Genomic DNA, 57,671 nt, shown 5'->3' on the forward strand with positions numbered 1-57,671 from the left:
TATCTAAAGATCTTCCCTCCCCCTGCATAGCAGGGGGTTTATTTTTACTGTCACACAAAGAATCAGTAAAGGGGAGAACGTTCTTTTCGTTCTCCCCTTTACTCTCTTATCCACCCTTTCGGATCATTCACCTCTTCGGAGAATATCAAATACCTCCGGCATCTCAGTCAGTTTCACATAGATCCTCTGCTGAGCATGTGGTGCACTCGCCATAGCTTCGCCCTCTTCATTATAAATGGCTTCCACTGTGACCGGAATATTCCTTCCGTCCGGTTTCATGATCTCAATGGTCTCTCCTACAGAAAACTTGTTTCTCTGTGTCAGTCTTGCCAGACCTCTCTCATCGATCTCTTCTGCAAATCCAAGATATGTGTATTCTCTTACATATGTGTTGCTGTCATAGATCTGGGTATTCTCATCCGGCTTTCCGTAGAAAAATCCGGTGGTAAACTGACGGTAGGTACAGTTTGAGATCTGCTCCTGATACCATGGCATATTTGCATGATATTTTTCCGGACTTTCCATACAGTCGTCAATGGCTTTGCGGTAGGTTCTTGCCACTGTTGCCACATAAAGAGCTGTTTTCATACGTCCTTCGATCTTCAGGCTGTCAATACCGCTTGTAAGGATATCTTCCATATGTTCTACCATACAGAGATCCTTGGAATTAAAAATAAAAGTTCCTCTCTCATTTTCAAATACCGGCATATATTCTCCCGGACGCTTCTCCTCCACAACAGAATATTTCCATCTGCAGGGATGGGTACAGGCTCCCTGATTGGCATCTCTTCCTGCCATAAAGTTACTGAGAAGACATCTTCCGGAATAGGAAATGCACATGGCGCCGTGGATAAACGTTTCAATCTCCATATCCTCCGGAATATGTGCCCGGATCTCCCGGATCTCTTCCAGAGAAAGCTCTCTTGCACTTACCACACGTTTGGCACCAAGGTTATACCAGAAACGGTAAGTCTCATAATTGGTATTATTTGCCTGTGTACTGATGTGACGCTCAATCTCCGGGCAGATTTCCTTTGCATACATAAAGATTCCCGGATCTGCGATGATCAGTGCATCCGGTCCGATCTCCTTCAGTTCCTGAAGATATTCCCTTACACCCTCAAGATCACGGTTATGCGCCAGGATGTTTACTGTCACATAAACCTTTACACCATGGGAATGGGCAAATGCGATTCCCTCACACATATCTTCTTTTGAAAAATTCTTAGCCTTTGCACGAAGTCCAAAAGCTTCTCCGCCGATGTAAACAGCATCTGCACCATATATGACGGCAACCTTTAAAACCTCAAGGCTGCTCGCCGGAACCAATAGTTCTGGTCGTTTCATAAACCTGTTCTCCTGTTTTTACACTTACAGCCGCTCCGTCTCCAAGAGGAAGCACCGATGTACGAAGCACCGGACTGTGAGTCAGCTGCCAGAGATATTCTCTCATTCTTTTATAGATTGTACGGTTACGCCGTTCCACAAGATAATGAGATTCAATAATATCCCCTTCCTGCAGCACGTTGTCAGATACCAGCACGCTTCCCTCTTTCATCAGTCTCAGCACGTCAGGAAGCCAGTGGATATACTGGCCCTTGGCTGCGTCCATGAAGATCATATCAAAGGTTCCGGTAAGATTCTTCAGGATCTCTCCGGCATCTCCCTCCAGAAGCGTGATCTGTGACTCTCTTCCTGCGCGCCTGAAATTATCCTTTGCGACAGGAATTCTTTTTTCATAATTCTCTATGGTAACAATTTCCATATCTTCCGGCCCATACTCACACATAAGAAGTGTGGAGAAGCCTACGGCAGTCCCCACCTCCAAAATGCGCTTCGGTTGTTTCAGTGCCAGAAGCATCCTCATAAAGCTCTGCATATCTCTCCGGATGATCGGCACCCGGTCTGCAAGTGCCTTTGTCTCCAACTCCTGCAGAAATGGAGTATTCCCCATATCCAGTGAATTGATATAGGTCTGCATGCGTTCTTCTACGATCACTGGCTGTTCGATCCTTCCTTGCTCTCTTCTCCTGACAGCACTGCAATGATCCTGGTCGGTGTATAAGCTGTACTGAGAAGGTATGTACCTGCTTTGATCTGTCCGTGATATGAGGACATTCTTTCCTGTATGGTAAATGCAAGCGCATCCTTGATAAGACCCTTCTGCTCCAGTGTCTTGCCTACTTTATATGCAGAGGCACCTTCTTTTATGACTACCGTGACCTGCTGTCCCTCTCCCGGGCTCATAGCCTGCTGGTTAAACACATCGTAGCCAAACTGATATGCTGATTTTCCAACCCAGATCAGAAATACGATAATAAAGATATATACAGCGGTTTTAAATACCCCTCCAGCCAGAAAAACGCCGGCCCTGCCAACCTTGTCTCTTGTGTCTGCCATAGTCTTTCCTCCTATAAGTCAGGAATCTGTATGTCGATCCCGTCCACCAGCGTCCTGCATATCCGCTGCATCAGTCTGCACAGCGCAAGCTCTGCGTCGAGATAGGCATTTACTTTCAGGTTCTGTCTCAGACTTGCAGACTCCTGATTGAGCTGTTCCGCAATATGGAACAGCTCATCCTTGTCTGAATGATTCTGCAGTCTGAAATTATCTCCACGGAATCTCATCACTCTGGCTTTTAGCTCAGGATCCGCTTCAAGCTGGGCTGCCTGTTTCTGATATTCCTGATATTCATCGCTTCTGTGCACAGCATCGAGAAGCTTCTCGATCTCCATGCTGATCTCATCCATGAACCTACGCCTCCATAATGATAGGCAGGATCATAGGATTTCTCTTGGTCCGTTTCCACAGATACTCTCCAAGGGCATCCTTGACCTCGGTTTTGATCTTGCCCCAGTCCGTGATATTGTTCTCCAGGCAGGAATCCAGTGCAGTTTCCACAACCTGTCTGGCATGCTCCATAAGATCCTCAGATTCTCTTACATACACAAAACCTCTGGAAACGATATCCGGACCTGCGAGAACTACATTACTGTGGCGCTCCAGTGTCATAACTACGATCATGATTCCATCTTCAGACAGGTGCTGACGGTCACGGAGTACGATATTTCCCACATCGCCAACGCCAAGTCCGTCTACGAAGATCGCACCTGTATGAACGCTTCCTGTCACCTTGGCATCCTGTCCGTCCAACTCCAGAACATTTCCGGAAGAAAGGATAAAAATATTCTCCTTCGGGATTCCCAGATCTTCCACAATGTGTTTCTGTGCAGTCAGATGACGGTACTCACCATGGATCGGAATGGCATATTTCGGTTTTACGAGGGAGTAGATCAGCTTGATCTCCTCCTGGCAGGCATGTCCGGAAACATGGACATCCTGGAAAATAACCTTGGCTCCCTTCATAGACAGTTCGTTGATGACCTTGGAAACTGCCTTTTCATTTCCGGGGATCGGATTGGAGCTGAAAATGATGGTATCGTTAGGCTTGATCGTGATCTTCTTATGGATATTGGCTGCCATACGGGAAAGTGCCGCCATGGACTCACCCTGGCTTCCGGTTGTGATCAGAACCACCTTGTCGTCCGGATAATTCTTCACCTGATCGATCTCGATCAGTGTGTTCTCCGGGATCTGCAGATAGCCAAGCTCTGACGCTACGGAAATAACATTGACCATACTGCGGCCTTCCACAGCAACCTTTCTTCCGAACCGGTATGCAGTATTAATGATCTGCTGCACACGATCCACGTTGGATGCAAAGGTTGCAATGATGATCCTGGATGTCCGGTACTCATTAAAAAGATTATCAAATACATGTCCCACTGTACGCTCGGACATTGTAAATCCCGGTCTCTCTGCATTGGTACTCTCACACATCAGTGCAAGCACACCCTTCTTGCCGATCTCTGCAAAACGCTGCAGATCTATGGCATCTCCAAATACCGGTGTATAATCAACTTTAAAGTCTCCTGTGTGTATCACGATTCCCACCGGTGAATAAATAGCAAGTGCGGATGCATCCTGGATACTGTGATTCGTTTTGATAAATTCCACAGCGAAATCCCCAAGATTGATCACCTGCCCGTGTTTTACCTCTTTCAATTTGGTAGAACGCATAAGGTTATGCTCTTTCAGTTTGTTGCGGATCAGTCCCAGTGTCAGCTTGGTAGCATAGATCGGAACATTGATCTCTTTCAACACATACGGAAGAGCTCCGATATGATCCTCATGTCCATGAGTGATCACAAATCCCTTCACCTTGGAAATATTTTCCTTAAGGTATGTTACATCCGGAATGACCAGATCGATTCCCAACATATCGTCCTCAGGGAAAGAAAGACCACAGTCTACAACTACAATACTGTCGCCATACTCAAAAGCGGTAATGTTCATTCCGATCTGCTCCAGACCGCCAAGTGGTATGATCTTAAGCTTGGATGTTGTTCTGCGGCCGGTTTTCCGACCGGATGGCCTGCCGCCGGTCTTTGCCGGTTTCTGTGTGTTTCTGCTGTTTTTTACAACGCCACCGGCTGCCGTTTTCTTTGCTGTTGGCCGGAAAGGCTTATCCTGACGGTTTTTGCTGCCACCACGATACTGTCTTGTTCTTGATCCGGCATTCTTTTGTCTTGCTGCGGTTCTTCTGGTACCGCCTGCGGAAACTTGTACTCTGCTCTCCGCATTTTTGTTGTCATCGTTGTTCTCGCTTTTCAAAAATCGCTCCTCCATTCAAAATTCACGTCATCCAGCATCTGCTGAAAAACTGCATATACAGCCTGAAGTTCGTCATCATCCTCGACCATCTCATAACAGGCTTCTGTGCTTCCCGGAGCTGAAATATCCTTCAGAATATATGCGTCTGCTTCCTCATCCTGTGAATCGGACACCAAAAGATAAGTCACACCCGCAATATTGGTCTGCTCCTCTACGTAAAACTCAGCAGCTGTGCCGTCGTCTGACTGAAATATTATTTTTTCCATATTTAATTCTTCCTTATCCGTTCTTGTCAAGCGGATATTCACAATCCGCATTTGCTACCTGATCCGCTCAAAATATCTATTTGCGTTTCCGATCATTCTTCCACGCCTTCCTGCTGCTCTCTTCTGTATGCGGCAGCATCCAGATATCCCTGCAGGATAAAGACTGCTGCTACCTGATCCAGATACTGTTTACGGTCTTCCTTATGCACACCGGTCTCCTCCAGAGTACGGTCTGCCGCCATGGTAGTCAGTCTCTCATCCCACATAACAACAGGCAGACCCGTACGTTTCTCCAGCATTTCCTTAAACTCCAGAGATTTCTCGGCCCGCTCTCCTACTGTATTGTTCATATTTTTCGGGTATCCCAGAACGATCTCCGTAACCTGATACTCCGAAATGATCTCTTCAATACGTGCCAGAGTACGACGAAGCTTGTTTTCCTGCTTGCGCCATACGGTTTCCACACCTTGGGCTGTCAGACCAAGGGGATCGCTCACTGCAACCCCAACGGTCTTCGAGCCATAGTCCAGTCCCAGTACTCTCATATTACCGTTCCCAGGACTTATTCTTGATATACTCGGTGAGAAGCTCCTCTACCAGCTCATCACGCTCCACCTTCATGATCATGCTTCGCGCACCCTTGTGGCTTGTGATGTAGGTCGGGTCTCCGGACATAATATATCCTACGATCTGATTCACCGGATTGTAGCCCTTCTCATCCATTGCATTGTACACCAGATCCAGGACTTCTTTTACCTGAAGCTCCTGATCCGGTTTTGTTCTGAAATACTGTGTATTTCCCAGATTATTCTCTGCCATTGTCTCTCACGTCCTTAAAATATATTCTTTTTTATTTTAATATAAATTTACATAAATTACAATCTTAAATTTAACGAGGATTGCGAATACAAACTGTCAACGTTACTGTTCACTCCGTTCTCAGTAACACGCTTCGCAAAATATTACCAGTGAACAAACAACCTTTCAACATACGATCCCGTTCTTCACTCCACGGCTTCACCGGTCATGATGTGCTCTTCAAGAAAGCCTTCTGCCTTTACGATTACGATATCATTTACGCCATAAGCTTCCGATTTCGGTACAGCAGTTTTTATATACTCCCGGCTGTGTCCCAGATACCAGGTCCGTCCATCCTTTGTATACTCTTCCTCAATCAGTACCTCCAGGTTTTTGCCAAGCATGGATTTCTCATAATCCCCTGCATGACGATGATGCAGCTCGATCATCTTCTCACTGCGGAAGGATTTCTCCGCCTCTGTCAGCTGTCCGTCCATGGCAGCCGCCTTTGTTCCCTGTCTTCTGGAATATTTGAAGATATGAGTCTCGTAAAAACGGATGCTGTCCACAAAATCATAGGATTTCCGGAATTCTTCCTCCGATTCCTGCGGAAAGCCTACGATCACATCCGTTGTCAGTGCCGGATTTCCATACACTTCTCTTAAAAGCTCACAGCGCTCTCTGTATTCCCCGCTTCTGTATCTGCGGTTCATCCTCTCCAGGGTCTCATCACATCCACTCTGCAGGGAAAGATGGAAATGCGGGCATACCTTCGGCAGCGCCGCGATCCCTTCCGCAAATTCTCTTGTAACGATTCCCGGTTCCAGCGATCCCAGACGGATACGCCTGATCCCTTCGATCTCATGCACAGCACGGATCAGAGAAAGCAGCGTCTCTTTTTTCTCCTCCGGGAAATCCACTCCATAGGAGCTTAAATGGATTCCTGTAAGGACCACTTCCTTATACCCTTTTTCCGCAAGTGCACGGACCTCCTTCAGCACACTTTCAATATTCCGGCTTCTGACACGGCCTCTTGCATAGGGAATGATACAATACGTACAGAACTGATTGCATCCGTCCTGAACCTTGATATATGCCCTTACATGTTCTGCTGTATGATCAATGGAAAGTTCCTCATACTCTTTTGTCTGATTGATCTTGATCACATGGGAACCATGGCCCGGTTTGTTTTCCGCATATTCGGCCAGTGCCTCCACAATATTGATCTTCTGATTATTTCCCAGAACAAGATCAATGGCTTCGTCTTTTTCCAGTTTCTCGCCACCGGTCTGTACATAACAGCCCGTTGCCACCACGATCGCTTCCGGATTCATTTTTTTTGCTTTGTGGAGCATCTGTCTTGATTTTCTGTCTGCAATATTGGTTACTGTGCAGGTATTGATCACATAAATATCCGCTCCCGGCTCAAAAGGCACAATCTCATATCCCGCCTCCTCCAGAAGCTGCTGCATGGCCTCGATCTCATAGGCATTTACTTTGCAGCCCAGGTTGTGTAATGCAACTTTATTTCCCATTTTCCCTCACTTTTTTTACACTTTAACTAATTATTAAAACAATTTTTATCTCTTTTCACCTTGACTTTTTGGGTACTGACAGGTAAGATGAAAGCTGTAAAATAACAAAAATTTATCAAGGGAGGTTATTATAATGAAAACAGCTAAAATCTCACTGAATTCCATCGATAAGGTGAAAGCATTCGTAAACGAGATCAGCAAATTCGACTGCGATTTTGATTTAGTATCCGGAAGATATGTGATCGATGCAAAATCCATCATGGGTATCTTCAGCCTGGATCTTTCCAAGCCGATCGACCTCAACATCCATGCAGATGGCGCTGCTCTGGATAACGTAATGCAGATTATTTCCAAATATACAATCGACTAATCTATACTGTATATTTGAGAGGAACTGTATCGGATACAGTTCCTCTTTTTTCATGCTTTCAGAATCCTTCTGTTCTCAATGAACTCCCTTTTCCTGATATATCGGTAATTCCAGGGAACCTCTGCAGCGAGGTTCCCTGTTTGTTTTTTCTTATCTAAAAACGGATCACTGAATTTCAATGATCTCTGTGGTATTCAGAGCCGTTTCCATAAGCTCATCGATCTTCTCAGAAAGCTTCTGCTCAGAACGGCGGATCACCTTAAGATTCGGCTTTGTTACAGGATGTTTCGCTACAAAGATGGTACAGCAATCCTCAAACGGCTGAATAGAAGTCTCAAAGGTATCGATCTTTCTGGAAATACGGACGATCTCCTCTTTATCAAAACCGATCACCGGACGGTATACCGGAAGTGTACAGACCTCATTTGTAGAAGCAAGGCTCTGTAAGGTCTGGCTTGCAACCTGTCCGATGCTCTCACCTGTGATAAGTCCGAGACAACGGTCTTTTTTAGCGAAATGCTCGGCAATACGCATCATATATCTTCTCATGATAATAGTAAGCTCATCATGAGGACACTGATCATAAATATAAAGCTGTATATCTGTAAAGTTAACTACATGGAGACGGATCGGTCCGCTGTATTTGGCTACCAGGCGGGCAAGATCCACTACCTTCTGTTTTGCGCGCTCACTGGTGTAGGGCGGTGCATGGAAATATACCGCATCGATCTTGACACCACGTTTTGCGATCATATAGCCGGCAACCGGACTGTCGATCCCACCGGAAAGAAGAAGCATGGCTTTTCCGTTTGTTCCGATGGGCATTCCGCCCGCGCCCGGAATGGTCTGGGAATATACGTAAATCTTGTCACGGATCTCAACAGAAAGATCCAGCTCCGGATGATGAACATCTACACTCGCCTCCGGGAACGCATCCAGGATACGTCCGCCAAGCTCAGCACTGACTTCCATGGAGCTGATCGGATAGGATTTCTTTGCGCGGCGTGTCCAGACCTTGAAGCTTCCGTTAAAGTCCGGATGCCACTGCTTCATATAACCCACAACATCTTCGGCAAGCTTCTCAAAGCCCTGTTCTTCATAGATCATAACCGGGCAGATGCCTACAATACCGAATACATGCTGCAGCGCATCTACAGCCTCATCGTAATCATAATTCTCCGGGCAGAATACATAAACTCTTCCCTGCTCTTTTTTTACTTCAAAATCTCCCTCGATCTTGGAGAGTGCGATCTCCATCTGATGTACGAGAGCATCTTCAAAACGATAGCGGTTTTTTCCCTTAAGGGCAATTTCCGCATATTTAATCAGAAATGCATGTACTAACATAAAAATCCCTTTCTTCTGTATTCTCTATCGACGTGCATACCTGCGCAGCATCGGAATTGTTTTTCCCAGTACTTCCAGGCAGTAATCTACCTCTTCAAAGGTATTTTCCTCACAGAAGCTGATGCGAACGGTACTTTCCACATCGGCTCTGCTCAAGCCTATAGCTGTCAGTGTTGCACTTGGTTTTCTCTTATGACTGGAGCATGCACTTCCTGCGGAAATATATACTCCGAATTCTTCCAGCGTATGGAGAAGAACCTCACTCCGTACTCCGTGGAAGGTTACACTCATGATGTGTGGCGCTCCCTCCATTAACGGCATTCCGTTGACAGTGATATCGCCAAGCTTTGAAAGTCCCTCTGCCATCCGCACCTTCAGAGCATAGAGGTGCTGTATCTTTTTATCAAAATCTGTGTATACCATATCTGCGGCAACGCCAAGGCCTGCGATCCCCGGCACATTGTCTGTTCCGGAACGCATACCGTTCTGCTGTCCGCCGCCAAGGATCTGCGGCTGTACTCTTACTTTTTCGTTAATATAGAGAAAGCCTACGCCCTTTGGTCCATGGATCTTGTGGCTGCTCACAGAAAGAAGATCGATCCCCAGCTTTTTTGGATAGATACGATACTTTCCGAACGCCTGGATGGCATCTACATGAAAAAGTGCTTTCGGGCTTTTTTCGTGGACGAGCTTTCCGATCTCTTCTACCGGCATCACAGCTCCCACTTCATTGTTCACATACATCACAGACACCAGGATCGTATCCGGGCGCAGAGCTGCTTCCAGTGCATCCAGTTTCACAACTCCCTGATGATCCACAGGAAGAATGGTCACCTCATAGCCCTGTTCTTTCAGATAGGCAAAAGGCTGGGCCACTGCCGCGTGCTCCACTGCCGTTGTAATGATATGGTTTCCCATACGCTTGTTGGCTTCCACGCCGCCGATAATAGCAAGATTGTCCGATTCTGTTCCACCGGAGGTAAAAAGAATCTCTTTTTCATTCACTTTCAGTAATTTTGCAAGGGTCTGGGCACTTCTGCGGACATAATTCTCCGCTTCCACTCCCTTTTTATGCATGGCAGAAGGATTTCCGAAATCTCCTGTCATGGTTTTGCAGACAATATCCTTTACTTCATCGAAGCATCTCGTTGTCGCGGAATTGTCAAAATATGCTTCCATAATCTATTCATCCTCCAGTTGAAACATCAGAACAGAAAGTACTGCGAGTCCCGCGGTTTCTGTCCGTAAGATCCGGTGTCCCAGGGTGATCGGTTTCGCACCGGCTTCCATGGCATCTGCCACTTCCTGCTCTTCAAAACCACCCTCAGGGCCGATAAAGACACCGATGCTTTTTCCCGGTTCGATCGACCGGATCAGTTCTTTCGTCTCTTTCATTCCCTTTGCAAGTTCATAAGGGATCAATAGAACGTCCAGTTCTTTTGCATAGACAAGGGCTTCTTTAAAGGTCATCACGGAATGTACCTCCGGCACCAGCATACGTTTGGATTGTTTTGCCGCACTTTCTGCGATCTGCTGCCAGCGGAATACTTTTTTTTCTGCTTTTTTGTTATCCAGTTTTACCACGCAGCGCCTGGTTGAAACAGGAACTATGGAATATGCTCCAAGCTCTACTGCCTTCTGGATGATCAGCTCCATCTTATCAGCTTTCGGTAGTCCCTGAAAGAGATAAATACGGTTCTTCAGCTCATAATCCGGCTCCTGTGCATAGAGGATATGAAGCAGGACTTCATCCTCACCCGTGTTTTCGATCACACAGTGATATTCTTTTTCCTTATCGCTGATCCAGAGCTCCTCGTCTTTTTTCATGCGGAGTACATTCACGATATGATTGACATCATTTCCTGTGATACGGATCTCATGTCTGTCCCTGTCGATCTGATGAGGTTCCACAAAAAATCGCTGCATGAGATCAGTCCTTTCTTGCTGTCACAGATACCCACTCGCCCTGATGAGTCACCTCAACAAGAGTCAGTCCGGCGTCTTTTACAGCCTTCACTACGACATCCTCCTTTACATCCAGGATACCTGATGTAATGTAGTAAGCGCCTTTTTTCATCTGTGCAACGATCACCGGAGTCAGCGGTACCAGAACATCTGCCAGGATATTTGCAGTTACGATATCATATTTCTCATATCCGACCTGATCCTGAACTTCTTTGTCATCAATGATGTTTCCGATCATCATGTCAAAGGACTTCTCCTCGATCTGGTTGGCTTCCTTGTTCTCAGACACTGCCGGAACTGCACAGGGATCAAGGTCTGTACCAACCACATGGCCTGCACCAAGCTTCAGTGCAACGATCCCCAGGATTCCACTTCCGGTTCCCACATCAAGGATCTCCATTCCCGGCTTCACAAATTTCTTCAGCTGACGGATCACCAGCTGGGTAGTCTCATGCATTCCTGTACCAAAGGCAGTTCCCGGATCAATGTGAAGGATCATCTTGTCTTTATCTTCTGCCTTCACTTCTTCCCAAGACGGTACGATCAGAATGTCGTCTACATAGAACTGATGGAAGTACTGTTTCCAGTTATTGATCCAGTCTTTGTCCTCTGTCTGGGATTCTGTGATGGTTGCCTCTCCGATATCCACAAAGCTTCTCAGATCCTCAAGTGCAGCTTTCACATCTTTCAGGATCGCCTCGGTATCCGCATCCTCTTCCAGATAGAAGTTCAGATATGCGATCCCGTCATCTGCAGGTCCTTCCGGCATGATATCCACAAACATCTGTGCCTTGTCCTCATCGGTCAGCGGCTGCTTGTCCTGGATCTCCACACCTTCAATTCCCACCTCGGCAAGTGTACAGATCACAATATCCTCTGCCTCTGTTTTTGTCTTAAGTGTAAAACGGTTCCATTTCATATTTCTATATCTCCTTATGCTGTATACACATTTACGGATTTTCGTTCCTGTCTGTCGCCTGTTTTCTATTGTCCCGAAAACGGGCACTTCTTTTAATATACACGAATACAGAAAAAAAAGAAAGAGGCATTTTGTGCCTCTTTCCTGTTTTCACTTTATTTATTCCTCGAACATTTCCTTAACTTTCTCACGGAAACCTTTTTTCTTCTTTTCAGTTTTTTCGGAAGTCTCGGATGTGCTGTCCTCTGACGGACGGTTTCCACATGCCGCATCAAAAGCTTCCAGAGCTTTCTTTGCTTCCTCATTGAGATTTGTCGGAGTCTGGACTACCAGGGTTACATAGTGATCACCACGAACATTCTTGTTACGTAATGACGGAACACCTTTGCCCTTCAGACGAATTCTTGTATCAGTCTGTGTTCCCGGCTTCACCTCATAGGCAACCTCACCGTCTACCGTATTGATACGCATCTCCCCGCCAAGTGCAGCCTGTGCAAATGTGATCGGAGCTGTTGAAAAGATATTCATATCCTGTCTCTGGAAGATCGGATGACGGGCTACATTTACCTCCACCAGCAGATCTCCTCTCGGTCCGCCGTTGGTTCCCGGTTCGCCTTTTTCGCGGATACGGATACACTGACCATTATCAATACCGGCCGGTACAGACACCTGGATTTTCTTTCTGGAAGAGGTATATCCTGTTCCACGGCAGGCACTGCATTTGTCCTTGATCACCTTACCGGTTCCATTACAGTCCGGACAGGTCTGAACATTACGTACCATACCAAACATGGACTGCTGGGTGTAAACAATCTGACCCTGGCCCTTACATTTCGGACATGTGACCGGTGATGTTCCAGGTTTCGCTCCGGTTCCGTGACATGTGGTACATTCATCCTTCAGAACGATCTCCAGTTCTTTCTCGCATCCGAAAACCGCTTCCTCAAAAGTAATGTTCACACGTGCACGAAGGTTGGCACCCTTCATCGGTCCGTTGTTGGCCCGTCTGGTTCTGCCTCCGCCGCCGAAAAGGTCTCCGAAGATATCTCCGAAGATGTCTCCCATATCTGCACCGTTGAAGTCAAATCCGCCAAAGCCGCCGGCTCCGCCTCCACCACCGTTTTCGAATGCCGCATGACCAAACTGATCATACTGTCTTCTCTTATCGGCATCACTTAAAACGGAGTAAGCCTCTGTCGCTTCTTTGAATTTCGCCTCAGCCTCTTTATCACCCGGATTTACATCCGGGTGATATTTCTTGGCCAGCTTACGATATGCTTTTTTTAATGTTGCGTCATCGGCGTTTTTATCCACACCTAAGACTTCATAATAATCTCTTTTATCAGCCATTGTAATTGTTTCCTACTTGTCTTAGACTTCCTTGTAATCAGCATCTACAACATCATCGCCGTATCCTGCTTCATTTCCGCCCTGGGCACCAGCGTTTCCGCCCATGTTGCCCATATCCGGTCCAGGACCAGCCTGACCCTGAGCTCCCTGAGTCTGCTCATACATCTTGGAAAACAGTTTCTGAGCGCTCTCCATCATCTTCTCCTGTGCAGCCTTGATGTCTGCAACCTGAGAATCGGTAAGCTCCTGAGCATTTGCTGTCTGTGCAAGAAGATCCTTCAGTGCATTGAGGTCTGCCTCAACACTTGCTTTATCGTTTGCATCAAGCTTGTCGCCTGCTTCCTTCAGTGCATTCTCAACCTGGAATACCATGGAGTCTGCATTGTTCCTTGTGTCGATTGCCTCTTTACGTTTCTTATCCTGAGCCTCGAATTCAGCTGCTTCTTTGACAGCTTTGTCGATATCGGAATCGGACATGTTAGAACCAGCTGTGATTGTGATGTGCTGCTCCTTACCTGTTCCAAGGTCTTTCGCGGATACATTAACGATACCGTTGGCATCGATATCAAATGTTACCTCGATCTGCGGAACACCACGACGTGCTGGCGGGATTCCATCCAGACGGAACTGGCCGAGGGATTTGTTGTCTTTCGCGAACTGACGCTCACCCTGTACAACGTTGATATCTACAGCTGTCTGGTTATCTGCTGCTGTGGAGAAGATCTGGCTCTTCTTTGTAGGAATTGTAGTATTTCTCTCGATCAGACGAGTTGCGATACCACCCATTGTCTCGATGGACAGAGACAGCGGAGTAACATCCAGAAGAAGGATATCACCGGCACCTGCATCACCTGCAAGTTTACCACCCTGTACGGAAGCACCAAGTGCAACACACTCATCCGGGTTCAGGTTCTTGCTCGGCTCTTTGCCTGTTAACTGTCTTACTTTATCCTGTACTGCCGGGATACGGGAAGAACCACCAACCAGAAGTACCTGGCCAAGCTCAGAAGCTGTGATACCTGCATCAGACAGTGCACGACGAACCGGCTCAGCTGTCAACTCTACAAGATCATGTGTCAGCTCATCGAATTTAGCTCTTGTAAGGTTCATATCGAAATGCTTCGGTCCTTCAGCTGTTGCTGTGATGAACGGAAGGTTAATGTTTGTTGTTGTTGCGGAAGAAAGCTCTTTCTTAGCCTTCTCAGCTGCCTCTTTCAGTCTCTGAAGAGCCATCTTATCGTTGCTTAAGTCTACGCCCTCTGTTCTCTTGAACTCGGAAAGCATGTAATCTGTGACCTTCTTATCAAAGTCATCTCCACCAAGACGGTTATTACCAGCTGTGGAAAGAACCTCGATAACGCCATCACCGATCTCGATCACAGATACATCGAATGTACCGCCACCAAGGTCGTATACCATGATCTTCTGCTCTTTCTCATTGTCAAGTCCATATGCAAGAGCTGCTGCTGTAGGCTCGTTGATGATACGTTTTACATCAAGACCTGCGATCTTACCTGCATCTTTGGTAGCCTGACGCTGAGCATCGTTGAAGTAAGCCGGAACTGTGATAACTGCCTCTGTTACTTTCTCACCAAGATATGCCTCTGCATCCTTTTTCAGTTTCTGAAGGATCATTGCGGAGATCTCCTGTGGAGAATATTTCTTGTCATCAATGGTTACACGGTAATCGGTACCCATCTCTCTTTTGATAGAGGAGATTGTTCTGTCTGCATTTGTAACTGCCTGACGTTTTGCAGGCTCACCTACCAGACGCTCTCCTGTCTTTGTGAAAGCCACAACGGACGGTGTTGTTCTTGCGCCTTCTGTATTTGCGATAACTGTTGGCTGTCCACCTTCCATTACGGCTACACAGCTGTTTGTTGTACCTAAGTCAATACCAATAATCTTTCCCATGATTTTTTCCTCCTGTTTTAGTCTGTATCTGTTAAAATAAAGTTTGTTGTCAGTTAGTTCGCAACCTTTACCATACTGTGACGTACTACGAAATCCTTGTAGGTGTAACCCTTCTGGAACTCTTCCACCACGATGTTCTCTCCAACCTCTTCATCTTCCACATGCATCACTGCATTATGGAAATCCGGGTTGAATTCCTTTCCCACTGCTTCGATTGGCTTCACACCAAGCTCATCCAGTGTTGTGGTAAGCTGCTTGTAGATCATTTTCATTCCATCTGCAAAAGCATCGCCTTCCTGTGCCTGTGCAAGACCTCTTTCGAAGTTATCCACAACCGGCAGGATCTTTTCAACGATCTCTTTCGCTCCGATGATGTACATGCTGGATTTTTCTTTTTCCGTTCTTTTACGGAAATTATCAAATTCAGCCATGGTACGCTTCAGGCGATCGGTAAGTTCCTCCACCTTCTGCTCAGATTTATCTTTTTTCTTCTTTCCGAAGAAGGAAGTTTTTGATTTTTCTTCTTTTTTATCCTCTGAGGCAGCTTCTTCGCCTGGAGTATTGTTTTCTTCCTCCGGCAGATCTTCTCCCTCCGGTGTCAGGCTTTTTTCTTCCTGATCTCCGTCAGTTACGGGGATTTCCTTCTCCGCTTCCTGCTCTTCGGATGTTTTCTTTGTTTCCTCCGACACTTTTTTTCTACCGCCTTTCTAAGTTTTCTTCTTTTTCAAAACGTCATCCAGATGATTCTTAAGCTCTTTCAGACTGTCCACTACATTCTCATAATCCATTCGTTTGGGACCGATGATCCCGATGGTTCCGTACATTCCGTCTCCCAGTTCATATCTGGCAGTTACAATGCTGCAGTCCTTCATGGTCTGAATCGGCATCTCATCACCGATATAAACCTGGATTCCTGTATTCTCTCCATCTGACATCTGTTCTTTTACAAGATCGGCAAGTTCATGCTTCTCCTCAAATGCGGAGATCAGCTCCGTTGCCTTTTCTTTATCGGCAAGCTCCGGATACTTGAAGATGTTGGTTGCACCTGAAGTATAGATCTCCATATCTTCCTCTTCCACATGAATGGTGGCTGCCACTGCATCCAGAACTGTTGCCACCACACCACTGTGGCTGCCTGCCTGTTCCTTCAGTCTGGCGATCATCCCAAGGTTGATATCCTGGATCGGGATCCCATTGAGATTGGTGTTAAGAAGAAGATTCAGTTTCAGGATCGTCTGGTCGTCCATTTCCTCGTCCAGATTGATGATCTGGTTCCGGACTGTGTTGTTGTCACTGACAACCACTGCCACAAGCTGAAGCTCGCTCATTCTCGACAGCTGGATGAACTTGATCTTGTTGCCGCTGTACTGCGGAACGGAAACCATGGTAGCATAATTGGTATTGGAAGCAAGAACCTTTGCAACCTTCTTAAGCACCTTATCCATCTTATCTGTCTTCTCAATGATCAGATCTCGCAGCTCTGCAACCTCTGCTTCCTTCTCCTTCATCAGCTCATTGACGTAAAGTCTGTAGCCCTTATCTGAAGGAATCCTTCCTGCTGAGGTATGAGGCTGGACGATATAGCCCATATCTGTCAGGTCTGACATTTCATTTCGGATCGTTGCGGAACTGACATTGAGATCCGCATACTTGGAAATGGTCCTGGAACCAACCGGTTCTCCGGTCTCCATATAGGTCTTGATGATTGCTTTTAAGATTTTTTGCTTGCGCTCATTCAACACCTCTTCCATGAAGCCATCTCCTTTCCTTTTTATTCTTCCTGACGGATGTTGATTCTTTTTTTATATCTGTTAGCACTCATTTTAGTGGAGTGCTAACATCTACAGTCTTTAAGATATCACCATGTAAAATATTTGTCAATATGTTTTGAAAAAAAGTTCTTATTTTTTCGCAGCAAAAAAAGCATCAGTACGATGCTTTTTTGTAATACTGGTCTATGCAGTTCTGTGCCCCGGCAAAAAATTCCGCTTCTGTTTTCTGTCCCAGCACATATTTCTGAAATTCCGTTCCCATGGACGAAACAGCTTCTATGGAATCGGCACACAGTGGTCTTGCCTTCAGCTTATAATCTTTCAGATATTGCCGGATCATTTCAATGCCATCCAGATCAAAATTCTTATCCTCGATCACATCCAGTCTTGCCGGACACATTTTTGTCAGCTGTCCGTAATTTTTGCTGGCCTCATATCCGGACACATACTGAAGGAACTTCAGAGCTGCTTCTTTATGATCAGAATTTTTATTCAGTACATACTGCCAGGTTGCGATATTGGTCACCTTCTCGTCAAATTCCGGAAATGGTGCCATATGGATCTTATCTTTTCCATACACGCCTGCATTCTGAAAAGTACTCAACACACCGGTATACATAAACATACATCCATACTGGCCGTTTATAAATTTTTCATTCAGCTGGTCATGCTGGTCGATCAGATTCTCCTCTGATATCATCCCTGTATCCAGCATTCGCTTCATATATTCTGCCGCTTCTCTTGTTTTCGGATCCGTCCAGTCTGTATAATCTCCTCCGAAAAAATCGACATACTCGCTGATACTATTATATATGTAAGAAATCTCCCATGCATCCCCATATGCATATTTTCCCGTATTCTGAAGCTTTTTTTGAAGGATCTCAAGATCACTGAGACAGGAGAGTCTGTCCAGACCAGCCTGATCCAGCAATTCCTGGTTCACCCAGAATGCCATGATATCCATCCTGAACGGTACCGAAAAAATATGTCCGTCTGACATGCATATTTCTTTCAGGTATTCCTGCAGAAAATTCGCCGCTGTCTCCTCTGTCATAACCGTATCTTCCAACGGAAGAAGAAATCCCTTATGTTTAAATTCGGATATCATCTCATCATTTACTGTGATCAGATCAACAGAATCATCTCCTGATGTCAGAAGAGTTGCTATTTTGGCCTGGCGATTGTCCGCATTGGCCGGACATTTTTCAATATGGATCTTTATTCCAAGATCTTTTTCCGCCTGGCTGATAAAAGAATCAAAGCCTTCTGTGCCTGCATCCACATGAAGGATCGTCAGTTCCTGTCTGTTCTCCGGCACAATATCAGATGCAGCCTCCTTCTTCTGGACTCCACATCCTGTCACTGCCAGAGCCAGGGCAAATACCCCGCAAAATACCTGTTTTTTCAATCTCTACCACCCTTTTTATCTGGGCCATCTATCCTCTTTTGACATCAACGGCTGGAACGGTGCATGAGGAAGTGTCTGATACCAGTACGCTACACTTGCCACATCATCCTGTCGTTCAAACAGGCCACGGTATCCGACGCCTATCTGCTGAATCGTAACGCGAAGATCCTCTTCAAAGCAGATTGGATCCTGTAAATGCCATCTGTAAAAGCCTCTCATTGGCGGGCAGTCATCATTATGATAAAAATTGTGGATCAGTTCGTCATGAGCAGAATAATACGGATATCCCAGATACGGTGTGTTATAATTCTGTTCCACGGTTTTTCCATCCACCTGTTTGGCAAAGCTCCAGGAACCTCCAAAGTAATCTTCCGTTCCTGTTCCGCAGATGGTCGGATACTCCTCATCTCCGTCAATATAAAACTTCATTTCTCCCTCGCCCCACCAGTAACGTTCCAGTGTGGTAAGTGCCATGTAGGTTCCTATATAATGGCCTTTTCCTTTTACTCCATCCAAAATTGTATAATCTTTTGTTTTTTCTGTCAACCGTTCCCTTCTCCACTGCGCATGGAAATAAGCAATATCGTCCGGAAGCTCATCATAGAGACAGTAATCTACCTGATAAAAGAAAGCCGGGATTTTATTTGCATGCTGGTTTTCCAGTGTGATCTTTGCTTTCTTCTTAAACGGCATCGGGAAATAGCAGTTAAAGCCCCTGTTTGGAACAACAGCCACCGGAACAGAATTTACAAAACATTCTCTTCCGAATCCGCAGCAGAAGAAATCACCCAGAGGACTTTCCACGGAAGGAGTTTCCTCGTCATCCCAGTACATACGGATCACAAGATCCCTCAGTACAAAGCAATCTGCCTCTGTAGTCTTGTTGTCGACGGTGATCCAAATATGATTGATCTGTCCCGGTCCTTCCATTTCTGCCAGAGTTACCACAGCTCCCGGCTCAATATCCTTAAGACACGGGCTTCCTTTTCTGGACGGTCCGAGATGACTTGCAGCCATACCGCCTCTGCCTTTTTCTCCATGAGGATTTTCTGCGTTGATCGCACGGCTTTTTCCATGCTTTGCAAGTGCGATTCCTCCCAGTCCGCCTGTAAATGCCTGATACATATCTGTTTTCTCCTCTCTTTTGGAAATTAAAAATATTTACGCTTTTACTCCACCTGCCATGATACCATCCATGATCTGTTTCTCAAAAACAGCTACAAAGATAATGATCGGAAGAAGGATGATCCATCCCATGGCGCTGACAAGATCCCACGGAACTCCATACATGTTGTCACGTAACGGAAGCTGTACGATGGAAACAGAAAGTACCTGAATACCATTTGAATAAAACAACGGTGTGAAAAAGTTATTCAGACAGGTAATAAAGTTGATGATGCAAACCGTAGCGATCGCCGGCTTCATCAGCGGCAGAACGATCGTAAACAGTCTCTGTGAAAAAGATGCGCCGTCAATAGCAGCTGCCTCCTCCAGTGAGATCGGGATCTCACCGACAAAGTTTCTGAGGATCAGAACCGTAAACGGTATAACGGTACTGATATAAAGAAGGATAAGTCCCGGATATGTATCATACAGCTTTACCTTCTGCATAAACTCATACAGCGGGCGGGCTGTAACAACCTCAGGGATCAGCATGGTAGCCAGAACAAATGCAAATGCAACAGAAACTCCCTTTGAGTTAAATCTTGAAAAGCCATAAGCTGCCATTGCACACAGCACGGTGCTGATCACAAGAGTAAGACCGACGATCAGTACGGTGTTTCCAATCTTTGAAAGCAGTCCGACATTCTGTAGCAGAAATGTGTAGCTTTCCAGTGTGGGATGATCCGGAAGATAATCAATCGGTGTTTTAAACAGTTCTCCTGCCGGTGTGATCGAAGAAATAAAGATCCAGTAGACCGGGAACAGGATCAGAAAAGCCACAATGGCAAACAGAACCCATCTTCCAACAGCTATCACTCCATGATAAACATTATATTTTCCTGTATTCTTCACGATAATTCCCCCCTAACTGTCAAACTTATTCATAACACGTATATTCAGCCAGCTGAAGATCGCCATTACAACAAACAGCAGCATAGCCAGCGCCGAAGCATATCCTACGTTTAGATTTGTAAATGCTTCTGTTGTGATTCTGTATGCGATCAGCGCAGTATCCTCGCCAGGACCTCCGGATGTCATGGAATAAACCAGATCGAAGGTTGTCAGTCTCCAGAGTGTGAACGGAATACATAAAGTCAGGACATTTTTTGCGATCAGCGGAAGTGTGATCCGGAAAAAGCTCTGAATCCCGTTTGCACCGTCTACCTTTGCTGCCTCATAGATATCGCCGGAAATAAACTGAAGTCCGGAAAGTACAAGAATTGCAAAGAACGGAAGATCCTTCCACAGGTCCATTGCAATTACCGCTGCTCTTGCAGTACCTGTATTGATCAGCCAGCTGTTCTGGTATCCCGGTACAAACCAGCGGATAAAATCATTGATCAGACCATAATCATTGTTAAATGCCCATTTTGCAGCCATACCGGCTACTACTGCTGGCATAGCCCATGGGATCAGCACAATAGTCCTCAGAAAACGGCGGCCTTTGAATTTCATATTCAGGATCAGTGCCAGAATAACTCCGAGGATCACATGCAGGATCATGGAAACAACCACAAATATTGCCGTAAAGCTGATCGATGTAAGCACTTTAGGATCAGAAAATACCTTCAGGTAATTCTTGAAGCCTATAAATTCATTGATACCTGCAAGGATACTGATATTAAAGAAGCTGTTTTTCACAGTCATCAGAATGGGATATACTGTTGTAAAGCCTCTGATCAGTACAACCGGCAGGATCAAAAGCCATGGTATCCACTTCATAGTTTTTTTACTTATTGTCATGGAACTTTCCTCCCTGTTCATCAAGCAATGTAAAGCAGACTTTTACCTCTGCTTTACATTGCTGTTTTTTTATATCTTTTACTTATACATATCTACCACATCCTGAGCCTTCTTGCAGAACTCATCAACTGTAATCTCGTCTTTCATACAGGACTGGAAGATCGTTCCCATATCGCTGATAAATTCCATTGTCTGTGCCACCAGTGGACGTCCCTGTACATTGCATTCATTTGCATATCTGCTGTACATTTCTTTTGCCGGGTCAGAATCCGGAACTACCTTCTCTGCAACATCCTTTCTTGCAGGATATCTGTCAAATGCTTTATAGGAAGCTTCCATTCCGCCTTCATCAGCCATATACTGAAGGAATTTCACAGCTGCATCTTTATTCTTGGATGCTTTGTTGAGAACATAGCTCCAGGAATCTGTAAAGATCGCACGCTCTCCCTTACCGCTGAAATCCGGTACCATTTCCATGTGGATCTTATCTGCGCCAAGCATATCTGCCTTTGCATAATCTGTTCCAAGGCCCCACATAAACCAGCATCCGTATTTTCCGTCATTGATCTTCGGATTCATCTGATCATATTTATCAGCAATCTGCTCAATGGAGGTTTCTTTATCAGCAACCAGATCATGGAGGAACTGAACCGCTTCCTTGTTTTCCTCTTTGGTCCAGTCAAAATAATCGCCGCCGAACATGTTTACAAACTGTGCAAGCTCGTTAAATGCATAAGTTTTCTCCCAGGAACCGCCGTAACCGAATCTTCCATCCTTGGAAACAGCCTTCATATACTTCATGAAGTCCTCTTTTGTATCAATGGACTTGATTCCGACCTCATCCATGATCTCCTGATTTACCCAGAATGCAAGATATCCTGCATAGCCTGGAACACCGATAATGTTTCCGTCCTTATCTGTGATCATATCCTCTACATATCCCTGAGCAAACTGATCAATGATATCATCTGTCATTACTGTATCATTCAGTCCTTCCAGCCATCCGGAATTTTTAAATGCCGCGCTCATCTCATCGTTGATCTCAATGACATCCACGGAAGTATCTCCTGTGGAAAGCATTGTGGTGATCTTCTGCTGACGGGTATCTGTATCTGTAGGTGCCGCAATTACATTAATGTTCAGGCCCGTGGCATCTTCCACATTTGCAAGCCAGTCCTCAAAATCCGGGTCTGTGGTGTTGACGCTGTATAAGGTAAGATCATATTTTTCCTTTGCGGAAACAGTAACCACGTTACCTGCCATACCCACAACCATCGCTGCTGCCAAAACTGCACTCATTACTTTTTTCTTCATATCTTTCTTCCTTTCTGGACATTTTCGTGTTTGTCCACACCTGTTTTTGATGGTTTAAGGATACCAGAGAGCCCCCTCATTCTAAATACAATATTTTATGATTTATTTATATTATTTTTCGTTCTCTTGTATTTTTGTTGTTAATTTTTTATAATCCTTTTATATAATCTATATTTGTAACGGCTTTTTTTCACAGCTGGATTCGGTTTCATTAATTTGTTTTCGACATAAAGGAGAGTATGTACTATGAAATTCCACAAATGTATCCCACCCATTTTTTCCTCATTTCGCTATAAGCTCCTGCTCGCATTTCTGATCGCAACTATGGTACCTCTGATTTCCCTGACCTTCATCAGCTATCACATTTCCTATAACATTGCCAGAGATCGTATCATCGATTCTGCCGTAATGACTGACAAGCAGCTGGTCTCTCAGCTGAACGACCGCCTCGGTCAGGTTGAAAATGTAGCAGATACCATACAGTTTCAAATGTACTCCCTAAATCAGCCTTCCTCTAATAAGGTAGATGCACTGAAAAAATTCACCACTGTAAAAAACAATATTTCGCTGTATAAATCCACATTCGATTTCTTCCATATATATGTTTTTCTGCAGCCCGATCAGCTCGGTTCAAAAGAAGGCCTGTACTTCTTTTCCACAGACGAGCTTTCTGCATATGGTCTGGATAAAAATATTGTTTCCGGTTCAGGCTTCTCCTCTGTCTGGATACCGGTTTCCAATATGCCGCTGCCTAAAATACTGTCAACAAAAAAACCATCCGCCGATGTGATCCTCTGCGTCCGGGCACTGAAAAATCAGGCCACCGGTATTCTTGAATACGCCTACGGCATTGCACTGGATACTTCAGAGCTTACCACTTATCTGCAGCCTGCAGCTATGGATTCCCGCATATACAGCTACATTCTCACAGATCACGGAGAGATTGCAGCGAAAAATACATCCTCACTGAATTTATCCGGAATTTCCAAAGCACAGTTTCAGAAATTTAAAGAAAATGCAGATTCTTCTTTTCACAGCGGCGACAAATATTATAACTGCTGTACCTTAAGCAATGGCTGGCTCCATGTTACCGAAATCCCTGAAAGCTACATTCAGGGCAACACACACATCCTGATCCGTGCCTTACTGATCACTGTCCTTATTTTTCTGCCCCTTACTGTTATCATCGTGATCCTTTTTTCCGAAAATCTTACCCGGAAGATCACTGCACTTTCCTATGCAATGGAAACCTTTCAGCTGGGACATGATCCGGAACATCTGTCTATCGTTACTGTTCCCCACCCGGATGACCCTTCCAGGTATGATGAGATCGACAGACTGGGCATCACCTTTGAAGATATGCAGCACACAATAGCCGGAAACCTGAAGTCCATTGTAAATCTTTCCGTAAACGAAGAGCGTCTGAAATACCAGCTGCTCCAGTCACAGATCAATCCGCATTTTCTTTATAATATCCTGGGATCGATCCGTACCTGCCAGTCGCTTGGAAAGCTTGACATTGCTGATCAGATGATTACTGATCTGACAGCCTTTTACCGTCTTACCCTGCGTAAATCAAAGGAACTTATTCCTATTAAAGATGAACTGGAAATCGCCCGGCTTTATCTGGAAATGGAAAAGCTCTGTCATAAAGATAATCTGGATTGGGAGATTGAGGCAGAAGATGGAATCGAAAATTTCCTGATCTGTAAGTTTACACTTCAGCCATTTCTCGAAAATTCCATTCTGCACGGGATTTCTTCGGGCACACCAGCTGTTTTTATTTCGATCCATGTTCTTTATGGCGATGATACAGTTGTAATCTCCGTTGAGGACAACGGTGCCGGCATGGATTCTGAAACTCTTGCACAGCTGCGCCATGCTATTGAACATAATGTTATTGATTATGAGAAGCATTTTGGAGTTTCCAATGTAAGTTCCCGTATTTCCAACCCATTATACGGAAACGGTTCTGTAAGGATCAGCAGCAACCCCGGAAACGGCACATATGTCACCATTGAATTCGAACAGATGGAGGAAGATATCGATGAAAAAAATAATGATCGTAGATGATAATTACCTATCTGCAGAAGGTATCGAAAAAAACATAGACTGGGAAGCGCTGAATGCAGAGATCATCCATGTCTGCTACAATGGAACATCTGCTATCGAAGCCATGAAAAAAGAGCCTGCAGATCTGATCATTTCTGACATTGAAATGCCGGATCTTGACGGCATTTCCATGAGCCGTCAGGCTCTTGAGATCAATCCTATGGTAAAGATCATTCTGATCAGCGCCTATGATAAATTTGAGTATGCACGGCGTGCTCTGCTCCTCGGTGCTCTGGATTATATCGAAAAGCCTCTTGATTATACCTATCTTATTCAGAAGGTAAAAAACGCTTTTGCACTGATGGAAAAGGAACAGAAAAATCTCCAGCTTCTGAAACAAAGCAGGCCTCTTCTTACAGAAAAGTTTTTCCGCGAGATCACCCACCTTCCGGCTTCTGAAGCTGCCTACCGGCTGAAGCCTTATCTTCAGTATCTGAACCTGAAGCTGAATTATGATTTTTATACAGTTGTTGTTCTGGAGCTTGAAAATGCTCCGGATCTAAAAGCCGTTTACGGGATTGAAAAATTTCAGATGGAGCTTCTCAACCTTCAGGATCTGATAACTGAGGAAACCGCTTCTCTTGATTTTGTACACCTTCTTCCGGATATGGATGGCTATCTGTGCATTCTGGGACACAGTGGCTGCCAGTCCAACAGCTTCCGTCAGCTTACCAGCCAGCTTATTTCCTCAATAGCAGATGCCTGCCAGCCGCTGGGGCTGTCCCTCAATGCAGGCATCGGAACAATTGTCCGGGATTTCTGGAACCTGAACCAGTCCTACAAAAGTGCCGTACATGCGCTGGAATACAGATTCTTTTTCCCGCATCAGAATATCTTTGACGGAAGAGACGCTCTGGGTTCCGATCTGTCTGTTGCAGATTTTTCAGACACAAAGGAAGATGAGCTGATCCGGCTTCTCTGTAAAAAGGATACCTCTGCCATAGATATCTGGTTTCAAAATTTTTCCGACTGGCTTACCCAGAAATTTCGCACAAAGAATTTCGCTTTCATACAGATCTATTCTCTTCTCGGCCGAATCCTGAAATTTTTCTATGAATTAAATCTGGATACTCATGACCTTGAAGCTAAAATTTTGTATGTTTACAACCACATAAATGAGTTTCATAATACGGAAGAACTATGTCAATGGCTGAAGGATCTATGCCATCTTTTATGCCGGAAACTTGATTCCTCCATGAATGATTATCACCAGAAGCTCTGTGAACTGGTGATCTCCTATATCAACGAACACTACACTGACAATACGCTCTGCCTCAATGACATTGCCGCCTCTGCCAATGTAAGCCCTGCTTATTTAAGTGCTCTTTTCAAAAAAAATCAGGGGATCAGTATCAGCGACTTTATCACATCTCAGCGGATTTCCGCAGCCGCCCGTTACCTTTCTGCAACCAGTATGAGTCTGAAGGAGATCAGCCTGAAATGTGGTTATGCCAATCAATATTATTTCAGCACCAGCTTCAAAAAGAAAATGGGGATCACACCTTCCGCCTATCGTGAACAGCATACATAACTTCTTCTCTTCTTTATAACAAAGTTACTGGCACAAATGCCAGTGTCCTTCTCCGGAATTTTATTTATAATCAATAAAGAGAACCATCATATTTTTTCGAAGGAGGGATCGCTATGAAAAAATGGAAAAAAATCCTGATAAAAATTCTTCCCAAAAGCTCAGGCAAATACCCTTAACTCACTTCTCTATTTAATTATTCCATAGAAATGCCCCTGACGCTGACAGCCAGGGGCATTGTATCGTCAGCTGCTTTGCAGCCTATTCCGTTAACTCTTCCAGATTCTTTTTTAATTCGAGCATCTTGTCTCTCAGCTCAGCAGCCTGCTCAAAATTCAGGTCTGCTGCAGCAGCACGCATCTGCTTCTCTACCTGGGCAATTACCTTCGTCAGTTCTTTGCGGTTCATGGATTCCGGATCCTTCTTAAGCTTCACTTCTGTCTCTGCCACCTTCTTCGAGACAGTGATCAGATCACGGACTGCCTTCTTGATCGTGGTCGGAGTGATGCCATGCTCTCTGTTGTAAGCCTCCTGTATCGCTCTCCTTCTTTCTGTCTCCGAAATTGCTTTTTCCATGGATTCTGTCATATTATCCGCATACATGATCACATGGCCTTCGCTGTTCCGGGCAGCACGACCGATAGTCTGTACCAGGGATGTTTCCGAACGAAGGAAGCCTTCCTTGTCTGCATCCAGGATCGCTACCAGCGTGATCTCCGGAATATCCAGTCCTTCTCGCAGAAGGTTGATCCCGACCAGCACATCAAACACATCCAGGCGCATATCTCGGATGATCTCCGCACGTTCCAGAGTGTCAATGTCTGAATGGAGGTATCGGACACGGATTCCCAGATCTTTCATATAATCGGTAAGGTCTTCTGCCATACGTTTGGTCAGGGTCGTGATCAGGACTTTGTTTTTCTTTTCAATTTCCTTATTTACTTCCGCTACAAGATCATCGATCTGTCCTTCGATCGGACGCACCTCCACCTTCGGATCAAGAAGCCCTGTAGGACGGATGATCTGCTCTGCACGGAGAAGCTCATGGTCATATTCATATTCTCCCGGTGTCGCAGATACAAACATTACCTGGTCAAGCTTGTTCTCGAATTCATCAAAGCTCAATGGACGGTTATCCTTGGCAGACGGAAGTCGGAAGCCGTAATCCACCAGTGTCTGTTTACGGCTCTGATCACCGGCATACATACCGCCAACCTGGGGAACTGTCTTATGGGACTCATCTATAATAAGTAAAAAATCATCTCCGAAGTAATCCATCAGTGTATACGGCGGCTGCCCCGGTGCAAGCCCTGTCAGGTGTCTGGAATAGTTCTCGATTCCGGAGCAGAATCCCGTTTCCCTCATCATTTCCACATCAAAGTTGGTTCGCTCCGCAATTCGCTGAGCCTCGATCAGTTTGTCCTCACTTTTGAAATATTCCACCTGATGCTTCATCTCTTCCAGAATGGCATCTGCCGCACGGCGGATCTGCTCCTGTGGTACTACATAATGAGACGCCGGGAAAATAGCCGCATGGCTTTCCACACTTTTGATTTCACCGGTAAGCACATCGATATCTGTGATCCGCTCAATCTCATCTCCGAAAAATTCCACACGCACTGCCCTGTCCGTGGAGTTTGCCGGAAAGATTTCCAGTACATCTCCCCGGACACGAAAGGTTCCTCGGTGGAAATCCATCTCATTTCTTGTATACTGAATGTCGATCAGCTGTTTGATAACCTCATCACGGTCCTTCTCCATTCCAGGGCGAAGAGAGATCATCATGTCAAAAAATTCCTGCGGCGCACCCAATCCGTAGATACAGGAGACAGAAGAGACCACAATCACATCCTTCCGTTCACATAAGGCTGCTGTGGCAGACAGGCGGAGCTTATCGATCTCATCGTTAGTGGACGCATCCTTGGCAATGTAGGTGTCTGTTGACGGGACGTAAGCCTCTGGCTGATAGTAATCGTAGTAGGAGACAAAGTATTCCACTGCGTTCTCAGGGAAGAATTCCTTGAACTCTCCGTAGAGCTGTGCCGCCAGTGTTTTATTGTGCGCAAGTACCAAAGTTGGCTTGTTTAACTTGGCGATAACATTCGCCATGGTGAAGGTCTTACCGGAGCCTGTGACACCAAGCAAAGTCTCGAACTGGTTGCCTTCTTTAAAACCCTTGACCAGTTTTTCGATAGCCTGAGGCTGGTCTCCTGTGGGTTGGTATTCGGAGTGTAATTTGAAATGATCCATATGGTTCTCCTTGTTGTTCTGAAATTTGTGGATATGTAAATACTGCCTGTTACTATATGTAAAGAGAGTGCTTTTATCTTTATTATTGTTGCTTTTACAGTATATCATTCAGAATAAAAAAAGTATAGGGCAATCGAATATTTGTTCTATACTTTTTACTGCACCACACAAAAAGGCAGAGCCTGCTCCACTCAGACTCTGCCTCTCACTTTTTTCTTTTTATACTGCCGTTATTCTTCTGCTTCTCTCTCATAAACGATCTCACCGTCAAGAACTGTCATATCCACTTTCGTGGTCTTGATCTCATCCGGGTCGATCTCATAGATATCCTTCTCGATAACTACGAAGTCCGCATTTTTACCCACTTCGATGGTTCCGTTCTCTTCTTCTGTATAGGAAGCGTAAGCTGCGTTTTTTGTAAAAAGCTTCACCGCCTCATCTACAGACATTTTTTCGGATGGGATCCAGCCTTCCTGTGGCTGACCGCTGATATTTTTGCGAGTGACTGCAAAATAAATATTCTCCATGGCATCAAAGCTTACCACAGGAGCATCCGAACCGCCGGATGCATGGATTCCCATATCCAGCATGCTTTTCCATGCATACACCTTATCCATACGGTGTGCACCGATGGCAGGTTCCACTGTGTTCATATCCAGATCGATAAATACCGGTTGGATATATGCCAGAAGATCCTGGTCTTTCATCCCCTGCAAAATACGCGGATTGGTGATCTGGCAATGCACGATACCATGTCTGCCCTTTTTGTTATCCTTCCGGTAAGGAGATTTCGCAGCTGCCTCAATGACCATATCCATGGCACGATCACCGATACAGTGTACCGCTGCCTGCATCTGATGCCGGTCAAAAAAAGCAAACAGATCGTCAAGCTCATCCTGACTGAATGTGATGATCCCCGTATTTCCCGGTGCATCCTCGTAAGGCTCATTCATGGCCGCTGTTCTTGCACCAAGAGAACCATCCTGGATCAGTTTCATCGGCCCGATTGTAAAGTATTCTCCTCTCTGTCCGGTACGATATCCTTCCTCAATAAAAGCCTTCGCATCCTCCACCCGCTCAAAAAGGCACTGCTCATAATGGCGGATACTCAGCTCTCCTCTGGCATCCAGTGCCTTGTAGGAGGCCATGATCCGACGCCAGTTTTTTCCCGGAAGGGAGGCAAGATCATCGGACTGTACCCCTGTAAATCCACATTCATTCAGCTTCTTCGCACTGTATTTGATGTAGCCTTCCACTTCTTCCTGGGACGGTGCATCCAATACGGAAGAATAAAACTGTACTGCGTTCTCCTTCAGAAGTCCGGTATCCAGATCAACCTCCTTCTCAATCTCCGGGAACTCCGGGATTTTTTTCAGAAGCTCCAGACCGCAGCTGTTGCACACAGCCACATGCCCGCAGACACGCACCATAATGATGGGGATTTCCATTGAGAGCGCATCCAGCTCATCCTTATGCGGATAGCGCGGCTTATCAAAATGCTCCTCATTCCAGCCTCTGCAGTAGAGCCAGGTCAGCTTCTGACCTTTGCTCTCCTCCAGTCTTTTTTTTGCTGCGGCAAGCATTTCCTCAACACTTGTACAGTCAAACAGTTTCACAGATCTTTCCACAAATGCATAATGCAGCATATGCATATGTGTATCCACAAAACCGGGCAGCATCAGCCTTCCCTTAAGATCGATCCAATTTTTGCAGGAAAAAGCTTCCGCTTCTTTATTAGTTCCCACAAAAACGATCCGGCCATTTTCGATTCCCACAGCCTCTGCTACTTTTTCACTGTTATCCAGTGTTCTTATACATCCATTAAAAAAAATCGTATCCACTGTTTATTTTTCCTCTTTTTCTTTTTTATCCTCGTAGAAAAGTGCCATATCCTTGTCTACCTTTCCGATTCCCATGTAACGCGCCTTGTAATCCTTCAGCAGCTTAAAGAAGGTACCACTTAAGATAAACAACGTGGCAACATTTACAAATGTAGGGAATACGGTTGTAAAGTCTGCAATTACCCACAGCTGCGCCGGTGTTCCGTTTCCGTAAAGAGTAAGCACTGTGACCAGAAGGCCCCATAATGGTGTTCCAAGGACAAAAACCTTCTCTGCGATCTTCAGAACCTTCTGATTATTTTTCAGCCAGTGCTTCAGGATCACGCTGTAGTAGGTGAACCATCCGGTTGATGTTGTCAGTCCGAAAAGGAAAATACTGATCGCGATCAGTGCTCTCGCAACAGAGCCCATTCCGGACTCAAACGCTGTCAGTGTCAGCTCTGATCCCTGAAGTCCTGAATTCCAGTAGCCGGTGGTGATAACAACAAGACCTGTCATGGAGCAGACTACGATGGTATCTGCAAATACCTCAAAGGCTCCCATCAGTCCCTGTTTTACAGGATGGTCTGTCTTTGCGGAAGCATGGATCATGGGAGATGTTCCCCAGCCTGCCTCGTTACTGTATACGGAACGGGCAAATCCAAGACGCATTGCTGTTGCAACACCGGCTCCCATAAATCCGCCGACTGCCGCCTGTGTTGTAAATGCCCCCTTGAAGATCAGTCCAAAAGTTTCCGGCAGCTTGTCAAAATTCACTACCAGTATTGCAAGAGATCCTACAATGTAAAGCATGCACATGATCGGTGTCATATAGGAAGAGATCACACCGACTTTCTTTACACCGCCGATGATGATCAGATAGATCGCTGCCACATACAGAAGTGACGGTACGATGTACGGCAGGTGGAAGGTACTTCCGACAGCCTCTGATACTGTATAATTCTGTAAGGTAATGAACCATGTCATAAAAATACAGCCGCCGAACAGCACTGCAAAAAGTTTCCAGAAGGGAAGCTTTTTCTCTCCGCCAAGTCCCTTCTGCATATAGTAGGTTGGGCCTCCCTGATACTCACCATTTGGCTGTTTTTCTCTGTAGTATACAGCAAGTGTTACCTCTGCCATCTTGATGACCATGGCAAGAAGCGCTGCGATCCAGAGCCAGAATAATGCACCAGGTCCTCCTGTTGCAATAGCCGTTGCAACACCGGACATATTGGATACACCAACGGTACCTCCGATTGCAATGGAAATAGCCTGGAACGGTGTCAGGCTCTTTCCGTCATCTCCGCCTTCCTGGCGACGTTCTTTACTGAACATGTTTTTCACAATGTAACCAAAATGGCGGAACTGGAAGAAACCGGAACGTACTGTCAGATATATGCCTGTAGCGAGGATCGTGATCAGCAGCGGCAGTCCCCAGAGCCAGTTGGTCAGATTTTCAAATAATTCAAACATCTTTTCCTCTCCTGTCTTTCTTATTGTTTGTCTTTTGCATCCATTCGGAAAATCTGTGTATAGAATATAAAAAATCCCCGGAACATGAAGGCAGATACGGATACCCGGAGTTCCCGACATACAGCTCTTCTACCATATATCTGCGAGCCCCGTTTCTATCCTCTTTATCCTTCATGCTCTGGGGATCTTACATATCAGTTCACGAATCTTCCAAACGATCACAGTATATCACACTTCCGGAGGAATTTCTACGTTTTCTGTTTGAATTTTGTATTTTTATTCATTTTTCGTGAATATTACCGTATCGACTCCGGATACTCCACCCCTTCCGGCATGGGATCCCATTCGTTAAGGCCAATGCTCTGCTTGAATTTCGCCTGTTCAAGCGTAAGCTTCGGGAGATCATCCTGCAGATAATCCATCAGCTCGCTGATACCTTCCCTTGTCTTGTTATTTACCATAAAGATCCTCTCACAGCCCATGTTCTCCATCCACTGTCTGACCATTGGAATGTTGGCATGGGGGGAATCTACCTTGGTGATGATCCCGATCAGCGGCCGCAGGAGAAAATTCTTGCTGCCGTCACTGAACAGGTTAAACGGCTCATTGGCTGCCTGTACAATAGCGATCACATCCGCCTCAAAGGAAAAGCAGGCCAGTCCTACGCTGAAATGCTTGGATTCCGCATATTCTCCCGGTGAATCAATGGTATCTTCATTTGTATTGGTATACTGGGTCTTATGATAATGAAGCTCTTCCCCTTTAAGCGCCTGCGTCAGGGATGTTTTGCCGGCTTCACTTCGACCCATCAGAAAAATTTTTTTCATTTTTTATCCCGTCCTGCTCTAGCTTCTGTGGATCTTACAGACATCGAATTTCAATGTCTCATGGAAAAATCGCACCACTTCCTCCACAGCTGTCATCACTTCCGTAAAACCGCCTGTCAGGATCAGTGTCCCACAGAAACGATCCATAAATCCAACTTCCACATGAGCAGCCTTCACTGCAACATCTGCCGCAACAACGATTGCCTCCCAGGGTGTGACTCTGACCATACCGATGGCATCTCCTCTGTGATCCTCGCCTTCATGAACACCGATATGTAATGCAAGATTCTCATAGACTGATTTATCACTTGGTGTAAAAACATGTGCAAAAGAAAGCTCTTTTCCAGGTACCCGCACACGGGTCAGCCGAAGTCTTTTTCCCTTAAGGTTCTCATAATCATCATGAAACAGCCGCTCCAGCAGTTCTTCCTTCGTTATCCGTTCTTCCATGGTACACTTCCTTATCTCTTGGTGATATTGCATACTACATATCCCAGAGTATCACGGAAATAATCCACGATCTCTTCCATTGCAGTCTGTACATCGGAAATCTCTCCTGTTATGATCAGTGTTCCTGTAAAACGGTCTGCAAATCCAAGATATACATTACCGCTCTTCACAGCAATATCCGATGCGATCACAGCAGACTCGGAAGGTGTCATGTTCATGATACCAATTGCAGATGATCCATAATCCACCTGCGGATTCAGTCCAAGTTTCTGATATATGATAGGTGCCGGACCACCCATGATATGGGCAAATGTGATCTCCTTACCGGCTACGGTTTCCTGTACGATTCTGATCTGATCTCTATGTTCATCTGCCATTGATGATTCCTCACTTTCAAAATTTTATATTATTCTCGATCTGATAATATTGGATAATTTTATAAGCCGGATTTCATTCATCCGGCTTACAGCTTCCTAAAGTCAAGCAGATCTTTGAAATCCGCTCTGCTACCTGCTCATGGTCAAGCGGACATTCGCAATCCGCTTCGCTACTTGCTCATGAACGCAGTCGCTTCGCGATCTGCGTTCAAAAAACAGTCTGGTAGTTCATCTGATTTAATTTTACTATTTACCAATTTTAATGTCAAGACAATTCTTCGAAAATAAGTCAAAAAACAACGTTTTCAGAAACAGAAATCCACAAAAAACAACATTTATTTTCACATCCTCGCGGAAAACCAGTCAGAAATCTGCTCAGAGTTCAAACGCCTTCTTAATGCTGTCATAATGCAGGAATTTTCCTTCTGCGGCAAACGCCCTGATCTGCTCCAGGGTCGCAAACATATATCCGTCTGTCTCTTCTGTCTGAAGCTTCAGATCCTTATCCTCCACATCCATGACAAAACGGTACACATCCACAAAGTAATTATCTCCTTCCCCCGGATTCTCTCTTTTATATGTAAAAAGGTATCCGCCCTCTGCCTTACTGGCGTCCAGTCCGGTCTCCTCTTTCACCTCACGGAGTACTGCATCACGGGAAGCCTCTCCTGCCTGGGCTGCACCGCCGGAAACCTCCCACCAACCCGGAGCCCAGGCCTTTGTCATCACGCGTTTGGTAATAAGAAAGGTCTTGTCCGGTCTTGCTACCACGCCCAAAACTGTCAGATGATACTCTCCATCCTTTAAACACCAGTCATTGCGCTTCATAGTTCGTCCTGTCGGTTTCTTATCTGCATCGTAAATATCCCAGAATTCCATTTTATCTATCTCCTGTCTTTTTACAGAACGCGGAAATACATTCTTACATCTGATCCGTTTCAGCCTGCCCATTTCTCCGTTTTCTGTATCTTTTTTATTTGTTATGATAACACGTTAAAATCATATATGTAAACCCCCGGATCCGATACCATTTTCCAGTTAGCGTTACTGTTGTTACTGTTCACTCTGTTCTCAGTAACCAGTTAGCTTTCTACGTCTGTTTTTTTCACATTATAAGCATGCAAGTACCTGCAGCCTGAAAGATGATATGCGAAAATCCATAGATTTTTTTTATTATATCACACGTATTATGAATTAGTTTTATAGATTATTCTGTTATATAATTAACACAAACAAACGATTCTATTTAAAATAACCAGGGAGGTTTTTCCAAATGAAAAATGATTATCCGCATATTTTTTCCCCATTAACCGTTAAAAATATGACTATCAAGAACCGTATTGTTATGATGCCGATGGGCACCAACTACGGTGAACAGAACGGCGAAATGAGTTTTCTTCATATCAATTATTATGAGCAGCGTGCAAAGGGTGGCACAGGTCTCATCATCGTAGAGAACGCAAGCGTCGATTCCCCGCAGGGCTCCAACGGAACCACACAGCTGCGTATCGATCATGACAACTACCTGCCACGTCTTTTCAAATTCTGTGAAAATATTCATAGATACGGAACAAAGATCGCTATTCAGATCAACCATGCCGGAGCTTCCGCTGTTTCTTCCAGGATCAACATGCAGCCGGTTTCCGCATCTGACGTTCCATCCAAAGAAGGCGGAGAGATCCCGCGTCCTCTTTCCAAAGATGAGATCCTTCACATCGTAAAAAAATACGGTGAGGCTGCAAAACGTGCACAGACAGCCGGCTTTGACGCAGTAGAGATCCATGCAGGACACTCCTATCTGATCAGTCAGTTCCTCTCCCCGATCACAAACAAGCGTACCGATGAGTTCGGCGGATCTGTTGAGAACCGTACCCGCTTCTGCCGTATGGTCATCGATGAGGTAAGAAAACAGGTAGGACCTTTTTTCCCGATCATGCTCCGTCTCAGTGCGGATGAGCTGATGGAGGGCGGAAATACACTGGAGGATACTCTGGAATACCTGGATTATCTTCAGGAAGAGGTTGATATCTTCGATGTTTCCTGCGGACTTAACGGTTCCATCCAGTACCAGATCGATGCAAATTATCTCCCGGACGGATGGCGTTCCTACATGGCAAAGGCCGTAAAAGAAAAATTCAACAAGCCATGTATCTCCATGGGTAATGTCCGTGACCCGAAGGTTGCTGAGCGTATCCTGGCTGACGGTGACGCAGACCTGATCGGTATGGGCCGTGGTCTGATCGCAGACCCTGCATGGGTAAACAAGGTTGCCACAGGTCATGAGTGCGACCTCCGTAAATGTATCTCATGTAACGTTGGCTGTGCCGGAAACCGTATCGGTGTAAACCGTCCGATCCGCTGTACTGTAAACCCATCTGTTCTTGAGGGCGATATATATAAGAAAAAACATATAAATAAAAACTGCAACGTGGTCGTTATCGGCGGCGGCACTGCCGGACTGGAAGCTGCCTGTACAGCCGCAGAGGTTGGATGCAATACCTTCCTTCTGGAAAAAGGCAATGAGCTTGGCGGACTTGCATCTCTGATCTCAAAGATCCCTGCAAAGAACCGTCTTGCTGATTTCCCGCACTATCTCATGCATCGTGCAGAACAGCTTGATAATCTTTACATCTTCAAAAACACAGAAGGAACACCTGAAAACATCCGCAAGTTCCATCCGAATATCATTGTAAGCTCCACAGGCTCCGCTCCGCTTCTGCCTCCGATCGCAGGACTGAAGGATCGTATTGACAACGAGAACCATAATATTTATTCTATTCTTGGTATGATCAGCCACATTAATGATTTTCCGAAGGATCTAAAAGGCAAAAAGGTTGTTGTTGTAGGCGGCGGTGCTGTAGGTCTTGATGTTGTGGAATTTTTTGCTGACAGAAACGCAGACATCTCTATCGTTGAGATGATGGATCAGATCGGACGTGATCTTGACCCGGTAAGCAAAAATGACACAAAGACCATGATGAAAAAACACAATGTACATCAGCTTACAAAAACTGCTCTCCTTGAGGTCAAGGATTCTTCCTTCCTTGTCAGGGGCGAAGGTGAGCCTTATGAGCTTCCATTTGAATACGGCTTCGTATGTCTCGGAATGAGAGCTCAGGGACAGCTTTACCAGAACCTCACAGAAGAATTTTCTTCTGAGGATGTTGAGATCATGAACATCGGCGACAGCCAGAGAGCAAGACGAATCATTGACGGTACCCAGGAAGGACGCAATATCCTTACCATTCTTGAGCAGAAGGGATACCTTTAATATTTTTCCGCTATACCCTTTCCGGGAGTATTTCAATCCTTCTGCCGGAAAGTGTATATAAATCTGTTACAGTTCACTCGGTGATCCGTAACATAGTTTTTCCACGTCTTCCTCCCCCGCAGTCGTCCGGAGAATGTCCGCAGCTTCTTCAGACCTATGTGGCGGGAGGTTTAAAAAAGACAAATCTTCATCCAGATTTTACCAATGAGAGGAGTTATTACCATGTCAGAAAGAATCACAGGACATACCGAACTGATTGGTCTTATGGCATATCCGATCCGCCATTCCAGCTCTCCTGCCATGCAGAATGAAGCTTTTGCAAAGCTTGGCTATGATTATGCATATCTTGCATTTGAGGTTGGTGCAGACGAGATCGAGGATGCTGTAAAAGCCATCCGTACTCTGAAAATGAGAGGTTCCAACGTTTCCATGCCGAACAAAACTCTGGTAGGCCAGTACCTTGACGAGCTTTCACCGGCAGCAGAAATGTGCGGTGCTGTAAACACCATCGTTAATGATCATGGTCATCTTACAGGCCATATCACAGACGGTATCGGATTTATGGCAGCACTGAAAGACAATAACATCGACGCCATCGGAAAGAAAATGACCATCGTAGGTGCAGGCGGTGCCGCAACTGCTATCGAGATCCAGGCAGCACTTGACGGTGTAGGCGAGATCGTGATCTTCAACCGCAAAGATGAATTCTGGGACCGTGCGGTATCTACGGTAGAAAAGATCAACACCAGAACTTCAAGCCATGCTGTTCTCTATGATCTGGCAGATCTTGACCAGCTGAAAAAAGAAATGGCTGACAGTTATATTTTCGTAAATGCGACAGGTGTTGGAATGAAACCGCTGGAAGGTCAGTCCGTTGTTCCGGACAAGTCTTACTTCCGCCCGGAGCTTATCGTTGTTGACGTGCCTTACTCCCCTCTTGAAACTGCTATGCGTTCTATGGCAAAGGAAGTTGGCTGCAAGACAATGAACGGCCTTGGCATGATGCTTTTCCAGGGCTCCGCTGCATTTGAACTGTGGACCGGCGAACCGATGCCGATCGAGCATATGAAAGAGATTCTTAACATCAGATACGACGACTAAACTGCTATCTGTTCCTGTCGTATCAGAAAGGACCATTATGAAAACAGTTCAGGTAAGAAATATCACACTCGGAGAGGGAAGACCGAAGATCTGTGTCCCGATCGTGGGACAGACAAAGGATGATATTCTCCTTGAGGCAGGGACCTTCGCAAGGATCCCCGTAGACGTTGTGGAATGGCGTGTTGACTGGTTTGAGGACGTTTTTGACACAGACAAGGTTCTGAATGTGGCAAAAGATCTCCAGACCATTTTAAAGGACACTCCGATTCTCTTCACCTTCCGTACTTCAAAGGAAGGCGGAGAAAAAGCGATCTCCAACGAAGCTTACAAAGCACTCAACATGGCTGTCGCAAAAAGCGGCTATGTAGATCTCATTGATGTAGAAGCCTTCACAGGTGAGGAGATCGTAAAAAGCATGATCCGGGAAGCACACAGCTATGGCGTAAAGGTCATCGCTTCCAACCATGATTTTGACGCAACTCCTGAGAAGGATGAGATCGTGCGCCGTCTCCGCATGATGCAGGACTATGGCGCAGATATCCCGAAAATGGCTGTTATGCCAAGAAACAAGCAGGACGTGCTTACACTCTTAAGTGCCACGCTGGAAATGTCCGAGCAGTTCGCCGACCGCCCGATCATTACCATGTCCATGGCAGGTACAGGTGTTGTCAGTCGTCTCGCCGGCGAAACCTTCGGTTCCGCCCTTACCTTCGGTGCAGCTACCAAAGCTTCCGCACCGGGACAGATCAATGTTAACGAACTTGAACAGGTTCTTGACATTATCCACAAAAGCCTGTGATCCTGTGACCTCCCATAAAAAGGATCTACAGTAGATTTTTGTAACAGAACGTGAATTATAAACCAATTTTTAAACCCAATGATGTAACAAATTTTTGCAATTTTAATCCCATAATAGCAAATCTATTAAATAATAATTAAAAACAACAAATCTCATGACAAAAAGAAGAAGTGTGCTGACCCATCCGGCACACTTCTTCTTTTTCTGTTTTTTATATCTTTGTTATTCCTCGGATCAATTTTTATCCTCGATGGCATTCTCCTCTTTCTTTCTGGGGTCCCAGTTTGAAAGGAAGATATTCAGACCGAAGCCTACAGCCAGGGCCCATGCGGATGCCCATGCAGTTCCCTGGGTTGCAAGCACAGCTGCCATAACACCTGCGATCATCTTGTCACGGTCTGTTCTGCAGTAATCCATACCGATCCTTGCACAGACAAAGGCCTGGAACATCAAAGTAATGGATGAACCGACTCCGAAGATCGGACGGAAGAAGCTTACGACCGGAATGATCAGCACACTTAAAAACGTTGCAATACGGAAGGATGCCATACCGCCGATCAGAGACTTCATAGCTTTCTTTCCCTCTTTGTAACGGATGGAAACAGATACTGTCATTCCAACCCATAACGGACCGGAAAGCGGAGGAAACGGCGCAATGACGGAAAGGATCAGGTTCCTGATTCCGCTGACCAGGTTGGAACGGCTGGAATTGAAATCAATATACTCATCATCTCTGGATTGGCGCGCCTCTGTAACCAGTGTCTCTGTGGTAACAAAATCACCAAATGCGATAACATAGCATACAAGCGCCAGAGGAAGCGCTTTGACAAACATGGAGACCGGCGGGATTCCCACACCAAAGATACTTACCTGTGAGATGATCTCTTTGAACTGCGGGATCTTGATAAAGGTTCCCAGTTCCAAACCGGGCGCATCCAGCTCTCCTACAAGAAGACCTACCACCATGGCGATCAGATACGGGAAAAGATTTCCATACCTGGCAACAAGATCCAGGAATTTGTTGTTCTTTCTCTTTTCCTGATATTTATCTGAAAAGCTGATCAGGATCAGAAGGCCTACACCGGCAACGATCGCCAGCGGATACTTATGCATGTTGCCGCCTTCTCCCAGCTGTCCTGCCATAACCGTCACCGGCGCTGCAAGAAGGATACCACCCTTAACAGAATTTGGTACTGCATGGACAAATTTATCCGCAAGCTTGGTGATGCCCATAAATATGAACACAAGACCAACCAGCATCTGCAGGGCGATCATTGCCTGGATACGTTCTTTTCCCATGGGGAAGCCTTCCAGGAATACGATAGTCAGCGGAAGGGTTGGTGTGATCCATCCCGGTACAACCGGATCACCAAGTAAGCTGTGTAGCATATACAGCATGGTCTCTATGATCACACAGCTCCATGCCAGCTCATAAGGCAGTCCCAGATACTGTTCCAGATAAGGAACCGCCGCCAGTGCCGTAACCCCGAGGATCAGGCCCTGGATAAACTCTACGGACTCAATTTTGTAGTGAATAAACGGAAAACGAATCTGAAATGGCCCAAACGGAATGTAGGGCAGTTCGTTTTCTCTTCGCTGTCTTGCTGCACGTGCCATAACGATTCTCCTTTGTCGTTTTTTTTGCTAATACATATATAATATCTTCTATTCTGGAAGTTTGTTAATTAACAAACATTTTCAGAAATGTTAAAGCCCAACCCGGGAATTGTTCCCGAATTGGAGCTTTATTTTGCACAGATTCAGTCAGCATTGTCTGTATCCATACAATGATTCACCTTTTTTACTGTAGTCAAACGGATATTCACCCCAGGGGATTTCCTTGATTCAGTCAAGCCTCTTTTCCACGGTTCATCTTAACGAACAGTGCAAGAAGGATTCCGATAAATGTTACTGCCATATTCAGAAGCAGGATCATTCTCGGAGCACTGGTTCCGCAAGTCTTTGTGATGTAGCCTGCCAGTGTCAGAATTGTGTAGTTGGCAATACTGGATGCGATCATTACCATAGATGTTGCTGTTCCCTTATTCTCCGGGAAGAACTCAGCGGTTGTGGATACAGCCAGCTGAAGAACACCGCCGGCACCTGCAAAACCAATGACGAAACCGCCGATCAGGCAGATGGTCGGATTCTGTACGAAGTAGCACAGTCCCAGCATGATGAAAGAGATCAGTGGATAAATGATCAGAATGTTGATCTCTTTCAGTCCTTTTTTGATGAATACAGAAGAACACAGGATCGCTGCAAAAGTTCCTACTGCATAGAAGGACTGAATCTTGGCCGGATCACTTAAGTTATAAAGCTTTCCAAGCTCCTGGTTACAGTTCAGCCACAGCATAAATGTGGAGGAACTTGTAAATCCAATGAGAATAGCTGCAAAAGCGGCCGGTGTGATCTTGATCTTTGCCTTTTCTTTTTTTGCTCCGGCACCTGCTGCATTTCTCTCCGGGAATGGCAGGAACAGGATCAGGATACCATCAATAAAGATGGCAACGCCTGCAACGATAAAGATGGTTCTGTAAGACATATTCGCTGCTGCTACAAATCCGATCAGGAAAGGAAGCAGGAACTGGCTGATACACATGGAGAATTTTGTAAACAGGTTCGCTACAGAAGGATTGTTTACATAGATCTCCATACATGTAGGGCTTACGCAGGTATCCAGGAAGGAGTTTGCGATACCGCCTACGATAGCAAATGCATATGCGATTCCCATAGATGGCGCAAATGCGATTCCTATAAAGTATGCTGTATAACAGATCACGCCGATAATTCCGCTTAATCTGCGTCCGAATTTATCAGACAGAGGACCGGAAAACGGAAGGGAGATCAGTCTTCCAAGTCCCAATGCAGCGATTACAGATACTACCATGCTGACATCCATAGTTCCATCACTTAAGGCCTTGGCTCCCCAGTGAGCTGCAAACTCCGGTTTGTACTGACCCATGATGGAAGCACCGATTCCGTGAATGAAATATGTAAAGTACAGCGCAATAGAAGTAATTACTAAATTTTTCTTACCTGTCTGGCTCATTTTTCTTATTTCCCTTCGTTCTCAGCCTGGAATTTCTGGTACTCAGCTGTCGGCATCTCAAGACCTGTATAAAGCTTGTAAGATGCTGCACCCTGCCACAGAAGCATTCCTTTTCCGCCTACTGCAAGTTTTACGCCTGCCTCTTTTGCCTCTTTTACCATTCTTGTCTCTGCCGGATTGTATACGCAGTCAGCAACAACAAGATCTTTATGGAACATGGATTTGTCAACAAGAGTAAGGTCGTCATGTGGTTTCATACCTGCAAGTGTTCCGTTTGCAAGGATATCAGCGTTTGCGATCTCTTCTCTCAGTTTGTCCTGATCGTCAAGGCAGTATACATTTACTTTGCAGTCCGGTACTTCTTTTGCAAGTTTCTCAGCTGTTCCTTTTGCTCTTTCAAGGAATGGATCATTAGGGTTGAAGATTGCGATGGAAGCAGCTCCGTCAAGGGCACACTGTACAGTAAGAGCTGTTGCAGCTCCGCCTGCTCCCAGAACTACCATCTTTTTGCCTTTTACATCAACGCCATGCTCTTTTAAGTTGCGGACAAAACCGATACCGTCTGTGATATGTCCTACAAGCTTTCCATCCTCGTTAACGATGGTATTTACAGCACCGATGATCTTTGCTGCCGGTGAAAGCTCGTCTACACACTGAGCTACTTTGTTCTTACAAGGCATGGTTACGTTGCATCCTCTCATTTTGAACAGACGCATTGCGTCAAGAGCTGCCGGAACCTGATCCTCTTTGATATCGAATGCCATGTAAGCATAGTCCAGGTTATGGTACTGGAAGCTGAAATTGTACATAGCCGGGGATCCGGAATGTCCCACAGGGCTTCCGATCAGTGCAAGTAAACCAGTTGTTCCTTTAATTCTCTGTTCCATTTCTTTTTACCTCCTGCATTTTCCCCTGGCAGACAGCGGATATATCTTCTCTGGTGTCTGTCGGGGCATCTTTTTAATTTTTATACCGTCCGGTTTATTGGATAGATTGGCAGATCAGATCCTGGAAGCTACCTCGTAAGCCTCTTTTGTTGCATCCAGTGCACGTCTTGCACGGATAGCATCTCCGATCACATGTGTCTCAGGCACAAGATCTTTGATCTTCTCTTCCAGAGGATTGTAATTGCGGAATCCCATGGAAAGGATCACAGAATCATATCCTCTTGACTCGTGACGTACTCCGTCAGCGGTCTCATATTCTACACCGTCTTCATAGAATTTGCATACCTTTGCTCCGGTGATCTCCTTGATTCCGTAGTCCTCGAAATCCTTCATCAGATATACTCTGTGCTCGTGGATCACGTCTGCACCTACAGTATCACGGAACTCGATAACAGTTACATCATGCTCCTGCTCACCTAAGAATGCAGCTGTCTCGCATCCAACCATTCCACCGCCGACAACGAGAACCTTTTTGCCTGCTGCTCTCTTGCCATCCAGAAGGTCAGAGCCGTGGATGATAGCCGGATTGTCGATTCCCTCGATCGGAAGGATCAGAGTTTTGGAACCGGTTGCGATGATCACGCTGTCCGGCTTCTCTTCTTTGATAAGCTCCGGAGTTACCTCACAGTTCATCACGATCTTAACGCCATCCTTCTGGCAGCGATGGATGTAGCTGCGGATCATGTTCGTGATGTCACCTTTTCCTGGCGGATATGCAGCAAGTCTCATGTTTCCGCCGAGAACATCTCCTGCCTCATAAAGTGTTACCTCATGGCCTCTCTCCTTTGCGATAAATGCAGCAGAAAGTCCTGCAACACCACCACCGATAACCATAACCTTCTTCGGCTCCTCAGCTTTCTCAAGCGGCTCTGCCTCATGACCCAGGAACGGGTTTGTCAGACAGCATACCGGATTTCCTGCATACATGTTTGCAACGCAGCCCTGAAGACAGGCGATACAAGGAGTCATATCCTCAAGACGCTCTTCCTGTGCTTTCTTCGGCATAGCCGGATCTGCAAGGCTCTGACGCCCGAATGCCACAAGGTCAGCTCTTCCTTCTTTTACCATCAGCTCTGCGAACTGTGGCTCTGTATAACGTCCAACTGTGATCACCGGGATATTTACCGCACGTTTGATCTCTTCAACCTCTGCTGCGGAAAATCCACCGTGGATAACGGTCGGTGCCCACATAAACTCATCCTTGATATGAACAGCACGGGATACATGAAGTCCGTCCAGTCCACAGCTTTCCAGATATGCTGCGATCGCTGCACTGTCGTGGACATCAAGTCCGCCCGGAACCTCGTCTGCACAGTTGATTCTTGCAAGAACTGCAATTTTTCCCTGTGTTGCTTTTTTAACTTCCTCAATGATCAGACGGGAGAAACGCATACGGTTCTCAAAACATCCGCCAAACTCATCCACTCTCTTGTTTGTTCTCGGAGAAAGGAAGGTACTTATCAGATAACCGTGTGCCATATGGATCTCAACAGCATCCGCTCCTGCTTCCATTGCTCTTCTTGCTGCCTCACCGTATCCTTTGATCAGCTCGTAAACTTCCTCAGTTGTAAGCTGCTTCGGAATATCACGTCCACATACAGACGGAATGCTGGTTGCTGCTGTGATCGGTGCTCCTGCGTTCTTTGCATTTCCCTCAGGACCTGCGTTCTGAAGCTGGATGGACACCTTTGCTCCTTCTGCATGACATCCGTCGATGACCTTGCGGAAGCTTTCGATCGTAGTGTCGTCATAAAGACATGGTTTACGCGGGCCGCCCTTTGCGCCTTTGTGAACTACAGTAGCCTCGATGGTGATCAGACCAAATCCGCCTTTTGCTCTTTCTCTGTAATATGCAGCGGACTGCTCACTCATTGTTCCGTCTGTGTTTGCAAAGTTGTTTCCCATTGGCGGAACAACAAAACGGTTCTTTACTGTCATAGGACCGATCTCGATCGGCTGAAACATCGCATTGAATTTCATATGCGTTCTCCTTTCCTTTGAAACAATCTTTTTTTCTCTCACGGGAACGCCCTGTCACCGGTATGACATCGGAAACAGGGGTTCGTCTGAAATATTAGTTTCTTATATTAATTACAGTACTTCCGGCCAAGCCTCTTCCAGTACCTTCTTTGTGTTCTCATATGTATGTTTTGCAGCATACTCGATACCTTTTTCAAGGTTTGCATCGCTGATAACCTCTACTCCGATGGCATTTGGCTTAATGCCTTTTTCTTTGATCATTTTTACGAATGGTACTGTTGTTCCGATTCCTGTTCCAGGAGCAAGACGGTCATGCATGGACTCATCTCTTAAGATCGTTGTTGCATATGGTCTTTCCCATACATCGTTGATCTGGATGGATACGATCTTGTCTGCCGGGATTCCCTCAAGTACAGAAAGCTCGATCGGCTGGTTTGCTCTTACCCAGTGCCATGTATCAAGGATCAGTTTTGCATTCTCGCAGTCAGCAGCTTTTACAACAGCCCAGCCTTTTTTTACATCCGGGATTCCGCTGTATGGCATTGGCTCAACACCGATGATGTATTTGCCTGCTCTGTGGCAAAGCTCACGAAGCTTCTGCGCTGTGTACTCTACGGAATAGTTCTCCATCAGTCCGCAGTTGATCTGTTTTACGTTAAATAATTCACACATATGGAAGCAAAGCTGTTCTTTGTATTTCTGCTCATAGGAGCGATGCTCCTCTGCCCACTGCACGATGTACTCAACCTCTGTTACCTTCATGTCATATTTATCCAGGATCGCCAGGATATCCTCGTCGAAAAGTCCCTCATTCAGGGCATCTACGTAGGTTTCTGCTCTCAGACCGATTCCCTCATAGCCAGCCTCTTTGGCAGCTTTTACACGGTCCTCAAATTTACACTGATCTCCAAGTGTCCAGGAACTGATTGTGATTGGAAATTCTTTTGACATGATAATTCCTCCTGAAAATATAAATAATTTTATTTGTTTTTTTTTAATTATTTTGTATCTTTTTTCTATAAGCATTATATAACTTTGTTAAATACAAAACAAATTGATTGTACCAGGAGAATTCATAGATTTTATCAATATATCATGTTATACTATATAAAACATATTCAGCCGTATTGCCGCCGTCACAGCATACGGCCCGGCAAATCTCTTATGTCTGTCAGACTTACCGGGGATCTGTCCGAAGTAAAACATTCAGATAAACTTACGAAAGGAGTATTGAAAAATGAATCTGTATCATCTTCGCTATTTCGTGACACTGGCTCATCTGGAACATTATACAAAAGCTGCGGATGTTCTGGCCATCACACAGCCCAGCCTAAGTCACGCGATCTCTTCTCTGGAGGAAGAGCTTGGAGTGAAATTATTTGAAAAAAACGGACGGAATGTTTCTCTCACCAAATATGGCAAGTCTTTTCTGGAGGATGTGGAACAAACCCTGAACCGGCTGGATTCCTCTGTAAACGGTCTCCAGCTTGCAGGAAAGGGAGAAGGACAGATCGATGTGGCTTTTCTCAGAACTCTGGGTGTTGACTTTATGCCAAAGATCATCCGCAGCTTTCTTAATGCCAATAAGGGAAAACAGATTCATTTCAATCTGTTCTGTGATAAGGTGCTTACCGGCGATATCCTCACCGGACTGAAAGAGAAGAAATACGATATCGGCTTCTGTTCCAAATTTGACGACGAACCACTGATCGAATTTATTCCGGTTGCCAAGCAGGATCTGGTCGTCATCGTTCCGCCTGAACACCCTCTTGCTGAGAAATCTGAGATCCATCTGGAGGAAACGCTTCCATACAAGCAGATCATCTTCAAGAAGAGAAGCGGTCTCCGCCAGATCATTGACCAGTTGTTTAAGAGCATCGGCCAGTACCCGGATGTGGCTTTTGAGATTGATGAGGATCAGGTTGCCGCAGGGTTTGTTGCCAATGATTTCGGCATCTGCATTGCACCGGATATCCCTATCCTTCACTCTCTGAACCTTAAGATCCTGCCTCTTGTCTCTCCAAGCTGGCAGCGGAATTTCTACATGGCCATGCTGAAGGATGTGTACCATCCGCCGGTTGTGGAGTCCTTTAAGAAATTTGTGATCGAGGAAACCTCGAGGGAGATTTTCTATAAGACCAATTAAACGATCTGTTCATCTGCAAATATATGGTCCGGATCTTTTATAACATAAAGGACAGCTGCCCGATCTCCGTTCTGTTTCTGTACGGTTTATCGGACAGCTGTCCTTTTTATATGTAAAACTATTCTGTTTTATGATCAGCAGTTATTTATTTGACTCTGCCTCACGAAGTCTGTGGATCATCTCCTCGCAGATCTCAAGCTCACTCTTTCCGTCTGTCTCAACAACTATATCTGCTGCTGCCTCATATTTCGCGCGACGTTTTTCCAACAGGTCAGCGATAAATGAAACATTTTTGTTGTTCTCAAGTAACGGACGGTCATGATTATCCTTTACACGTTCCAGGATAGTTTCCGGCTTTGCAGTCAGAAGTACAACACGGCCATTTTTTTTCATCTCGACAACATTGCGGTCACGCATCGGAACACCACCGCCACAGGATACCACAACATTAGATCTGGACTGCATCTCGATCAGAAGATTTGTCTCGAGCTCACGGAAGTACTCTTCACCGTAGGTCTCAAAGATATCGGAAATACTCATTTCCTGTCTCTCCACGATACACTGATCCATCTCCACAACATCCATAGCAAGAACATTCTTCAGATAATCAGAGATCGTAGATTTACCAGCTCCCATAAATCCGATCAGGAAGATATTATAATTGAAAAGATTTCTGGACTGTATTCTCTTACTGTTCTGGATGATACTTGCAAAAACATCATTGACCTCTTTCTTATGACGTCTGCCTTCCATTCTGGCTTCCAGCCATCCCTTCTGCTTCGCCTCCTGTTCCGGCTGAAGTACCGGAAGATCATTTGCTTCCTTGTATACCATGATGTCCTCTACGATCCTGTTTCTCATAAGGAGTGCGTCCAGTATGATCTCATCGCACTGTCCAAGGCTCTCTCTTAATACTTCTAACTGATTCATAATGTCTCCTTTACTTCGTTCATTTTATCACGGATTTCCGTCATCACTTTATCACTTTAAATCAAGTGTCTGTCCTTATTATACCAACTGGTCATTTTTATCTCAACCCAAACTTTCATTGAATTTACGCATGTGATCTATAGATTATTTTTATGATTTGACGCACGGCAAAGATATCTGACGCTGGTATTTACGCCAGGATCTGTATCAAAAAAATCTCCGCCCTATTACAGAAGCAGAGATTTTTTACAGAAATTTTATCACCTGGATTCTACTGTATCACTTCATAAATCCGGTAATGCTTGTATATATAATCCCGGAACTGCTCCACAAGCGCACTTGGATACCGGTTTTTCATCATTCCCATATATATATATCGACGGCAGTGAAGATTCTCGATATTTAAGATTTTCACAGGAAGTGTATGGATCACCGGTACATCCGGCACAATGCCAACACCAAATTCCTCCGCCACCATACCTGCCAGTGCACCATCCTCTTCTACCTCAAAGGCCGTCTCCGGTGAAAGTCCTTCTTTTTCGAAAAGCTCCCGGATCACAAAATACAATCCGCTTGCAGGGGTAAAGGTCACCTGCGGATACTGCCCCAGTTCTTTTATGGTCACTGAATTTCTGTCCGCAAGAGCATGGTTCTCAGGCACTACAGCCACCAGCTTTTCTTCTGACACCGGCACAAAGCTGATCTCCTTCTCTCCCTCTGCCCTGGAACAGAAGATCACATCGAATTTCTCTTCCTTCAGACCACGGATCAGACTTCCTGTAGCTGCATTCTGAAAACGGAAATCAATCTTCTTCCCTTCCTGTTCATTAAGGAATCCTCGAACAAGCTCCGGGATAAATCTTCGTCCCTGGGTATGGATATACCCGATGGAAATACTTCCTCCCGGAATCCTTGCCGCTTCCTGTATCCTCTCCACACCAAGATTCAGTATATGTAAGGAGTCCTGCACATACTTCAGAAACATTTCCCCGTATTTGGTCATGGTCACATTTCTTCCATGGCGCTCAAAAAGGGGAACCTGCAGTTCCTTCTCAAGGTTGGAGATCGCATGACTCAGACTCGGCTGCGTAATGTCCAGCCTCTTGGCTGCTCTGGTATAATTTTCGATCTGGGCAAGAGTCACAAAATATGTGAGCTGATTTAAGTTCATATGTAAAAAATCCTTTCTTCCCTCCGCATGAGAGACTTTCAGGCAGGTAAGCTCAGCTAACTCGCTGCCTGGTCTGTTTCACACCCCAAGACTCAGGAGCTCTTTTCCATCCGCAAGTCTCTCATAAAACTGCTCATAAAAATCCCGCTTCTCATCATAAGGCTTCCTGTAAAACTGGTTCACCACATACATGTTCAGATTTCGAATCAGATCACTGTCCTCGCTCTCATAGAGAACCGCCTGGACATCCAGAAGAAAATAATGCCAGTCACAGACAAATTTTTCGTAATTTCGAAAATCCGGAGTATCTACCCATTTCCGGACCTTGATCTTACTGCGGCTGGTCTTTTTGCACTCGTGGATCTGAAGGATGTATTTAAAACCACCGTCCTCATAGTATCTTCCCAGTGGGAACAAACGGCAGAAGCCCGGACGAAAGCTGTGGATGGAGCATCTTCCGCTGCCATTCAGAAATACGCATCGTTCCTCTGCCCCTGTCATCCTAAGATGCGGCAGGATATTTCCGTCTGTGACGCCAAGCTCTATTTTTCCGGCAAGAAGCTGGTCCACACTTAAATGAAGTCCCTGGCTTAACCGCCATACATCCAGCGGATCCAGTACAACAGAATCTCCCATTCCCGTACAGCAGTCAAAACAGCCCTTACAGTCCTGACAGTCTGCCTTTACCATGTCATTTGCCTCATATAAACGGCCGTCGGAAATTTCCTCCAGGGTAACCTCCCGCCGCATCAGACAAGTGCCTCCAGTCCTGTGACTCCCCAGTCCTCAGCCAGGCTTTTCAACCCGTCCAGGATCTCCTCCCTGGAATAATCGTGATCATCCAGGTAATCTACATCCATATCATTGAGATACAGATAAAAGGTAAGGGCAAGCTCCAGATAATCCGGATCATCGTCCTCCATATTCATAAGCAGCTCATTTTCCGCTCCGTTGATGTCACCCTCATCAGCAAGTCCGATAACCTTCTTAAAAAGCCGGTCTGCCTCTGTATAATCTGCCTCTGCTGCGGGAAGGGTATACTGCGGCATATCTCCCTTAAGAAGAAGTCTTGTGATCAGTCTTGCGATATCCTGAATATTTCCTGACATTCTATCATCCTGTAATCCCATATCGTTTTCCTCTCTTTCTGCTGTCCTGTTCTGCCAGACACATTTCTCCGACCGACGTATCTGCATCCGATCTTCCTCTCATCCGAACCCCGGATATTTGGACAGACAATTTATTTAATCCAGTTTAATTCCTGACAAAGCCTGTGCAAATGCATTGTTCATCGGCTCATTGGCCTCTTTCTGCTGTTTCTTAAGGTAACGCTGCACATCACGCTTATTTACTCCTGCACCCTCTTTGGCTCGTCTTGCCTGGAAGGATGAAAGCTTTTCTTTATAGCCACACTGACATACAAAGGTCTCTTCTTTTCCCTTCAGAAGCATCTCCATACGCTTATGGCATTTCGGACAGCGCGCATTGGTGGCTCTGGATACTGTCTCTCTGTATCCGCATTCCCGATCCTCGCACACCAGCATTTTTGCATTCTTTCCATTGACTGCCAGGAGATGTTTGCCGCAGTTAGGGCATTTCTTGTTTGTCATATTGTCGTGGCGGAAGGTTCCCTGTCCGCTTTTGATCTCATTTACGATCTCGCAAGCATATTCACGGATTCCTGTGAGAAACTTATCCTGACGGAGCTTTCCGTTTGCAATATCACTGAGCTTCATCTCCCAGTCTGCGGTAAGCTCCGGCTTTTTCAGTTCTTCCGGAACCAGCTCCAGAAGCTGTTTCGCCTTGGAGGTAATGTAGATCTCATTGCCTCTTTTTTCCATCATAAAGCTGTTGAAAAGCTTTTCAATAATATCGGCTCTTGTGGCCACCGTTCCAAGACCTCCGGTTTCGCCCAGTGTTTTCACTGCTTTTTTATCATGGCTTTCCATAAAGTGGATCGGATTCTCCATGGCTCCCAGCAGCGTGGCCTCTGTAAATCTTGCAGGAGGTTTTGTTTTGCCTGCTGTAAGAGCAGCGCCTTCCACAGTAAGTATCTGACCTTCCGTAAGCTCCGGAAGCTTCTGGTCTTTCAGCTTATCACCGGATTCCTCTTCTTCATCATCCTGCCAGCCGCCTTCATAAACTTCTCTCCACCCTGCACTTTTTACAATACGTCCGCTTGCAGCGAAAGTTTCTCCTGCTGCAGTTCCTTCCATGTTTACCTGCTCATATACAGCCGGCGGATACAACACACTCAGAAAACGGCGTACTACCATATCGTAAATCTTCCGTTCCTCATTGGTCATATGATCCAGCTGTACAAACTGTTCTGTAGGAATGATGGCATGATGGTCACTGACTTTTTTGTCATCCACAAAGCCTGCACTGGTCTGGATCGGTTTATTGGCCAGCGCACCGGCAAGTTTCCGATAAGGGCCGGTTCCACAAGCCTGAAGACGTTCTTTAATGGTAGGAACTACATCTTTTCCTATATATCTGGAATCCGTTCTTGGGTAGGTAAGGACTTTGTGATTCTCATAGAGCCTCTGCATGATATTCAGAGTTTCCTTTGCAGAAAAGCCGTATTTCTGATTAGCTTCTCTCTGAAGAGTGGTCAGGTCATAAAGCCCCGGTGCATAGGTCTTCTTCGGCTTTCTGGAAACCTTTGTTATGGTAAGGCTGCTTTTTCCTGCCTTTGTCTGGATCTCCTGGGCACGCTCCTTATTAAAGGTACGAAGGCTTCCGCTTTTTCCATCACGCCAGGTCCAGCGTACATTTCCTGCCTGCAGAGTGATCCCGTAATAATCCTCCGGCTTAAATTCCCTGATCTCCTGCTCTCTTCTTGCGATCATGGCAAGGGTGGGAGTCTGCACACGTCCGCAGGAAAGCTGGGCATTATATTTACAGGTCAGTGCTCTGGTCCCGTTCATTCCCACCAGCCAGTCCGCCTCCGCCCTGGCCTGTGCCGCACGGTAAAGATCATCATAATCATGGCCGTTTTTAAGGTGGGCAAAGCCGTCGCGGATCGCTTTGTCCGTTACTGATGAGATCCACAGACGCTTAATAGGTTTATGGCAGTCTGCCTTTGCAAGGATCCACCTTGCTACCAGTTCTCCCTCACGTCCGGCATCTGTGGCAATGATGATCTCTCCGATATCCTTCCTGTAAAGCTGGGTTTTCACCGCATTGTACTGCTTGGAGGTCTGGCGTATCACCACCAGTTTCATTTTCTCCGGCATCATGGGGAGCGTGGAAAGCTCCCATTTGGTATATTTTTTATCGTATTCTTCCGGATCTGCCAGTGTTACCAGATGTCCCAGGGCCCAGGTCACTACATAGTCTTTTCCTTCCAGGGTTCCGTTCCCCTTCTGACTGCAGTGGAGGACTCTGGCAATGTCTCTGGCAACTGATGGCTTCTCCGCAATTACTAATGATTTCATATTTTTTTCTTTCACCTCTTACTCTTTGGAGCCTGTTTTTCAGAGCTCCGGGGTTCAACTATTATAGCATGAAAAAAGCACTTCGTCCAGAAAAGGGCCGAAGCCTTTTTCCGTCGAAATGCTCTTTAATTTCATATTATTCTCAGCAGCTGTTCATGCACATTTTCCGCTGATCTTATAGCCCACTCCACGAACTGTTTCCACCAGATCTCCTGCCGGGCCAAGCTTCTGGCGAAGGGTACGGATATGTACATCTACGGTTCTGCTTTCTCCGTCGAATTCATATCCCCAGATCTGATTTAAAAGCTGTGTTCTGGAAAGAACCGTACCACTGTTTTTCAGAAGGAGACAAAGCATCTCGTATTCTTTCAGTGTCAGATTCACAGGCTCCTGATCAACAGTTACCTCATGTCTTCCCGGACATACATAAAGATTTTCCATACGATACTCCTCTGCGCCATTGTCCTCTGATCTCCGAAGAAGGGCACGTACCCTGGAGATCAGCTCCATCATACGAAATGGCTTCGGAATATAATCATCTGCACCGCTGTCCAGACCTACCACGGTATCAAACTCGCTTCCTTTTGCAGTAAGCATGATCACCGGAAGTTTCCGTACATCCGGACGGATACGGATTTTTTTTAAAATAGACAGTCCGTCTTCCTCCGGAAGCATAATGTCCAGAAGCACCAGTGAAGGCAGTTCTTTTTCCAGCGCTTTCCAGAAAAGTGACGGCCTTTCAAAACCCTGTGCCTCCAGTCCCTGACTGTTTAATGTATATACAACAAGTTCACGGATACTTTCATCATCTTCCACAAGATATATCATAATTTTCCTCCAGCTTCATTTTTCATCTGATACGTGCAAGTATAAGGTGCATTCGTAAAATCCAGCATAGAAAAAAGGTTAAGTTTATGTAAAATATAGAAATCCTTAAGAAATTTTAATTTGTAAAAGCCAAACGTCAATGTTATGATAAAGCAGAGAGTTGTTTGGAGGTTTTTTATTATGTATTCTTTTATTGTGAATCCCAATTCAAGATCCGGTGAGGGGCGTAATGTCTGGAACCGGCTTCGCAGCATCATGGAAAGTCAGGGGATCTCATATCAGTATTTTCTCACAGAATATGTGGGACACGCCACAGTACTGGCACAGAGGATCAGTGCCGCCGGAACACCGGAGGATCCGGTAACTCTGGTAACTGTAGGTGGTGACGGCACTATTTACGAAGTACTTACCGGGATCATTGATCTGTCTTCGGTTGTTTTTGGATTTATTCCGGTCGGGTCCGGCAACGATTTCTGCCGCAGTATGGGCCTGCCCTTTGATCCTTTTGAAGCGCTTCGCTCTATCCTTGAAAACAGACGGACCATTTCCATGGATGTTCCTGTACTACATCTTGGCAGCCATTCCTACCGTTTCGGCATCAGTGCAGGAATAGGCTACGATGCAGCAATCTGTCAGGAAGTTCTGATCACACCTGGCAAAAAATTTCTCAACCGTCTCCATATGGGTAAACTCATTTACCTTATGGTGGCACTGAAACAATTTCTTTTCCTCACCCCGTCCCCGATCACGTTAACGCTTGACGGGAACAAGCCACAAACCTTCAGCAGGACCTGGTTTGCGGCTGTAATGAACCAGAAATATGAAGGCGGAGGCTTTAAATTCTGTCCGAACGCCAGTCCGGAGGATGGTTTACTGGATGTGATCGTTATTGAAGGAATCTCCAAGCTGAAAATGCTGTTCTGCCTGCCGAGCGCTCTCTGGGGAAAACATACCCGCATTCGCGGTGTACATATTTTACAGTGCAGGAACGTACATATTACAAGTGCCCATTCCCTTCCTGTGCATAAAGACGGAGAATCCGGCGGAATCCAGCGTGAATTTTCTGTGACCATTGAAAAGAAACCTTTAAAAATCATAATGCCTGTGTTATAGTAGCAGGTAGATACTTAACAAAAAAGAAGCTTAAGGCTGACATCAGCCATACCTCAAGAAAAGGAGCGGCAAAATGTTGAGTAAGATAAAAAAATACAGGCACGGTTTTATCATAGCGATCTATTTCGTTGCCTATCTTATCCTGTTTGGATATCTGGAGCACCGGCCTGTACGAGCCTACCATGTTGTACATACTGTTTTTGATGATATGATCCCGTTCTGCGAGATTTTTATTATTCCGTACCTTTTGTGGTTTCCATATGTGATAATGACGGTTGTGTATTTCCTGTTTCACAATAAGAATAAAAAGGAATATTTCCAGCTGATCTTCAACCTGATGATGGGAATGACGGTTTTCCTTGTTGTTTCCTACATCTATCCGAACGTTCAGCATCTCCGTCCTGCAGTATTCCCCAGAAGCAACATCTTTACACGACTGGTGGCTGAGATCTATCGGACAGATACTCCCACCAATATCCTGCCAAGTATCCATGTATTTAATTCCCTGGCTGTTTATTTTGCCATTCATCACTGCCAGGCACTAAAAGACAGGAAATGGCTCCGGCGAGGAGCTCTGATCCTTTCAGTTCTGATCATCCTGTCCACCATGTTTATCAAGCAGCATTCTGTGATCGATGTATGCCTTGGTACCACACTGGCACTGTTCGGCCATCTCCTGTTCTATCCACAGAGAGTGGATGACTACGAGGAACAGCGCTCCCTATCCCGTATGCGTAAGAAGAAGCCGGAACAGAATTTATAAAAAAAGCCCCGTTGGGGGCTTTTTTTAATTAAATCCATAAAACTTCTGACAGATCTTATATGCTGCCACAAACATCTTTCTTCCACCTCTTCCGGGAAGATTGGACACTCTTCCGAAGAGACTTCTCCGAAGCTTCCGATACAGTCCCATATTCTGGTCCTTGATGTAATCCTGCAGCTCCTGTTTTTTATCCAGGCATTCCTGCGTTGCAGCTCTTACCAGCATGATCGAAGAAACGGTTGTGATGATATCCAGATAGCTGAACATATAAGCACGAAGTCTGCGGTTGCTCACATTAGCCTTCAGATAAGCGTCCACCATCAGTTTGTTTACACGGATCTGCTGATCGATACGCTTGATCATCACTTTCTCATTGACAGACTGATCATCTCTTCCAATAAAATACCGATAGAAATTCACATCCAGATAATAGAGATTTTTCACATAGGGAAGCGGCTCAAACGCAAACAGGTTATCTACGTAGAACGTATGCTTCGGAAGCTCCATTCCACAGTCATGGAGAAGTTTTGTACGGTATATCATGGAATGCATAAGGAGATACTGGCCTTTTTTCATGTGGCGTACCTCATCCCATCCGAAAATCTGGTTTGTCGGAAAACAGTGTCTGTACTGCATGACCTTTTTGCGGGTAGCTCCCTGCTTCTCATAAACGAAATTACTGATGAGAAGATCCACAGTCTCAGCCCCACGTGTCAGTTCATAAAGTGTTTTCAGGACCTCATAATAGGCGTCCTGATTTACCCAGTCATCACTGTCCACAACCTTGAAATAAAGTCCTGTTGCGTTTTTGATTCCTGTGTTGACTGCCTGTCCATGGCCGCCATTTTCCTGATGTATGACTTTTACAATAGTTGGATATTTCTCGGCATAATCGTCTGCGATCTCGGCAGTACGGTCACTGGAGCCATCATCTACAATGATGATCTCCACTTCCTCTCCTGCGATCAGCAGGGAATTGATGCATTTTGACATATAAGCCTCTGAATTATAGCATGGTATTGCTACGCTCAAAAGTTTCATGTGTTTTCCTCCTTCATATATCTGGTGTATGCGCGAAACGCAGATGGTATTGCATATTTTTTATCGGATTCACTCTTATCCACAAACAGAAACTCCCTTTGCGGTGCTTCTTCCAGAGAGGATACAGCGATGCGATAAGCACACATCCTCCATTCAATATGGGAAAAAATGTGCTTCGCATCTGGCAGTGCTTCGATCCGCAGTGGTTCCAGCCCCATGGCTTTTACCCGGGCAAGTGCTGCATTCTCCGTCAGATGGCCTTCCACATTTGGAAGCTCATAAAGGCCTGCCAGAAGTCCTGTATCCGGACGTTTACGGATTGCTGTGCCTGCTCCGTCCTGGATCACAAGGACTGTTCTCTGTTCTGTCGTTCGGGATTTTTTTGGTGCTTTTACGGGAAGTTCTTCTACAGTGCCATGCTTTCTGGCAAGGCAGAAATGCCCCAGCGGACATTCTTCGCACTTTGCTTTTCCGTTTGGAACACAGACTACAGCTCCCAGCTCCATCATAGCCTGGTTGAAATCCCCGGGTCTGTCCTCTGACATCTGCTCTGTAAGGTCATTTTCCACCGATTTCCGTACAGACTGTTTCATGATATCTCCACGGTTTTCGGTGAGTCTTGCGTATACCCGCAGCACATTTCCATCTACTGCAGGGACTTTCTTTCCGTAGGCAATGGACGCAATGGCACCTGCCGTATATCTTCCTATTCCTTTTAACGAGAGAAGTGTCTCAAAATCCTCAGGGATCCTGCCTCCATATTCTTCCATGACATGAACAGCCGCTTTCTGCATGTTGCGTACACGGCTGTAATAGCCAAGGCCTTCCCACAGCTTGATGATCTTCTCTTCCGGCGCCGCCGCAAGGGCTGCTACATCCGGAAGTTCCCGGATAAAGCGCTGAAAATAAGGTTTCACAGCTTCCACTCGGGTCTGCTGGAGCATGATCTCAGATACCCAGGTATAATAGGCATTGTCTTTATCTCTCCAGGGCAGGATCCTTTTGTTTTTATCGTACCATTTCAGAAGGGGTTCTGCAATGTTTTCAGGCATATCGTTTCCTTTCTATAATCTTACCGGTATCGGATCACAGATCTTTATGGAATCTTCCGTGATGGCACAGTCATAGGCCAGGATGTGGACACCGGCATCTGCTGCCGCCTTAAGTGTTTCTCCGAATTCCGGATGTGTCTCCCAGTTTGGTTCAAAATATCTTACATCCTTCATCTGGATCACCAGAAGAAGATACGCCTCATAGCCGTCAGCTGCTGCATGCATAAGCTCACAGAGATGCTTGATCCCCCGTTCTGTAGGTGCGTCCGGAAAGCGCACGATATTATTTTCTTCCAGGGTAACGCCTTTTACCTCGATAAAAGCCTTTCGCTTCCCGGATTCCACATACAGGTCAAAACGGGAGTTTCCATACGTCTTTTCTCTCCTGACAGTCACTTTCTCCGGAAAAAGATTTCCGGCTGCCACCCACTCTTCTGCTGCTTTATTTGGGGCCTGGGAATCCATATTGATCCAGCGGCCCTCCTTGTTCACACTGATCAGATCGTATTTCGTTTTCCTGGCAGGATTATCACTCTTTTCCAGGATCACTTCTGCTTCCGGAACAAGAAGCTCCCGGCATCTGCCTGTATTCTTCACATGGACCGTTTCCAACTGATCCCCGATCTGCACATGAGCGATAAAACGGTTAGGTCTGTCT

Annotated in this window: 52 protein-coding genes (1 of these 52 running past the window's edge); 9 read left to right on the top strand and 43 right to left on the bottom strand. The window is 45.6% G+C overall.

The window, feature by feature from the left end; all coding sequences use genetic code 11:
• Nucleotides 1–123: 123 nt before the first annotated feature.
• The 9 genes from DWW77_RS09035 to mtaB form a co-directional block, all read right to left on the bottom strand.
• Complete coding sequence (locus DWW77_RS09035) at nucleotides 124–1,347, bottom strand: peptidase U32 family protein (RefSeq protein WP_021652341.1); 1,224 nt, start codon at nucleotides 1,345–1,347, stop codon at nucleotides 124–126.
• Nucleotides 1,307–1,999 carry an O-methyltransferase gene (locus DWW77_RS09040; RefSeq protein ID WP_021652340.1) on the bottom strand — a complete coding sequence of 231 codons (693 nt, stop codon included), beginning with the start codon at nucleotides 1,997–1,999 and terminating at the stop codon, nucleotides 1,307–1,309. Before DWW77_RS09040 ends, DWW77_RS09035 begins: the two co-directional genes overlap by 41 nt.
• Nucleotides 1,996–2,400, bottom strand: coding sequence for an endolytic transglycosylase MltG (locus DWW77_RS09045; RefSeq protein ID WP_118608558.1), 405 nt, complete (start codon nucleotides 2,398–2,400; stop codon nucleotides 1,996–1,998). Before DWW77_RS09045 ends, DWW77_RS09040 begins: the two co-directional genes overlap by 4 nt.
• Before the next feature lie 11 nt (nucleotides 2,401–2,411).
• Nucleotides 2,412–2,750, bottom strand: a complete 339-nt coding sequence (locus DWW77_RS09050) for a YlbF/YmcA family competence regulator (RefSeq protein WP_015527090.1) — start codon at nucleotides 2,748–2,750, stop codon at nucleotides 2,412–2,414.
• Between the two features lie 4 nt (nucleotides 2,751–2,754).
• Entirely contained in the window at nucleotides 2,755–4,389 is a 1,635-nt protein-coding gene (locus DWW77_RS09055) for a ribonuclease J (protein ID WP_044962008.1), read from the bottom strand.
• Nucleotides 4,390–4,670: 281 nt separating this feature from the next.
• Nucleotides 4,671–4,940, bottom strand: a complete 270-nt coding sequence (locus tag DWW77_RS09060; RefSeq protein ID WP_059086846.1) for a DUF1292 domain-containing protein — start codon at nucleotides 4,938–4,940, stop codon at nucleotides 4,671–4,673.
• Nucleotides 4,941–5,032: 92 nt separating this feature from the next.
• Nucleotides 5,033–5,485, bottom strand: a complete 453-nt coding sequence (gene ruvX / locus DWW77_RS09065) for a Holliday junction resolvase RuvX (RefSeq protein WP_015527088.1) — start codon at nucleotides 5,483–5,485, stop codon at nucleotides 5,033–5,035.
• A 1-nt stretch (nucleotide 5,486) separates the two neighbouring features.
• Nucleotides 5,487–5,759: an IreB family regulatory phosphoprotein gene (locus DWW77_RS09070; RefSeq protein ID WP_015527087.1), complete on the bottom strand. Its 273-nt coding sequence runs from the start codon at nucleotides 5,757–5,759 to the stop codon at nucleotides 5,487–5,489.
• 185 nt (nucleotides 5,760–5,944) lie between these two features.
• Nucleotides 5,945–7,273 carry a tRNA (N(6)-L-threonylcarbamoyladenosine(37)-C(2))-methylthiotransferase MtaB gene (mtaB, locus tag DWW77_RS09075; protein WP_021652336.1) on the bottom strand — a complete coding sequence of 443 codons (1,329 nt, stop codon included), beginning with the start codon at nucleotides 7,271–7,273 and terminating at the stop codon, nucleotides 5,945–5,947.
• 133 nt (nucleotides 7,274–7,406) lie between these two features.
• Between mtaB and DWW77_RS09080 the strand changes: the two genes are divergently transcribed.
• On the top strand, nucleotides 7,407–7,643 hold the full coding sequence (locus DWW77_RS09080; RefSeq protein WP_015527084.1) for an HPr family phosphocarrier protein: 237 nt from the start codon (nucleotides 7,407–7,409) through the stop codon (nucleotides 7,641–7,643).
• Between the two features lie 165 nt (nucleotides 7,644–7,808).
• On the opposite strand, the gene thiI is transcribed toward DWW77_RS09080, so the two are convergent.
• From thiI to DWW77_RS09145, 13 genes are all read right to left on the bottom strand, one after another.
• Nucleotides 7,809–8,990: a tRNA uracil 4-sulfurtransferase ThiI gene (gene thiI / locus DWW77_RS09085; protein WP_015527083.1), complete on the bottom strand. Its 1,182-nt coding sequence runs from the start codon at nucleotides 8,988–8,990 to the stop codon at nucleotides 7,809–7,811.
• Between the two features lie 24 nt (nucleotides 8,991–9,014).
• Entirely contained in the window at nucleotides 9,015–10,169 is a 1,155-nt protein-coding gene (locus DWW77_RS09090; RefSeq protein WP_118608560.1) for a cysteine desulfurase family protein, read from the bottom strand.
• A 3-nt stretch (nucleotides 10,170–10,172) separates the two neighbouring features.
• Complete coding sequence (locus tag DWW77_RS09095; RefSeq protein WP_118608561.1) at nucleotides 10,173–10,916, bottom strand: 16S rRNA (uracil(1498)-N(3))-methyltransferase; 744 nt, start codon at nucleotides 10,914–10,916, stop codon at nucleotides 10,173–10,175.
• Nucleotides 10,917–10,920: 4 nt separating this feature from the next.
• On the bottom strand, nucleotides 10,921–11,874 hold the full coding sequence (gene prmA / locus DWW77_RS09100) for a 50S ribosomal protein L11 methyltransferase (RefSeq protein ID WP_118513084.1): 954 nt from the start codon (nucleotides 11,872–11,874) through the stop codon (nucleotides 10,921–10,923).
• 159 nt (nucleotides 11,875–12,033) lie between these two features.
• On the bottom strand, nucleotides 12,034–13,224 hold the full coding sequence (gene dnaJ / locus DWW77_RS09105; protein WP_118513083.1) for a molecular chaperone DnaJ: 1,191 nt from the start codon (nucleotides 13,222–13,224) through the stop codon (nucleotides 12,034–12,036).
• Between the two features lie 21 nt (nucleotides 13,225–13,245).
• On the bottom strand, nucleotides 13,246–15,138 hold the full coding sequence (gene dnaK / locus DWW77_RS09110; protein WP_118513082.1) for a molecular chaperone DnaK: 1,893 nt from the start codon (nucleotides 15,136–15,138) through the stop codon (nucleotides 13,246–13,248).
• A 53-nt stretch (nucleotides 15,139–15,191) separates the two neighbouring features.
• On the bottom strand, nucleotides 15,192–15,740 hold the full coding sequence (grpE, locus tag DWW77_RS09115) for a nucleotide exchange factor GrpE (RefSeq protein WP_180211319.1): 549 nt from the start codon (nucleotides 15,738–15,740) through the stop codon (nucleotides 15,192–15,194).
• 105 nt (nucleotides 15,741–15,845) lie between these two features.
• Nucleotides 15,846–16,889: a heat-inducible transcriptional repressor HrcA gene (gene hrcA / locus DWW77_RS09120; protein ID WP_015527075.1), complete on the bottom strand. Its 1,044-nt coding sequence runs from the start codon at nucleotides 16,887–16,889 to the stop codon at nucleotides 15,846–15,848.
• Between the two features lie 175 nt (nucleotides 16,890–17,064).
• Nucleotides 17,065–18,318, bottom strand: coding sequence for an ABC transporter substrate-binding protein (locus DWW77_RS09125; RefSeq protein WP_227588403.1), 1,254 nt, complete (start codon nucleotides 18,316–18,318; stop codon nucleotides 17,065–17,067).
• Between the two features lie 15 nt (nucleotides 18,319–18,333).
• Complete coding sequence (locus tag DWW77_RS09130) at nucleotides 18,334–19,443, bottom strand: glycoside hydrolase family 172 protein (protein WP_021976674.1); 1,110 nt, start codon at nucleotides 19,441–19,443, stop codon at nucleotides 18,334–18,336.
• A gap of 36 nt (nucleotides 19,444–19,479) precedes the next feature.
• On the bottom strand, nucleotides 19,480–20,334 hold the full coding sequence (locus DWW77_RS09135) for a carbohydrate ABC transporter permease (RefSeq protein ID WP_118062779.1): 855 nt from the start codon (nucleotides 20,332–20,334) through the stop codon (nucleotides 19,480–19,482).
• Between the two features lie 12 nt (nucleotides 20,335–20,346).
• Entirely contained in the window at nucleotides 20,347–21,225 is an 879-nt protein-coding gene (locus tag DWW77_RS09140) for a carbohydrate ABC transporter permease (RefSeq protein ID WP_118062778.1), read from the bottom strand.
• A 78-nt stretch (nucleotides 21,226–21,303) separates the two neighbouring features.
• On the bottom strand, nucleotides 21,304–22,539 hold the full coding sequence (locus DWW77_RS09145; RefSeq protein WP_118608562.1) for an ABC transporter substrate-binding protein: 1,236 nt from the start codon (nucleotides 22,537–22,539) through the stop codon (nucleotides 21,304–21,306).
• Nucleotides 22,540–22,785: 246 nt separating this feature from the next.
• Here DWW77_RS09145 and DWW77_RS09150 point away from each other — a divergent pair, with 246 nt between their 5' ends.
• Nucleotides 22,786–24,612, top strand: a complete 1,827-nt coding sequence (locus tag DWW77_RS09150; protein ID WP_118608563.1) for a sensor histidine kinase — start codon at nucleotides 22,786–22,788, stop codon at nucleotides 24,610–24,612.
• The gene (locus DWW77_RS09155) at nucleotides 24,587–26,182 is read left to right on the top strand and encodes a response regulator (RefSeq protein ID WP_286188009.1); all 1,596 of its coding nucleotides are present in this window, start codon (nucleotides 24,587–24,589) and stop codon (nucleotides 26,180–26,182) included. Before DWW77_RS09150 ends, DWW77_RS09155 begins: the two co-directional genes overlap by 26 nt.
• 258 nt (nucleotides 26,183–26,440) lie before the next feature.
• Here DWW77_RS09155 and uvrB read toward each other — a convergent pair whose 3' ends face one another.
• The 7 genes from uvrB to DWW77_RS09195 all read right to left on the bottom strand — a co-directional run bounded on the left by uvrB (nucleotide 26,441) and on the right by DWW77_RS09195 (nucleotide 34,258).
• Nucleotides 26,441–28,429 (bottom strand): excinuclease ABC subunit UvrB, encoded by a 1,989-nt coding sequence (gene uvrB / locus DWW77_RS09160; RefSeq protein WP_118608564.1) that lies wholly within the window; start codon nucleotides 28,427–28,429, stop codon nucleotides 26,441–26,443.
• A 230-nt stretch (nucleotides 28,430–28,659) separates the two neighbouring features.
• Nucleotides 28,660–30,270: an amidohydrolase gene (locus DWW77_RS09165; protein ID WP_118608565.1), complete on the bottom strand. Its 1,611-nt coding sequence runs from the start codon at nucleotides 30,268–30,270 to the stop codon at nucleotides 28,660–28,662.
• A gap of 3 nt (nucleotides 30,271–30,273) precedes the next feature.
• Nucleotides 30,274–31,725, bottom strand: a complete 1,452-nt coding sequence (locus DWW77_RS09170) for an alanine/glycine:cation symporter family protein (protein WP_118513077.1) — start codon at nucleotides 31,723–31,725, stop codon at nucleotides 30,274–30,276.
• Between the two features lie 296 nt (nucleotides 31,726–32,021).
• Nucleotides 32,022–32,552 (bottom strand): EutP/PduV family microcompartment system protein, encoded by a 531-nt coding sequence (locus tag DWW77_RS09180; protein ID WP_118608567.1) that lies wholly within the window; start codon nucleotides 32,550–32,552, stop codon nucleotides 32,022–32,024.
• A gap of 18 nt (nucleotides 32,553–32,570) precedes the next feature.
• Entirely contained in the window at nucleotides 32,571–33,002 is a 432-nt protein-coding gene (locus tag DWW77_RS09185) for a BMC domain-containing protein (RefSeq protein ID WP_118608568.1), read from the bottom strand.
• A gap of 11 nt (nucleotides 33,003–33,013) precedes the next feature.
• On the bottom strand, nucleotides 33,014–33,379 hold the full coding sequence (locus tag DWW77_RS09190) for a BMC domain-containing protein (protein ID WP_015527035.1): 366 nt from the start codon (nucleotides 33,377–33,379) through the stop codon (nucleotides 33,014–33,016).
• Nucleotides 33,380–33,754: 375 nt separating this feature from the next.
• A complete protein-coding gene (locus DWW77_RS09195) occupies nucleotides 33,755–34,258 on the bottom strand; it encodes an NUDIX hydrolase (RefSeq protein ID WP_118608628.1) in 504 nt (167 codons plus the stop codon).
• A gap of 394 nt (nucleotides 34,259–34,652) precedes the next feature.
• On the opposite strand from DWW77_RS09195, the gene DWW77_RS09200 reads away from it, so the two are divergent.
• From DWW77_RS09200 to aroD, 3 genes are all read left to right on the top strand, one after another.
• Nucleotides 34,653–36,650 (top strand): oxidoreductase, encoded by a 1,998-nt coding sequence (locus tag DWW77_RS09200; RefSeq protein WP_118608569.1) that lies wholly within the window; start codon nucleotides 34,653–34,655, stop codon nucleotides 36,648–36,650.
• A gap of 222 nt (nucleotides 36,651–36,872) precedes the next feature.
• On the top strand, nucleotides 36,873–37,751 hold the full coding sequence (locus DWW77_RS09205; protein ID WP_118608570.1) for a shikimate dehydrogenase: 879 nt from the start codon (nucleotides 36,873–36,875) through the stop codon (nucleotides 37,749–37,751).
• A 37-nt stretch (nucleotides 37,752–37,788) separates the two neighbouring features.
• The gene (gene aroD, locus DWW77_RS09210; protein ID WP_118608571.1) at nucleotides 37,789–38,550 is read left to right on the top strand and encodes a type I 3-dehydroquinate dehydratase; all 762 of its coding nucleotides are present in this window, start codon (nucleotides 37,789–37,791) and stop codon (nucleotides 38,548–38,550) included.
• Between the two features lie 234 nt (nucleotides 38,551–38,784).
• On the opposite strand, the gene DWW77_RS09215 is transcribed toward aroD, so the two are convergent.
• From DWW77_RS09215 to DWW77_RS09235, 5 genes are all read right to left on the bottom strand, one after another.
• Nucleotides 38,785–40,167, bottom strand: a complete 1,383-nt coding sequence (locus tag DWW77_RS09215; RefSeq protein ID WP_015527029.1) for a SulP family inorganic anion transporter — start codon at nucleotides 40,165–40,167, stop codon at nucleotides 38,785–38,787.
• A gap of 232 nt (nucleotides 40,168–40,399) precedes the next feature.
• Nucleotides 40,400–41,602 (bottom strand): MFS transporter, encoded by a 1,203-nt coding sequence (locus DWW77_RS09220; protein ID WP_118513069.1) that lies wholly within the window; start codon nucleotides 41,600–41,602, stop codon nucleotides 40,400–40,402.
• A 5-nt stretch (nucleotides 41,603–41,607) separates the two neighbouring features.
• A complete protein-coding gene (gene aroE / locus DWW77_RS09225; protein WP_118513068.1) occupies nucleotides 41,608–42,489 on the bottom strand; it encodes a shikimate dehydrogenase in 882 nt (293 codons plus the stop codon).
• Nucleotides 42,490–42,603: 114 nt separating this feature from the next.
• Nucleotides 42,604–44,529, bottom strand: coding sequence for an FAD-dependent oxidoreductase (locus DWW77_RS09230; RefSeq protein ID WP_118608572.1), 1,926 nt, complete (start codon nucleotides 44,527–44,529; stop codon nucleotides 42,604–42,606).
• Between the two features lie 111 nt (nucleotides 44,530–44,640).
• A complete protein-coding gene (locus tag DWW77_RS09235; protein ID WP_118513066.1) occupies nucleotides 44,641–45,480 on the bottom strand; it encodes a sugar phosphate isomerase/epimerase family protein in 840 nt (279 codons plus the stop codon).
• 286 nt (nucleotides 45,481–45,766) lie between these two features.
• On the opposite strand from DWW77_RS09235, the gene DWW77_RS09240 reads away from it, so the two are divergent.
• Complete coding sequence (locus tag DWW77_RS09240) at nucleotides 45,767–46,675, top strand: LysR family transcriptional regulator (protein ID WP_118608573.1); 909 nt, start codon at nucleotides 45,767–45,769, stop codon at nucleotides 46,673–46,675.
• Between the two features lie 141 nt (nucleotides 46,676–46,816).
• Here DWW77_RS09240 and DWW77_RS09245 read toward each other — a convergent pair whose 3' ends face one another.
• The 6 genes from DWW77_RS09245 to DWW77_RS09270 form a co-directional block, all read right to left on the bottom strand.
• Nucleotides 46,817–47,605, bottom strand: a complete 789-nt coding sequence (locus DWW77_RS09245) for a shikimate kinase (protein ID WP_118608574.1) — start codon at nucleotides 47,603–47,605, stop codon at nucleotides 46,817–46,819.
• A gap of 271 nt (nucleotides 47,606–47,876) precedes the next feature.
• Nucleotides 47,877–48,776: a LysR family transcriptional regulator gene (locus DWW77_RS09250; protein WP_015527022.1), complete on the bottom strand. Its 900-nt coding sequence runs from the start codon at nucleotides 48,774–48,776 to the stop codon at nucleotides 47,877–47,879.
• A gap of 78 nt (nucleotides 48,777–48,854) precedes the next feature.
• The gene (locus tag DWW77_RS09255; protein WP_118513064.1) at nucleotides 48,855–49,526 is read right to left on the bottom strand and encodes a YkgJ family cysteine cluster protein; all 672 of its coding nucleotides are present in this window, start codon (nucleotides 49,524–49,526) and stop codon (nucleotides 48,855–48,857) included.
• Nucleotides 49,526–49,906: a DUF6483 family protein gene (locus tag DWW77_RS09260; protein WP_118513131.1), complete on the bottom strand. Its 381-nt coding sequence runs from the start codon at nucleotides 49,904–49,906 to the stop codon at nucleotides 49,526–49,528. The genes DWW77_RS09255 and DWW77_RS09260 overlap by 1 nt, the downstream gene beginning before the upstream one ends.
• A 114-nt stretch (nucleotides 49,907–50,020) precedes the next feature.
• A complete protein-coding gene (locus DWW77_RS09265) occupies nucleotides 50,021–52,216 on the bottom strand; it encodes a DNA topoisomerase III (protein WP_118608629.1) in 2,196 nt (731 codons plus the stop codon).
• Nucleotides 52,217–52,369: 153 nt separating this feature from the next.
• Nucleotides 52,370–53,044, bottom strand: a complete 675-nt coding sequence (locus DWW77_RS09270) for a response regulator transcription factor (RefSeq protein WP_021652293.1) — start codon at nucleotides 53,042–53,044, stop codon at nucleotides 52,370–52,372.
• A 180-nt stretch (nucleotides 53,045–53,224) separates the two neighbouring features.
• Between DWW77_RS09270 and DWW77_RS09275 the strand changes: the two genes are divergently transcribed.
• On the top strand, nucleotides 53,225–54,157 hold the full coding sequence (locus DWW77_RS09275; protein WP_118513063.1) for a diacylglycerol/lipid kinase family protein: 933 nt from the start codon (nucleotides 53,225–53,227) through the stop codon (nucleotides 54,155–54,157).
• A gap of 73 nt (nucleotides 54,158–54,230) precedes the next feature.
• Nucleotides 54,231–54,920 (top strand): phosphatase PAP2 family protein, encoded by a 690-nt coding sequence (locus DWW77_RS09280; protein WP_118608575.1) that lies wholly within the window; start codon nucleotides 54,231–54,233, stop codon nucleotides 54,918–54,920.
• Nucleotides 54,921–54,944: 24 nt separating this feature from the next.
• Here the strand turns inward: DWW77_RS09280 and DWW77_RS09285 are convergent, their stop codons facing one another.
• The 3 genes in view from DWW77_RS09285 to sfsA are tightly spaced (at most 12 nt apart) and all read right to left on the bottom strand, a layout consistent with a single transcriptional unit that may run on beyond the window.
• A complete protein-coding gene (locus DWW77_RS09285; RefSeq protein WP_118608576.1) occupies nucleotides 54,945–55,961 on the bottom strand; it encodes a glycosyltransferase family 2 protein in 1,017 nt (338 codons plus the stop codon).
• Nucleotides 55,958–57,013 (bottom strand): A/G-specific adenine glycosylase, encoded by a 1,056-nt coding sequence (mutY, locus tag DWW77_RS18315; protein WP_118608577.1) that lies wholly within the window; start codon nucleotides 57,011–57,013, stop codon nucleotides 55,958–55,960. The genes DWW77_RS09285 and mutY overlap by 4 nt, the downstream gene beginning before the upstream one ends.
• Before the next feature lie 12 nt (nucleotides 57,014–57,025).
• Nucleotides 57,026–57,671: the 3' portion of a DNA/RNA nuclease SfsA gene (gene sfsA / locus DWW77_RS18320; protein WP_118608578.1), read on the bottom strand. Its footprint extends 35 nt past the window's final position; only the last 646 of its 681 coding nucleotides appear in the window; its start codon lies beyond the right edge, outside the window; the stop codon is at nucleotides 57,026–57,028.

Origin of the sequence: Ruminococcus sp. AF17-12 (assembly GCF_003479245.1) — a bacterium.
Taxonomy (GTDB): domain Bacteria; phylum Bacillota; class Clostridia; order Lachnospirales; family Lachnospiraceae; genus Blautia_A; species Blautia_A fusiformis.

What these genes read in the sequence shown, in the direction of transcription:
- DWW77_RS09180 (WP_118608567.1), bottom strand. Translation starts at nt 32,552, where the DNA reads ATGAAAAAAATTTTTCTGATGGGTCGAAGTGAAGCCGGCAAAACATCC.
- DWW77_RS09280 (WP_118608575.1), top strand. Translation starts at nt 54,231, where the DNA reads ATGTTGAGTAAGATAAAAAAATACAGGCACGGTTTTATCATAGCGATC.
- DWW77_RS09285 (WP_118608576.1), bottom strand. Translation starts at nt 55,961, where the DNA reads ATGAAACTTTTGAGCGTAGCAATACCATGCTATAATTCAGAGGCTTAT.
- DWW77_RS09080 (WP_015527084.1), top strand. Translation starts at nt 7,407, where the DNA reads ATGAAAACAGCTAAAATCTCACTGAATTCCATCGATAAGGTGAAAGCA.
- DWW77_RS09145 (WP_118608562.1), bottom strand. Translation starts at nt 22,539, where the DNA reads ATGAAGAAAAAAGTAATGAGTGCAGTTTTGGCAGCAGCGATGGTTGTG.
- DWW77_RS09255 (WP_118513064.1), bottom strand. Translation starts at nt 49,526, where the DNA reads ATGCGGCGGGAGGTTACCCTGGAGGAAATTTCCGACGGCCGTTTATAT.
- DWW77_RS09190 (WP_015527035.1), bottom strand. Translation starts at nt 33,379, where the DNA reads ATGGCAGATGAACATAGAGATCAGATCAGAATCGTACAGGAAACCGTA.
- thiI (WP_015527083.1), bottom strand. Translation starts at nt 8,990, where the DNA reads ATGTTAGTACATGCATTTCTGATTAAATATGCGGAAATTGCCCTTAAG.
- DWW77_RS09090 (WP_118608560.1), bottom strand. Translation starts at nt 10,169, where the DNA reads ATGGAAGCATATTTTGACAATTCCGCGACAACGAGATGCTTCGATGAA.
- DWW77_RS09220 (WP_118513069.1), bottom strand. Translation starts at nt 41,602, where the DNA reads ATGAGCCAGACAGGTAAGAAAAATTTAGTAATTACTTCTATTGCGCTG.
- DWW77_RS09270 (WP_021652293.1), bottom strand. Translation starts at nt 53,044, where the DNA reads ATGATATATCTTGTGGAAGATGATGAAAGTATCCGTGAACTTGTTGTA.
- DWW77_RS09045 (WP_118608558.1), bottom strand. Translation starts at nt 2,400, where the DNA reads ATGGCAGACACAAGAGACAAGGTTGGCAGGGCCGGCGTTTTTCTGGCT.
- DWW77_RS09140 (WP_118062778.1), bottom strand. Translation starts at nt 21,225, where the DNA reads ATGACAATAAGTAAAAAAACTATGAAGTGGATACCATGGCTTTTGATC.
- aroD (WP_118608571.1), top strand. Translation starts at nt 37,789, where the DNA reads ATGAAAACAGTTCAGGTAAGAAATATCACACTCGGAGAGGGAAGACCG.
- DWW77_RS09215 (WP_015527029.1), bottom strand. Translation starts at nt 40,167, where the DNA reads ATGGCACGTGCAGCAAGACAGCGAAGAGAAAACGAACTGCCCTACATT.
- dnaK (WP_118513082.1), bottom strand. Translation starts at nt 15,138, where the DNA reads ATGGGAAAGATTATTGGTATTGACTTAGGTACAACAAACAGCTGTGTA.
- DWW77_RS09060 (WP_059086846.1), bottom strand. Translation starts at nt 4,940, where the DNA reads ATGGAAAAAATAATATTTCAGTCAGACGACGGCACAGCTGCTGAGTTT.
- DWW77_RS09185 (WP_118608568.1), bottom strand. Translation starts at nt 33,002, where the DNA reads ATGGAAGAACGGATAACGAAGGAAGAACTGCTGGAGCGGCTGTTTCAT.
- DWW77_RS09240 (WP_118608573.1), top strand. Translation starts at nt 45,767, where the DNA reads ATGAATCTGTATCATCTTCGCTATTTCGTGACACTGGCTCATCTGGAA.
- DWW77_RS09275 (WP_118513063.1), top strand. Translation starts at nt 53,225, where the DNA reads ATGTATTCTTTTATTGTGAATCCCAATTCAAGATCCGGTGAGGGGCGT.
- DWW77_RS09205 (WP_118608570.1), top strand. Translation starts at nt 36,873, where the DNA reads ATGTCAGAAAGAATCACAGGACATACCGAACTGATTGGTCTTATGGCA.
- aroE (WP_118513068.1), bottom strand. Translation starts at nt 42,489, where the DNA reads ATGGAACAGAGAATTAAAGGAACAACTGGTTTACTTGCACTGATCGGA.
- DWW77_RS09050 (WP_015527090.1), bottom strand. Translation starts at nt 2,750, where the DNA reads ATGGATGAGATCAGCATGGAGATCGAGAAGCTTCTCGATGCTGTGCAC.
- DWW77_RS09095 (WP_118608561.1), bottom strand. Translation starts at nt 10,916, where the DNA reads ATGCAGCGATTTTTTGTGGAACCTCATCAGATCGACAGGGACAGACAT.
- DWW77_RS09230 (WP_118608572.1), bottom strand. Translation starts at nt 44,529, where the DNA reads ATGAAATTCAATGCGATGTTTCAGCCGATCGAGATCGGTCCTATGACA.
- mtaB (WP_021652336.1), bottom strand. Translation starts at nt 7,273, where the DNA reads ATGGGAAATAAAGTTGCATTACACAACCTGGGCTGCAAAGTAAATGCC.
- DWW77_RS09130 (WP_021976674.1), bottom strand. Translation starts at nt 19,443, where the DNA reads ATGTATCAGGCATTTACAGGCGGACTGGGAGGAATCGCACTTGCAAAG.
- prmA (WP_118513084.1), bottom strand. Translation starts at nt 11,874, where the DNA reads ATGAAATGGAACCGTTTTACACTTAAGACAAAAACAGAGGCAGAGGAT.
- uvrB (WP_118608564.1), bottom strand. Translation starts at nt 28,429, where the DNA reads ATGGATCATTTCAAATTACACTCCGAATACCAACCCACAGGAGACCAG.
- DWW77_RS09155 (WP_286188009.1), top strand. Translation starts at nt 24,587, where the DNA reads ATGAAAAAAATAATGATCGTAGATGATAATTACCTATCTGCAGAAGGT.
- mutY (WP_118608577.1), bottom strand. Translation starts at nt 57,013, where the DNA reads ATGCCTGAAAACATTGCAGAACCCCTTCTGAAATGGTACGATAAAAAC.
- ruvX (WP_015527088.1), bottom strand. Translation starts at nt 5,485, where the DNA reads ATGAGAGTACTGGGACTGGACTATGGCTCGAAGACCGTTGGGGTTGCA.
- DWW77_RS09250 (WP_015527022.1), bottom strand. Translation starts at nt 48,776, where the DNA reads ATGAACTTAAATCAGCTCACATATTTTGTGACTCTTGCCCAGATCGAA.
- dnaJ (WP_118513083.1), bottom strand. Translation starts at nt 13,224, where the DNA reads ATGGCTGATAAAAGAGATTATTATGAAGTCTTAGGTGTGGATAAAAAC.
- DWW77_RS09265 (WP_118608629.1), bottom strand. Translation starts at nt 52,216, where the DNA reads ATGAAATCATTAGTAATTGCGGAGAAGCCATCAGTTGCCAGAGACATT.
- DWW77_RS09170 (WP_118513077.1), bottom strand. Translation starts at nt 31,725, where the DNA reads ATGTTTGAATTATTTGAAAATCTGACCAACTGGCTCTGGGGACTGCCG.
- DWW77_RS09200 (WP_118608569.1), top strand. Translation starts at nt 34,653, where the DNA reads ATGAAAAATGATTATCCGCATATTTTTTCCCCATTAACCGTTAAAAAT.
- hrcA (WP_015527075.1), bottom strand. Translation starts at nt 16,889, where the DNA reads ATGGAAGAGGTGTTGAATGAGCGCAAGCAAAAAATCTTAAAAGCAATC.
- DWW77_RS09070 (WP_015527087.1), bottom strand. Translation starts at nt 5,759, where the DNA reads ATGGCAGAGAATAATCTGGGAAATACACAGTATTTCAGAACAAAACCG.
- DWW77_RS09260 (WP_118513131.1), bottom strand. Translation starts at nt 49,906, where the DNA reads ATGGGATTACAGGATGATAGAATGTCAGGAAATATTCAGGATATCGCA.
- DWW77_RS09235 (WP_118513066.1), bottom strand. Translation starts at nt 45,480, where the DNA reads ATGTCAAAAGAATTTCCAATCACAATCAGTTCCTGGACACTTGGAGAT.
- DWW77_RS09150 (WP_118608563.1), top strand. Translation starts at nt 22,786, where the DNA reads ATGAAATTCCACAAATGTATCCCACCCATTTTTTCCTCATTTCGCTAT.
- DWW77_RS09195 (WP_118608628.1), bottom strand. Translation starts at nt 34,258, where the DNA reads ATGGAATTCTGGGATATTTACGATGCAGATAAGAAACCGACAGGACGA.
- DWW77_RS09245 (WP_118608574.1), bottom strand. Translation starts at nt 47,605, where the DNA reads ATGAATCAGTTAGAAGTATTAAGAGAGAGCCTTGGACAGTGCGATGAG.
- DWW77_RS09035 (WP_021652341.1), bottom strand. Translation starts at nt 1,347, where the DNA reads ATGAAACGACCAGAACTATTGGTTCCGGCGAGCAGCCTTGAGGTTTTA.